This is a genomic window from uncultured Aquabacterium sp., from assembly GCF_913773725.1.
GTDB lineage: Bacteria > Pseudomonadota > Gammaproteobacteria > Burkholderiales > Burkholderiaceae_C > Aquabacterium.
In genome coordinates, this window is sequence record NZ_CAJYGK010000115.1 from 115344 (window position 1) to 171046 (window position 55703).

Sequence of the window (55703 nt, forward strand, 5' to 3'; positions counted from 1 at the left end):
ACAACCAGCGGCGCCATCAGGCCGATGTGCTGGCCGCGGTGATCCCGGACCCATTGGGCGGCGATGGCCTCGGGGGTCTGCGGCAGCACCGGGATGGGATGGCCGTTGGCGTCGACACAGCAGGGGCAGTGCTGCACGCCGAGCTTGACGTACAGCAGGCGCAGGAAGTGGTGCACCTCGGTGGTGGTGCCCACGGTGGACTTGCGCCCGCCGCGCGACAGGCGCTGCTCGATGGCCACGGTGGGCGGGATGCCGTAGACCGCATCGACCTCGGGGCGGCCAGCCGGTTGCACCAGCGAGCGCGCGTAGGCGTTGAGCGATTCCAGGTAGCGGCGCTGGCCTTCGTTGAAGAGGATGTCGAAGGCCAGCGTCGACTTGCCCGAGCCCGACACGCCGGTGACCACGTTGAACTTGCCACGCGGGATGTGCACGCTCAGGCCCTTGAGGTTGTGCTCATGGGCGTTGACGACCTCGATTGCATCGTGGCCCGGGGCCTTGGCGGCCGCCGCACGGCGTTGCTCGCGGCGGGCCTTGATGAGCGCTTGCAGCGAGACGCCGTCGTCGTTGGCGGCCAGGGCGTAGGTGGGTGTGGCTTCGGCGGCGAGCAGGGCGGTGCTGTCGTTGGCCGCGGGCACCATGACGCGGTTGGGCGCGGCTGGGGTCGCTGCGGTCTCGCCGGCCGGTGCCGGCTTGCCGCGCCCCTTCGCCTTGGTGGGGGCGGTGGGTTTTGAAGGCTCATCGGATGAGCCTGTCTCGTCTTTCAAGCCCAGTGCCTGCTCGTACTCACGCAGCGCCACGGCGGTGTGGGTGCGGCCCAGCTTCAGCGTTTCCGGCGCGCCGGTGGCCACGATCTGCCCGCCGGCATCGCCGCCTTCGGGGCCCAGCTCGATCAGCCAGTCGCAGGCCCGGATCACGTCCAGGTTGTGCTCGATCAGGATGATGCTGTTGCCGGCGTCCAGCAGCTTGCCGAAGGCGCGCATCAGCTTGGCGATGTCGTCGAAGTGCAGGCCGGTGGTCGGCTCGTCGAACAGGAAGAGGGTGCCCTTGCGCGCGGTGCGCTGGCCGCTCTTGCTCATCTGCGCGGCGGCTTCCACCAGGTGGCCGGCCAGCTTCAGGCGCTGTGCCTCACCGCCCGACAGCGTCGGCACCGGCTGCCCCAGCTTCACGTAGTCCAGGCCCACATCGGCCAGCGGCTGCAGCGCACGCACCACGTCCACATCCTGCGCGAACAGGCGCACGGCCTCGGCCACGGTCAGCTCCAGCACGTCCGAGATGCTGAGCTTCTTGTTCAGCCGCTCGATCTGCACCTCGCGCACCTCGGCGCGGAAGCGCGTGCCGTCGCAATCCGGGCAGCGAAGGTACACGTCGCTCAGGAACTGCATTTCGACGTGCTCGAAGCCCGAGCCGCCGCAGGTGGGACAGCGGCCGTTGCCCGCGTTGAAGCTGAAGGTGCCCGCGGTGTACTTGCGTTCGCGCGACAGCGGCGTGGTGGCGAACAGCGTGCGCACGGCATCGAAGGCGCCCACGTAGCTGGCCGGGTTCGAGCGTGCCGTCTTGCCAATCGGCGACTGGTCGACAAAGCTCACGCCGCTGAGCCAGTCGGCGCCCAGCAGGTCGTCGTGCTCGCCCGGGCTTTCGGTGGCCTGGCCGAAGTGGCGCAGCAGGGCCGGGTGCAGGATGTCCTGGATCAGCGAGGACTTGCCCGAACCGCTCACCCCAGTGACGCCCACCAGCCGCTGCAGCGGGAAGTCGACGTTCAGGTTCTTCAGGTTGTGCTCGCGGGCGCCCTGCAGGATCAGCTTCGGCGTGTTCTCTTCCACCGGGCGGCGTTTGCCGATGCCGATGGTGCGGCGGGCACCCAGGTAAGCACCGGTCAGCGTTTCGGCGCGCTTGAGCTCATCCGGTGAGCCATCGAACACGATCCGCCCACCCTGGTGGCCCGGGCCGGGGCCCATGTCGATGACGCGGTCGGCGGCCAGCATCACGGCGGGGTCGTGCTCGACCACGACCAGCGTGTTGCCCGCGTCCACCAGGCGCTGCATGGCCAGGTTGATGCGGTCCATGTCGCGCGGGTGCAGGCCGATCGAGGGCTCGTCGAGCACGAACAGCGTGTTGACCAGCGAGGTGCCCAGCGCCGTGGTCAGGTTGATGCGCTGCACCTCGCCACCCGAGAGCGTGCGGCTTTGCCGATCCAGCGTCAGGTAACCCAGGCCCACATCGACCAGGTACTTCAGGCGCGTGCGGATTTCGTCCAGCAGCAGGGCCAGGGCCTCGTTGTCGCCCCGGTTGGCCAGCGTCACGAAGCTGAAGAAGCGCTGCAGCTGGTCGATCGGCAGCAGCATCAGGTCGTGGAGGCTCAGGCCGGGCAAGGCCTCGAAAGCATCACGCGGCAGCGGCAGGCCCTTGGGGCTGAAGCGCTTGCCTGGCAGCAGCACCGCGTCGGCATCGGCCTTGGAACCCAGACGCCACAACAGCGATTCCAGTTGCAGGCGGGCGCCGTCGCAGGTGGGGCAGGGCGTGTAGCTGCGGTACTTCGATAAGAGCACGCGGATGTGCATCTTGTAGGCCTTGCTTTCCAGGTACTCGAAGAAGCGGCGGATGCCATACCACTGCTTGTTCCAGTTGCCCTTCCAGTCAGGGTCGCCCTCCAGCACCCAGTGCTTGTGTTCGGCGCTCATCTGCGACCACGCGGTGTCGCGCGGCACGCCGGCATCGCCCGCGTACTTGATCAGGTCGTCCTGGCATTCGGCCCAGGCGGGCGTCTGCAGTGGCTTGATGGCGCCGCCCCGCAGCGTCTTCTTCGCATCCGGGATGACGAGGCCCCAGTCCACGCCGATGACGCGGCCGAAGCCTCGGCAGGTGGGGCAGGCGCCCGCGGCCGAGTTGAACGAGAACATGCCCGGCTGCGGCGTGCTGTAGCGGCGGTGGCTGTCCGGGCAGTGCAGGCCGGCCGAGAAGCGCCACAGTTCGGGCTCGTCGTCGGTCAGCGCGTAGACGGTGATGTGGCCGCTGCCGCGCTTGAAGGCCACTTCCAGCGCCTCCATCACGCGGGGACGGTCCAGGTCGGCCCCGCTCGGGTCGGCGCCGATGCGGAAGCGGTCGACCACCACGTCGAGCACCAGGCGCTCGTCGGCACCCGGTGCCTCGGCGTCGCTTTTGGCGGTCTTCTTCGCCGCCGCTTTCTTGGCCGCCGGCTTCTTCTTCGGCGTATCGGCGTCATCCAGTGCGGCCGTGGCACGCGCCTGGCCCGCCGCCAAGGCTGCGGACGGCAGGCTGCTGGCCTTCACCACCCGCTGCGCCTGCACCCGCGAGAAACCGCTGGCCGACAGCCATTCCTCCATCTGCTCGGTGCTGGTGTTGGCCGGCAGTTCGGCCGCGAAGGTCACGACCACGCGCCGGCCGCCCTCGGTGGCGCTGCAACGGCGCAGCAGTTCGTCGAACACCGATTGCGGCGTGTCTTCGCGCACCAGCTGGCCTGTGTCCTGGTCGAACAACTGCGCCCCCCGGGCGAACAGCAACTTCAGGTGGTCGTTCAGCTCCGTCATCGTGCCCACGGTCGAACGGGAGGTCCGCACCGGGTTGGTCTGGTCGATCGCGATGGCCGGCGGCACCCCTTCCACGCGGTCCACGGCGGGGCGGTCCATGCGGTCGAGGAACTGCCGCGCGTAGGCGCTGAACGTTTCCACGTACCGGCGCTGCCCTTCGGCATAGAGCGTGTCGAACACCAGCGACGACTTGCCGGAACCGCTGGGCCCGGTCACGACCGTCAGCTCACCCGTGTGGATGTCGAGGTCGAGGTTCTTGAGGTTGTGCTGACGGGCACCGCGGATGCGGATATCGGACATGGTGGTATGGGCCTGTTCGCTGGGGCGCCAACATTCTAGGGACCGGCGCGCGTCCCTGGCGGGCAGCGGGGCATCGTGCCTGCTGTCGGTGTTGTCGCTCTTTGTTCCCCCTGTTTGCGGGGGCATCAGGTGCGAATTGTCAAGCTTGGGGTAGCGCCGCCTGAAGGGTTGTCCTCACAATGAGCCGCAAACGCGCAAAGCGCTCACAACCACAACCCCTTCAGGAGGATTTCATGCGATTGATTCCCGCAGCCCTGGCCCTTGCGGCCGTCTTGACCTCGGCCTCGGCCCAGGCGACAGGCTGGACCCACACGAAGTCGTGCTGGCCTGACTGCACCACGACCCTCACCTTCTCGTCGATCCTGGACCTGTCGCCGAAGTACGTCTTCAAGGACACCGACGCGGGCGGTGATGCCACCGTCACCCCCACTGGCGGTTCGCTCAAGATCGTGGGCGGTCAACTGGGCGTCTACTCCGGCTGGTTCGACTCACCCCACATCGACAAGGGACAGGCCGTCACCGTGACGTTTGCCGAAGCCGTGGTGCTCAAGGCCTTCGACATGGACAACCTCCTCGGCGGCAAGTTCTCGCTGTCGGTCGACGGCGCAGCCGCCAAGACCTACTCGCTGTCCAGCTATTCGATCTCGCCGGAGCTGACCGGCAAGAGCTTCACCTTCGGTCATGCCGGCTCCGATTACTCCATCGACTGGCTCAAGTTCGTCTGCGCCGTGCCCGAGCCGGGCACCTATGGCCTGATGCTGATGGGGCTGGGGGGCCTGGCCTTCGTGCGCCGCCGTCGCGGCTGATCGACTTCCTCGCTGTCTCTCGGGCGCCCTGTCGGGCGCCTTTCTTTTTGCCATTCAATAAAACGCAGCAAAGCCGTCCGGAAGGCTCAAGTTCAGACGTAACAGGCCGTAAACGGAGGTCGTAGCGTCCGAGGGGCGCTGCAGGGCGTCAGTTGGAAGAGCGAGGCGCGACGGGTCAAGCGGAACCGCCCCAAGTGTTTCGCTCCCTGGTGGTTCACCGGGGTGCTGGAGTAGAGAAGAATGACGGCCTGGATCGCCAACCTCCCTTTGCGGCACAAATTCGTGCTGCTGTGTCTGCTGGCGCTGTTGATGGCCGCAGCACCGTCGGCTCTGGTGGTGCGGTCGGCGGTATCCGACCTGACGGCGATCGAGCGTGAGCAAGAGGGCATGCAACCTTCGCGCGACCTTCTGGCCCTGATCAAGCTGATGCAGGAACACCGCGGCCTGTCGAATGCCTTCTTGAGTGGTGACGTCAGCAAGAAGGCCGACCTGGCAGCGCGACGCAGCAAGCTGGACGTGGCGGTGGGTCAGGCGCAGGCCAGCGTGGATGCGCTGCAAGAGAAGGCCGTCAGCGACAGTGTGACTGCCCTCGCCCGAGACTGGCAGGTGCTGGCCGAAGAGGTGGCCAGCGGCGTGCTGACACCGGCGGACAGCGTGCGGCGGCACACCGCCCTCGTGAACCGGGGGCTGCTGCTGCTCGAAGACGTGGCGGCGGTGAGCGGCCTGAGCCTCGACCCCGATGCCGAGCGCTACTTCCTGATTCAGACGGTTTTCCGGGATCTGCCCAGGCTGACCGAGCAACTCGGACTGGCTCGCGCGCGAGGTACGGCGATGCTGGTGCGTCAGAGCAGCACGCCGGACGAGCGCCAGACGCTGCAGTCGCTCAAGAGCGTGGCCCTGACCCACGCGCAAGACGCCCAGCGCAACCTTGCCCGGGCCGCCGTGGCCCGCAATGGCGAGCCCGTGCCGACCTTCACGCAGGCGGTCGAGCAGGCCCAGGCGGCCGTGACGCGGGGGGCGGCTTTGATCGACAGCCTGTCGAAGAGCGAGACCCTGCCGGATCTTGCCAGTGGCGACTACTTCCAGGCCACCACCGAGGTGATCACGGCCCAGTTCAAGCTCAGCGAGATGGCACTGAGCCGGCTGGACGAACTGTTTGCGCGCAACATCCGTCTGGACCGCCAGATTGTCGGCTTGATCGCGATGATCGCGCTGTCTGCCTTCGCGCTGGGACTGTGGGCGGCCGTGCTGATCACGCGCACCACCACCCGCACGGTGGAGGAGGCCATGGCTGCGGCCCGCGCGCTGACCGCGGGCGACCTGACCCGCACGCTGCACAGCCAGAGCCGCGATGAAATCGGGCAGATGGTCAATGCCATCGGGCAGGCCATCGAGCACCTGAAGCAGACGATTCTCGGTATCAAGGCAGCGAGCGACTCGGTGGCCACGGCGTCCAGCCAGATCGCGCAAGGCAACCTGGATCTGAGCGCCCGCACGGAAAGTCAGGCGTCGTCCCTGCAGCAGACCGCTTCGTCCATGGAAGAGATGTCGGCCACCGTGAAGCACAACGCCAGCACGGCGCTGCAGGCCAACGAACTGGCCACGGCGGCATCGCGTGAGGCCACGCAAGGCGGCGAGGTCTTCGGTCAGGTGGTCAGCAAGATGGCGGAGATCAAGCAGACCAGTGCCCGCATTGCCGAGATCAATGCGGTGATCGACGGGATCGCGTTCCAGACCAACATCCTGGCGCTGAACGCGGCCGTGGAGGCGGCCCGTGCCGGTGAGCAGGGACGTGGCTTTGCGGTCGTGGCAGGTGAGGTGCGGACGCTGGCGCAGCGCAGCGCCCAGGCTGCACGCGAGATCAAGAGCTTGATCAGCAGCAGCGTCGACAGCGTCGAACAGGGTTACGAGTTGGCCAGCCACAGCAGCGAATCGATCGAGCGGCTGATCGATCAGGTGCAGAAGGTGAGCCAGCTGATGACCGAGATCGCCTCGGCCAGCGAGCAGCAGAGCCAGGGGATTGCGCAGGTGAACCAGGCGGTGTCGCTGCTGGATCAGGCCACGCAACAGAATGCGGCACTGGTGGAAGAGTCCAGTGCCGCAGCGGCGAGCCTGAGTGACCAGGCCTTGCGTCTGCAGCAGGCCGTGGGCCGCTTCACGCTGGCCTGACCTGCCGGGTGCGGCTTCAGCGCACCAGCAGCACCGGCGTCTTGCAGCGTGCCAGCACCTGGTTGGTCACCGAGCCCATGACCAGGTTCATCAGGTTGCCGTGGCCGTGCGAGCCCATGATGATGAGGTCGTGCTTGCCCTTTTCCGCCGTCTTGGCGATGACATCGGGCGCGTGGCCGGTCTTGGTGACGTAGTTGGTGGCCAGGTTGTGCTTGGCCGTGAACTTGCGGATGGGCTTGAAGACCGCCTCGGCGGTGTCGTCGTAGTACGACTTCAACTGGTCGGCGGGAAACATGGCTGCGGCATGCGGCGGGATGGCCGGCACCACAGTCAGCACGGTGAACTCGTGCTGGCCCGTGAGCCATTCGCCGTTGGTCGTGAGCCAGGCCAGCATGCGCTTGGTGTAGGCGCTGCCGTCAACCGGAAGCAGGATCTTCATGGATGAAACCTCGTCTGTTGGTCCAGGAATCAGTGTGGGCAAGCGAAGCCGCCCCGGCGTTGACCCCTGTCAAGAGGCCGGCCGCCATGCGCGAGTCTAGACGCTGATGCAGCACAGACCGTCAAACGCGTCGCTCTCGCCCTTGTGGCTGTGGCCCCGTGCGTTGCTCACCACACGGGTGACGCCGCCGGCATGGGGCACCAGGTAGTCATGCCGGCAATGCAGGTGGCCGTGGATCCACAGTTGCGCGCCAGCCAGCAGGTCGTCGTCGGCATTGCAGAAGCTGGCGGTGCCGGGCTGGCGGCCATAGCGCGGGTCGGCGCTGCGCAGACTGGGCCCGAAGTGGGTGACGACGACGGTGACGTCCCAGGGCTTGTCTGCCGTGGGCAAGCGGTCCAGCTCGGCTGCCAGCCAGGCACGGCACCGCAAGGCTTCTTCACGGACAGCGACCGGGTCGAACGGGTTGCCGCCCCGGGTGGAACGCATCACGTTGACGAAGTAGGACGCGGCCCGCATGGCGCGTGGGCGTTCCTTCTCACCGAACAGGTCGAAATCGCACCACCGCGTGGTCCCTAGAAACCGGATGCGGCGTCCATCCCGGGCGGCGAGCACGAGGGCATCGCGCTCGAGCATGTGCAGGCCGAGCGCGTCGCAGCGGGCACGCAGGCCGGCAAGGGCCTCGTCCACATCACGCCGGTCGAACTCGTGGTTGCCGGGCACGAACAGCACCGGCACCGGCCAGTCGGCAAAGTGCTGCAGGCCGGCCCAGGTGCTGTCGACATCGCCCGCCAGCACGAGCAGGTCCGCCCCCGGCGCGGGCCGGGGCGTGAACACCTCGGTCTCGAGGTGCAGGTCGGACAGCAGCTGGATCTTCACAAGCGATCGGGCCGGGCGCGGGCGCCCGGTTCAGCGGGCCTGTGCGGCGCTCAGTTGGCGCCGTGGCACTGCTTGTACTTGCGGCCGCTGCCACAGGGGCAGGGGTCGTTGCGGCCGACCTTGGGCTGGTCGCGCACCACGGTTTCCACCTTGGTGCGCTCGGCCACGCCGATCTGGGCCAGGTCGACCACGTCGAACACCAGCGCCTCGATGGCCTCGTCCAGGTTGCGCAGCGGGTGCTCTTCGTCCAGCGCCTTGGTCATGGCACGCTGGGTCTCGTCCTGCTCCGGCAGATGGCGCCAGATGGAGTCGAGCAGGTCGGGCACGCCGGGCAGGGCGGCTTCTTCGAGCTGAGGGAAGTTGGCCAGGGCCCATTCGAAGCCGGCCGCCCAGTAGCCCAGGCCTTCCATGGCGTCCTTGCCTTCCAGCACCTTGCCGTCTTCGTCCTCGATCATCGGCACGATCGGGTCGAACCAGCCTTCTTCCAGGATGCCGCGCAGGATCTCGTCCTTGCGGCGGGTGATGAGCGTGACCAGGCGGTTGTGCTGCGCCTCGCTCCAGCCTTCGATGCCGGGCTCGGGCATGCCTTCGGTCCCGAAGATCGGGGCCAGCCATTGCTCGGGCTCGAGCTGTACCGGTTGCACGATGACACCCGCCAGGTAGCCGTCCAGGATCACGGCATCGACGGTTTCGTACGGGGCCGGCACGGCAGCCAGCAGCTCGTCGATTTCGTTGATCTCGGCGTCGGTCAGCGGAGGCGGGTTCTTCATCTTGATTCTGTCCGGTACATGTCCAAACCCGCATTGTGCCGGACATGCCTGCCCTGTGTCCCGGCGGTCATGCCGTGCACCGGGTCAAGGCATCGCGTGCCCTGTCACAGGGCACGTGCACCGGCTCAGAACTCGACGTCCAGTTCGTCGATGTCGATGGGCTCGCTGCGAGCGGCCTTGAACCACTCCTTCATCTCGGGCTGGGACAGCATCAGGTCGCGGTAGGCGGCGCAGGTGGCGTCGAGCTTGACGTCGTAGGTGGCAAAACGGGTGCAGACCGGCGCGTACATGGCATCGGCGACCGAGCGCTGGGCGCCAAACAGGAAAGGACCCCCGTAGGTGTCGAGGCACTCGCGCCAGATGGTGCAGATGCGATCGATGTCGGCCTGCGCACGCGACCAGACCTTGAAGTCGGGGAAGTGGCCGCGCAGGTTCATCGGCAGCGACGAGCGCAGCGCAGAGAAGCCGGAGTGCATTTCACCGCTGATGGCGCGGCAGTGGGCGCGGGCCTTGGGATCGGCCGGCAGCAGGTGCGCCTCGGGGCAGACCTCGTTCAGGTACTCGGCAATGGCCAGGGTGTCCCACACACGGATGCCGTTGTGCACAAGGCTGGGCACCAGGATGGAGGAGGACAGCAGCAGGATCTCGGCCCGGGTGGAGGGGTCATCGGGCGGCAGAACATGTTCGGTGAAGGGCAGGCCGGCAAAGCGCGCCAGCAGCCAGCCCCGCAGTGACCACGATGAGTAGTTCTTGCTCGTGATGGTCAGCGTGGTGCTGGTGTCGATGCGGCGCGGGCCAGGAGGGGGGGCGGCACGGCTGGTCGTCTTGCGAGCGGCTTTCTCTTTCTTCACGGGCGCGGTGTCGGTGCTGGCCATGGTGTCTCCGTGTGGCGGCCCGGCCTGCGGTGGCAGGCCGGGCGGGTGGCGTGTTTGCAAGCCATGTGCCAAGCGTCAGCGTGCAATGGCATAGCGCTTGCTCAACTGAGCGCATTGCTGTTCATCACCGCATCCCATGCTCTACACGGCTTATCAGACGCAGCACATGCTGCTTGACCCCTGGCGCGAGGCAGCCGGGCGGCTTGCCGACTGGTGGCACGCGGTCTTCCCGGACGCCTCGACCGAGGCCTTGCACGAAGAGAACTGGGCGGGCGGCCCGTTCGGGCGCAGCCTGGCCGCGGCGGCCGACGTGTTCTCACGGATGCGCATCACGCACCAGCGGCCTGCATTCGGCATCGAGCAGGTGGTGTCACTGGGGCGCAGCTACGACGTGGTCGAAGAGCCGGTGATGGTCACCCCCTTTGCGACGCTGCTGCGCTTCCGCAAGGAGGGCGCGCCCGAGCAGCCCCGCGTGCTGCTGGTGGCCCCGATGTCCGGTCACTTTGCCACCTTGTTGCGCGACACCGTGCGCACGCTGCTGCAGGACCACGACGTATTCATCACCGACTGGGCCAATGCGCGCGACGTGCCGCTGAAGCACGGGGCCTTCGGCCTGGATCACTACACCGATCACGTCATCCGCTTCCTCGATCGCATGGGGCCGGGATCCCACCTGATGGCGATCTGCCAGCCCTGTGTCGCGGCCCTGGCGGCGACGTCGGCCATGGCCCAGGACGCCCATCCGGCCCAGCCGCGCAGCCTGACCCTGATGGCCGGGCCGATCGACTGCCGGGTGAACCCGACCACCGTCAACGAGCTGGCGACCAGCAAGCCCATCAGCTGGTTCGAGGAGCACATGATCCACACCGTGCCCTGGCCCCAGCGCGGTGCCGGCCGCAAGGTGTACCCCGGCTTCGTCCAGCTGACGGCCTTCATGAGCATGAACAAGGCCCGGCACATCCAGGCGTTCGAGGACATGTACGCGGCCATCGCGGCGGGCGACCACGCCAAGGCCGAGGCCGCCAAGCGCTTCTACGAGGAGTACTTCGCCGTGGCCGATCTGCCGGCCGAGTTCTACCTCGAGACCGTCAACAAGGTGTTCCAGACCTACGACCTGCCCCGGGGGGAGCTGACTTTCCAGGGCGTGAAGATCGCGCCCCAGGCCATCCGCCGCACGGCGCTGATGACCGTGGAAGGCGAGCGCGACGACATCTGCTCGGTGGGCCAGACGGTGGCGGCGCAGGACCTGTGCACGACCGTCCGACCCTACTGGCGCACGCACCACGTGCAGACCGGGGTCGGGCACTACGGCGTGTTCAGCGGCCGGCGCTGGCAGAACGAGATCTACCCGCGTGTGCGGGACGTGATCCACCAGACGGCCGTCTGACGCCCCCCAGAAAAAAGGCGAGACCCTTGTCTCGCCTTCAGGTCCGGGCCGGTGGGGCGCCCGGGGGGATGTAATGGCGGCCAGCAAGGCGCCCTGGGGCAACGGCGTCCGTCAGCCCCGCACCTCGCTGACCGCGTCCTGCAACTGTTGCAAGGCGGTCGGGTCTTCGATCGTGGTCAGGTCGCCGGTGGCCCGGCCTTCGCACACCGCCTGGATGGCGCGGCGCAGCAGCTTGCCCGAGCGGGTTTTGGGCAGCACGTTCACAAAATCGACGCGGGCCGGGCGGGCCACGGCGCCGAGCTGCCGGTCCACCGTCTGCATGATCTCGGTTTCGAGCGCCTGCCGCAGCTCGGGGGTGGCGGTGCGCGACGGGTCACGCGCCACCACGAAGGCGCGCGCCACCTGGCCCTTGAGCTGATCGGCCACGCCCACCACGGCCACCTCGGCCACGCCGGCATGGCTGCTCACGGCTTCCTCGATCTCGCGGGTGCCCAGGCGGTGGCCGGCCACGTTGATCACATCGTCGGTGCGGCCGAGGATGAAGTAGTAGCCGTCGGCGTCGCGCAGGCCCCAGTCGAAGGTGTTGTAGACCGGCTTGTGCGGGAAGGTGCTCCAGTAGGTCTTGACGTAGCGGTCGTCGTCCCCCCACACGGTCTGCAGGCAGCCCGGCGGCAGGGGGTAGCCGATGGTCAGCACGCCCTTGCGGTTCGGCTCGGTCAGCTCGGCGCCGGTCTGGTCGTCCAGCAGCTTCACATCGTAGCCGGGCATGGGGACGCCGGGCGAGCCCAGGCGGGTCTTGGCATCGGGGTCGATGCCGCGCGCCAGGCTCAGGATGGGCCAGCCCGTCTCGGTCTGCCAGTAGTTGTCCACGATGGGCTTGCCGATGGCCTCGCCGATCCAGGCGGCTGTGGGCTCGTCCAGCGGCTCGCCGGCCAGGAAGAGGTGGCGCAGGCTGCTCAGGTCATGTCGGCGCAGGCACTCCGGGTCCTGCTTTTTCAGCACGCGCACGGCGGTCGGCGCCGAGAACATCACGCTGACCTTGTACTTCTCGACCAGCGACCACCAGATGGCGGCATCCGGCCGGATCGGGAGGCCTTCGTAGACGATGGTGGCCATGCCGGCGATCAGTGGGCCGTAGACGATGTAGCTGTGGCCTACGACCCAGCCGATGTCGCTGGTGCAGAAGAAAACCTCGCCGGGCTTGCCGCAGTAAATCTGCTCCATCGAGGTGGCCAGCGCCACGGTGTAGCCGCCGGTGTCGCGCTGCACGCCCTTGGGCTTGCCGGTGGTGCCGCTGGTGTAAAGCGTGTAGCTCGGGTGCTCGGATGGCACCCAGGTGCAGGGCACCTGTGCATCGAGCACGGCCTCGCGGGCCTGGGCGAAGTCCACGTCGCGCGGGGCGGTCATGCTGGCGTCGGCCAGACCGCGGTTGACCAGCAGCACGTGCGGCACGCTGTGACTGCACTGGGCCAGGGCCTCGTCCAGCAGCGGCTTGTAGGGGATGACCTTGCCGCCACGCGAGCCGGCATCGGCGGTGACCACGACCGTGGGGCGCGCGTCGTCGATGCGGCTGGCCAGGGCGTGACTGGCAAAGCCGCCGAACACCACCGAGTGGATGGCCCCCAGGCGCACCGTGGCCAGCATGGCGATCACGGCCTCGGGGATCATGGGCATGTACAGCAGCACGCGGTCGCCCTTCTTGACGCCCAGGCGCTGCAGCACGGCGGCCATGCGCTGCACCTCGGTGTGCAGCTGGCCAAAGGTCAGCGTTTCTTCGCGGCCGGTTTCGGTGGAAACGTGGATCAGTGCCGGTTGATCGGGCCGGGTGGCCGCATGGCGGTCGACCGCGTTGTGACAGAGGTTGGTTTCGCCGCCGACGAACCACTGTGCAAACGGCGGGTTGGCCGTGTCGCACACCAGATCGAACGGTGTGTGCCAGTCGATGCGGGCGGCCTGTTCGCGCCAGAAGGCGTCACGGTCGTCCACCGACCGCCGGTACAGGGCGGCGTAATCCATGCTTCAAGCTCCTCGGTCAAGTTGTGCTCGTCTTCACGAAATGGCCTTGTGGGCCTTCCGGGGAACCGATGGTAGCCAAGCCGACCCCTTGCGCGAGGGGGGTAAACCCGTGAGCGGCTGGTCCTCGTTGGTACAGCGTGGCGCGGCTGCCGTGCCGACCGGCATACGGGCGCGTCAAGGGGGTGTCACGCAGCCTGCGCAGCATGGGGCCGCTCCCCATCCCTTTCACTTCCTGCCCCCCATGACCGACACCTCCTCGTTTCCCCGTCGCCGCTTCCTCCAATCCTCGGCCCTGACACTGGGCTCGGCCGCGCTGACCCGGCCGGCCTGGGCTGCCGGTGCACCGGCCCTCATCACGTCCGATGCCGTGCGTCCCGTGGCTGCGCAGGGCCTCCAGCTGGGCGACCCGACCCTGGGCGCCACGCTGCTGTGGAGCCGTGCCGACCGCCCCTCGCGCCTGATCGTGACGTGGTCGCTGGACGAGACGTTCCGCAAGGCGCGCAAGATCGTCGGCCCCTATGCGATGGACGACACGGACTTCACCGTGCGCCAGGATCTGGTCGGGCTGCCCGCCGGCCAGGATGTGTTCGTGCGCGTCGAGTTCCAGGGGCTGGACAATGGCCGCGCGATGAGCGAGCCGGTGCTCGGCCGCTTCAGCGTGCCGTCGCTGCGCTCGCGCGATCTGCGCTTTGTCTGGGGTGGTGACACCGCAGGCCAGGGCTGGGGCATCAACCCCTCGTTCGGTGGCATGAAGATCTACGAGGCCATGCGCCAGCGTCAGCCGCAGTTCTTCCTGCACAGCGGCGACACCATCTATGCCGACGGCCCGATCAAGGAGTCGGTGACGGCCGAGAACGGCCAGCTGTGGACCAACATCGTCACGCCCGAGGTGGCCAAGGTCGCCGAGACGCTGGACGAGTTCCGCGGCCGTTACCGCTACAACCTGCTGGACGAGAACGTGCGCCGCTTCAACGCCGAGGTGCCGCAGATCTGGCAGTGGGACGACCACGAGGTCACCAACAACTGGTCGGATGCCAAGGACCTGTCGGCCGACGCCCGCTACACCGAGAAGAACGTGCCGCTGCTGACGGCCCGCGGCACGCGCGCCTTCCTGGATTACGCGCCGATGCGGCCGTTCTCGGCGGTGGAGTCGCAGCGCGTGTACCGCAAGCTGTCCTACGGGCCGCAGCTCGAGGTGTTCGTCATCGACATGCGCAGCTACCGTGGTCCCAACACGCACAACCGCCAGACCGAGCCCGGCCCCGACACCGCCATCCTGGGCCGCGAGCAGCTGGACTGGCTGAAGGCTGCACTCAAGGCCTCGCGCGCCACATGGAAGGTGATCGCCTCGGACATGCCGATCGGGCTGAATGTGGGCGACGGCAAAGATGCGCAGGGACGCGACCGCTGGGAGGCCGTGGCCAATGGCAACGGCCCGGTCCTGGGCAGAGAATTCGAGATCGCCGAGCTGCTGCGCTTCATCAAGCGTGAGCGCGTGCGCAACACCGTGTGGCTGACGGCCGACGTGCACTACTGCGCGGCCCACCGTTACGAGCCGGCCAAGGCCCGGTTCCAGGATTTCGAGCCGTTCTGGGAGTTCGTGGCCGGCCCGCTCAACGCCGGCACCTTCGGGCCGAACACGCTGGACAACACCTTCGGGCCGCAGGTCGTGTTCCAGAAGGCGCCGCCGGCCGGTCAGGCCAACCTGTCACCGTTTGCCGGCATGCAGTTCTTCGGCGAGGTGAACATCGACCGCCATTCGCACGCCCTGACGGTGGACTTCCGCGACATCGACGGCACCTCGATCTTCAGCAAGACGCTGCAACCCGTGCGGGGCCTGTTCGGGGAAGGCTTCTTCCATGACCGGGACATGGACCGCTTCGAAGGGTGATGCGGCCTGATCTCGCCCGGGGCGCCCGGGCGGGTCAGATGAACATCGCGCCGCGCCGCAGGGCGAAGAAGCCGGCCAGGCACAAGGCCAGCACCACGCCCCACTTGGCGCACTCCATGGCACGGGCACGCCAGGCCGGCTGCCCCGTCAGCCTGAACAGGCCCATGCAGCACAGAAAGCCCAGCGTCAGCAGCAGGGCAGCGTTGCGGATGAGGATCACGGTGCGGCTGCCCGGCTCACCAGGCCGGGGCCAGCTCGGCCAGGCCGCGCGGCGCCTTGGCCTCGTCTTCGAAGCTGACGATCTCCCACGCGTCCTTCTCGGCCAGCAGCGCACGCAGCAGCTGGTTGTTCATCGCGTGGCCCGACTTGTAGGCCGTGTAGGCCGCCAGCAGCGGGTAGCCCACCACATACAGGTCGCCGATCGCGTCGAGGATCTTGTGCTTCACGAACTCGTCGTCGTAGCGCAGGCCGTCGGCGTTCAGCACGCGGTAGTCGTCCACCACGATGGCGTTGTCCATGCTGGCACCCAGACCCAGGCCGCGCGAGCGCATCATCTCCACGTCCTTGGTGAAGCCGAAGGTGCGGGCGCGGGCGATGTCGCGCTTGTACTGGCCACTGCTGAAATCGAATTCGACGCGCTGGCCGGTCTGGTCCACCGCGGGGTGGTCGAAGTCGATCTCGAAGGCCAGCTTGTAGCCGTGGTAGGGCTCCAGTCGGGCCCATTTCAGCGTGCGGCCTTCGCCGTCGCGCACCTCGACCGGGCGGGTCACACGCAGGAACTTCTTGGGTGCCTTCTGCAGCTCGATGCCGGCGCTCTGCAGCAGGTAGACGAACGCAGCCGACGAGCCATCGAGGATGGGCACCTCTTCGGCCGTGATGTCCACATACAGGTTGTCGAGGCCCAGGCCGGCGCAGGCCGACATCAGGTGCTCGATGGTGTTGACTTTGGGCGCACCCGGGTCGCCGTCTGGCGAGATGGTGGTGGCCATGCGGCAGTCGCACACCGATTCCGGACGCACGGGGATGTCGACCGGCTGGGCCAGGTCCACGCGGCGAAACACGATGCCGGTGTTGGCCGGTGCCGGGCGCAGCGTCAGCTCGACGCGCTGGCCGCTGTGCAGGCCGACGCCCACGGCACGGGTCAGGGACTTGAGGGTGCGTTGTTGCAGCATGGCGTGGATTATCGCGGCAGTGCAGCAAAGCTGCAGTGAATCGCGCCGATGGGCGTCATTGAGCGGGGCTATGTGCGGCACAACGCACGGGGCCATCGGCCGGCTGACCGAGGCCGCCCGCTCCACCTGGCTCTTACAGCATGTGCGTCCGGTCGCCGTGCTCGAACCCGATCGCGTCGAACCAGGGTCCCTTCACGAAGCCGATCACCTTGAAGAGCTCGCCCATTTCGTGCTCGGCCACCAGCATCTGCAGGGCGGCGCGGGCCTTCAGCTGGTCGGCGGTGCAGGCCTCGCCGGTGCTGGCCAGCGCCTCGCCCAGCCCGCAGTTGGTCAGAAAGCGCCCCTGGCTGGTGTAGCCCAGCACCTCCCACCCGGCCTCCTGGCCGGCCAGCGCGATGCCGGTGAAGTTGACGTGGGCGGTGATGTCCTTGTGGCCCACGCTGCTCAGCGGATCGGGGTCGGACTGGTGGAGGTGGTGGCACATCAGCGTGCCGCCGTGGCGCTGGGGCAGGTAGTACTCGGACTCGGGGAAGCCGTAGTCGATGAAGAAGGCCGCGCCGCGCGCCATGCGCTGGGCCAGCGTGGCCACGAAGGCTTCGGCCTGGCCGTGGGTTTCCGTCACGGTGCCGGGCGGGTAGGTGCCGTCCGGGTGCTCGGTGGGTGGGCGTGCGCCCTCGGGCGCGGGGCGGTCAGCCCAGGCAAAGCGCGGCACGTCGTCATCCGCCGCGGCGGCGTCGGCCAGCGCCACGCCGCGCTCCAGCCAGTGTTCGCCATTCCAGGTCAGCAGGTGCACGGGCATGGCGTCCAGCACCTCGTTGCCCACGATCACGCCCGTCAGCTCGTCGGGCAGGCTGTCGGCCCAGACCACCTTGTGGACCAGGGCCGGGTGGGCTTTCAGCAGGCGCTGGTGCTGGCGGTCGCGCAACGTGCCCGACAGGTCGACGATGGTGTAGCGGGTGATCCGATCACCCAGTTCGCCCAGCAGCTGCTCGGCCAGCGCGCCCGTGCCGGCGCCGAACTCCCACACCTCGGTGGTGCCGGTGGCCTCGAGCGCCTGGGCCACCTGGCGGGCCAGCAGCTGGCCGAACAACGGCGTCAATTCGGGGGCGGTCACGAAGTCGCTGCCGTCCTGCGGCATGCTGCCCAGCACCCGTCGGCCGCCCGTGTAATAGCCCAGTCCTGGCGCATACAACGCCAGTTCCATGAAGCGCTCGAAGCGCATCCACCCGCCCCGTTCGCGGATCTCGTGGGCGATCAGGCGGGCCAGCGGTGCGCTGGAGACGGGGGCGGCCACTACACTCTGGCCGGATGGGTTCGGGCGGTTCATCGCCGCATTGTAGAAAGTCCATGTCTTCCACACTTCCCTCTGTTGCTGCGCCGGCCGTGCTCGTCACGGGGGCCGGCAAGCGCCTCGGGCGCCTGATTGCGCTGACGCTGGCCCGCCAGGGCTGGGATGTGGCCGTGCACTGCCGTGCCTCGCGCACCGAAGCCGAGCAGACCGCCGCCGACGTCCGCGCACTGGGCCGCCAGGCTGTGGTGCTGGCGGCAGACCTGGCTGACGAAGCCGCGTGCCGGGCGCTGCTGCCCGCCGCGGTGCAGGGCCTGGGCCGGCTGGATGCCGTGGTCAACAGCGCCTCCACCTTCGAGTACGACGACGCGGCCACCTTCACCTACGCCGCGCTGGAAAAGCACCTGCGCGCCAACACCGCACCGGCCATCGTGCTGGCGCAGGCGCTGGCGGCGCACCTGGCCGAGCGCGGTGTGAACGAGGGCGGGGCAGGGGCGGTCGTCAACCTGCTCGACCAGAAGCTGTGGAACCCGAACCCCGATTTCCTGAGCTACACGCTGTCGAAGGCGGCGCTTGAATCCGCCACCACGCTGCTGGCGCTGGCGCTGGCCCCCCGCGTGCGGGTGGTGGGCGTGGCGCCGGGCCTCACGCTGACCAGCGAGTGGCTGCAGGGCGAGGCCTTCCAGCAGGCGCATGCGCTGTCGCCGCTGGGGCGCTCGTCCACCCCGGAAGACGTGGCCGCGACCGTGGCCTTCGCGCTGACCAACCGCTCGATCACGGGCACCACGCTGCTGGTCGATGGCGGCCAGCACCTCCAGCGCTTCGAGCGCGACTTTTCCATGATGTGAGCGCGAGCCATGTCCCTGACCAAAGGCAACCAGATCCTGACCCTCACCGGCCTGCGCTTCGACGCGAGCCTCGGTGTGCTTGACCACGAAATCGACGCGCCGCAGCCCATCCAGGTCGACGCCGAGCTCAACATGGGCAGCCAGCCCCTGCTGCCGCGCGACGACGAACTGCTCAATGTGCTGGACTACCGCAAGGTGCGCGCCATCATCATCGAAGAGTGCCAGTCCGAGCACACCAACCTGCTCGAGACCCTGATCGGCAAGCTGTGCAAGCGCCTGATGGACCTGCCCGGCGTGCTCGGCGTGCGCGTGAAGATTGCCAAGCTGGAGATCTTTGACGACTGCGAGGTGGCCATCCGCATGGAAACCGGGCAGTGGTGAGCACGCGGATTGCCGGGATCGGCGAAAATACCCGGTTATGACCGACGCGACCGCCCCCATGTCCAGCCATCTGAGTTTCCACACGCCCGACGAAGAAGACCGCATGGTGGACGACGCCCTGCTGTTTGCCCGTGCCGCCCTGGCGGTCGAGGCCAAGGCCGGCGTGCCCGTGGCCCAAGCGGTGCAGCAAAGCGCCCAGGAGGCCGAAGAGGCCGCCCGCGCCCGCAAGCACGCGCATGAGATGAACAAGCTGCGCAAGCGCCTGCACCGCGAGGTGGGTCAGGCCATCGCCGACTTCAACATGATCGAAGACGGCGACAAGGTCATGGTGTGCATGTCCGGCGGCAAGGACAGCTACTCGATGCTGGACATCCTGATGAACCTGCAGCGGCGGGCGCCCATTCGGTTCGAGATCGTCGCGGTCAACCTCGACCAGAAGCAACCCGGCTTCCCGGAGCACGTGCTGCCCGAATACCTGACCAAGGTCGGCGTGCCCTTCCGCATCGAAGAGCAGGACACCTACAGCGTGGTCAAGCGCGTGGTGCCCGAGGGCAAGACCACGTGCAGCCTGTGCTCGCGCCTGCGCCGCGGCATCCTCTACCGCGTGGCCAAGGAACTGGGCTGCACCAAGATCGCGCTGGGCCACCACCGCGACGACATCCTGCAGACCATGTTCATGAACATGTTCTTCGGCTCGCGCCTGAAGGGGATGCCGCCCAAGCTGGTGACGGACAACGGCGAGCACGTCGTCATCCGCCCCATGGCCTACTGCCGCGAGCAGGACCTGGCGAAGTACGCCGAGCACCGCGAGTTCCCCATCATCCCGTGCAACCTGTGCGGCAGCCAGGACGGCCTGCAACGCCAGCAGATGCGCGAGATGATCAACGAGTGGGATCGCAAGTTCCCCGGCCGCGTCGACAACATGTTCACCGCGCTGTCCAACGTCGTGCCCTCGCACCTGATGGACCGCAAGCTCTACCCGTTCGAGACGATCAAGGCGACGGGCAGGCCCGAAGCCGGTGGGGACATCGCTTTCGACGAAGATGAGGGCTGTGGTGACACGCCCGAGGTCGGCCTGCCCGCCGAAGCCACCGTGTCGATCAAGTCCATTCCGATTCGCCAGAGCAGTCAAGAGGTCTGATATGTCGATTGCCGCCCGCCCGCTTCGCTCCCGTGTCCTGCGCTGGTTGACCGGCGCGATGATGGGGGCGGCGCTGATCGGGCTGCAGGGCTGCGCGGCGCTCAACCAGGTCCGCACCGAGGTGCAGAGCTTCGGCGACTGGCCGGCCACCCGCACTGGCGGCCCGTTCGTGTTCGAGCGGCTGCCATCCCAGGCCAACCAGGCCGAGCAGGCTGCCCAGCTCGAAGCCGCGGCCTTGCCGGCCCTGCAGGAGCACGGCTTCACCCTGGCCCAGAACCCGGCCGATGCGCTGTACACCGTGCAGCTGGCGGCGATTGCCCGCGTGACCCAGCGCGGCGACCCCTTCTGGCCCGGGCCCTACTGGTATCACCCTTACCCTTGGGGCCGTCCCGGTGTGGGCGGCTGGTGGGGCACGGGCGGCGGCGGCCTCGCCCTGAGCTACCGTTTTGAGCAGCCGCAGGTGGACATGCAGGTCAGCGTGGTGGTGCGTGACCGCAAGACCCACGCCGTGCTGCATGAAGCCCGTGCCGGCGTGACCCGCCTGGGCACGTCGGACCCCGCCTGGTTCGCGCCGCTGTTCGACGCGGCCTTGAAGGATTTCCCGCTCGCCGCGGGGCCGCGCACGGTCATCGTGCCGCTGCGCCCCGAATGAGTTCCCGTTTTTCTCCTCTGTTGTCCATGTCGCTTTCCATCGTCATCATGGCCGCGGGCAAAGGCACCCGCATGAAGTCTGCGCGCCCGAAGGTGCTGCACTGCGTGGCGGGCCGGCCCATGCTGGCCCACGTGGTCGCGACCACCGCCGCGCTGGGGGCCGACCGGCAGATTGTGGTCACCGGGCATGGCGCCGAACAGGTGGAAGCCGCCATGCGCGCCGCCTTCGCCGAAGCCCCGCTGCGTTTCGTGCGCCAGGAGCCGCAGCTCGGCACGGGCCACGCGGTCCAGCAGACGGTGCCCGAACTGCCGGACGACGGCGTCACGCTCATCCTCAACGGCGACACGCCGCTGATCGAGGCCGAGACGGCCATGGCCCTGGTGCAGGCCTGCAGCGGAGAGCGCCTGGCCCTGTTGACCATTCGCCTGGACGACCCCACCGGCTATGGCCGCATCGTGCGCGATGGCTGGGGTGAAAAGGTGCTCGCCATCGTCGAGCACAAGGACGCCACGGACGAGCAGCGCACCATCGACGAGGTCTACACCGGCATGATGGCTGCGCCGACCCGCCTGCTGAAAGGCTGGCTGGAGCGCCTGACCAACGACAACGCCCAAGGCGAGTACTACCTGACCGATGTGGTGGCCATGGCCCGCGCGGATGGGGTGCCCGTCGTGGCGACGCAGCCCCGCGCCGAAGTGGAGGTGCTGGGCGTGAACAGCCCGGCCCAGCTGGCCGACCTGGAGCGCCGTTACCAGCGTGTGCAGGCCGAACGCCTGATGACCGCGGGTGTGCGCTTGGCCGACCCGGCGCGCTTCGATCTGCGCGGCACGCTGGCATGCGGGCAGGATGTCGAGATCGACGTGAACTGCGTGTTCGAAGGCCGTGTGGTGCTGGGAGACGGCGTGCGCATCGGCCCGAACTGCGTGGTCCGCAACGCCGAGATCCGTGCGGGCGCGGTCATCCATGCCTTCACCCACATCGACGGCGACGCGCAAGGCGCCACGGTGGGTGAGGGCGCGTTGATCGGCCCGTTCGCCCGCTTGCGCCCGGGCGCCGTGCTGGGCCCCGAGGTCCACATCGGCAACTTCGTGGAAGTGAAGAACAGCACGCTGGCCCGCGGCGCCAAGGCCAACCACCTCGCCTATCTGGGCGATGCCACCGTGGGTGAACGGGTGAACTACGGCGCGGGCGCCATCACCGCCAACTACGACGGGGCGAACAAGCACCGCACCGTGATCGGCAACGACGTGCACGTGGGCTCGAACTGCGTTCTGATCGCGCCCGTCACGCTGGGGGAAGGCGCCACCATCGGCGGCGGCAGCACCGTGTCGAAAGACGCGCCGGCCGGCCAGTTGACCGTGGCCCGCGCCAAGCAGGTGTCGCTGTCGGGATGGGTTCGCCCCCAGAAAACAAAGCGCTGATTCGGGCGATGGTCATCACCCTGCGGCAGCCGCTACCATGCTGACCGCAGCACGACCAAATCCAGGATGACCTTGTCTTTGACCCATTACCAGCGCCTGAAGGTGGCGCCCGATGCACCGCCTGAAGTCATCCGGGCTGCTTACCGGGTGCTGGCCGCCAAGCTGCACCCGGATCGCAACGGGGGCGGTGCCGGCGGGCCTGGCGACGCCATGCACGCCCAGATGGTGGCGCTGAATGCGGCCTACGAGGTGCTGATCGACCCGGCGCAGCGCGCGGCGTACGATGCCAGCCTCAAGACGGCCCAGAGTCGTTCTGCACCGGCAGCGGCTGCCGAGGCCGAAGCCCATGACGAGGACCGAGGTGGCCCGCCCACGCGGGTGGACATGGAGTGGCTCACGCCCAGTCTGGTGGACGAGCCGCGCTGGTGGCCCCCCACGCCCCGGATGGCTGCTGGGGGCGGCGCCGCGCTCCTGCTCATGGGCGTGCTGCTGGGGGCGTGGGTCTGGCAGGTCAAGACGCAAACCCAGATGGACCGCGCCCTGTCCGATCACTATCTGGCACTGCCCGCCTCGGCAGAGGCCGTGGCCGCCGAGCCGCAACGACCCGCCGTGGCCACGACCGAGCGCGCATCCGTCTCGTCGGCCTCCACCCCGGTGGCGTCTTCGGCGCCTTCAGAGGTGGCCGTCGGCAACACCGTGGCGTCGGTCGATCTGGGGCCCATCGTGGCCGGCCGCCGGCAGCCCACGGTGGAAGAGCTCTCGCGCATGACCGACGAGCAACTGCTGCAGGTGCTGCCCATGCTCGACCGGCCGCCCGGGGCTTCTCGCTCGCCGGCCGTCATCCGGGCCGAAGCGCAGCACATGCTGGATGGCAAGCCGCTGAGCCTTCGCACGGACAAGCACCTGGTGGATCCGCTCGCACCCGAACCGGGAGCCTCGGTGCCCTGACGCCACTGGCCGCGCCCGTTCAGGCCACCTGGCTCAGGTCTGGTCGATGGGCAAGGGCCATGTGGCGCCGAACTTGGCCCGTTTCGTCGCAAAAAACGCCCGCACATTGCGCACGTGGCGGTCTTCGGTGAACAGCCGCTGGGCCAGCGCCTGGTAGCCCGGCATGTCGGGCACCTGCGCCACCAGCACGAAGTCCGGCCCGGGCGACACCCGCCACACCTGCTGCACGGCCTCGTCGGCCACGGCACGGGCTTCGAACGCGTTCAGCGCTTCCTGGGTCTGCAGGTCCAGGCTCACCTCGGCGATGACGCTCAGGCCGTGACCCAGCGCCTCGGCCATGCGCGCCGGCGACAGCAACGCCACTTCCCGTTCGATCACGCCCAGAGTGCGCAGCCGGTGCACGCGCCGGTGACAGGTGGCCGGGGCCAGCCCGGCCTTCTGCGCGAGGGCATGGTTGGACAGGCTGGCGTCTTCCTGCAACAAGCGCAGCAGGCGCAGGTCGATGTCGTCGAGTTCGATGGCGGGCATGGTTGAGAGATTTTCTATCGAAAATGCATCTGGATGAGTGAATCAATCAATCACCGCCTCGAATGGAAGAGTATTTCAAATAGAACCGCAAAGTGGTGCGACATTTCATTCCCATCTCGTTACGATGCGCGCAGTGCCTGAGTGCACAGGAGTAAGACAGACATGTGTGGCATCGTCGGCGCCGTTGGGGCGCGCAACATCGTTCCGGTTCTGGTGGAAGGCCTCAAGCGCCTGGAATACCGTGGCTATGACTCGTGCGGCGTGGCCGTGTTGCAGGACGGGGCCTTGCGCCGCTCGCGCAGCACCGAGCGCGTGGCCGAACTGGCCGCCCAGACGCGTGACGAAGGCATCGACAGCCCCCTGGGCATTGCCCACACCCGCTGGGCCACCCACGGCGCGCCCGCGGTGCACAACGCGCACCCGCATTTCTCGCACGGCCCCGGTGCCGATGCCGCCCAGAACCGCCCGGGCCGCATCGCCCTGGTCCACAACGGCATCATCGAGAACCACGAGGCCCTGCGTGCCGAACTGCAGGCCAAGGGCTATGTGTTCCTGAGCCAGACCGACACCGAGGTCATCGCCCATCTGGTCGATCACCTGTACGACGGCGACCTGTTTGCCGCCGTGAAAGCCGCCACCTTGCGCCTGACCGGGGCCTATGCGATTGCCGTGTTCCACCGCGAGGAACCTCAGCGTGTGGTCGGCGCCCGCCAGGGCTCGCCGCTGATCATGGGCGTGGGCGGCGCGGATGACACCGAGCGCTTCCTGGCCTCGGACGCCATGGCGCTGGCCGGCGTGACCGACCAGATCGTGTACTTGGAAGAAGGCGACGTGGTCGACCTGCAGCCCGGTCGCCACTGGATCGAGCACCGCGCACCCGGCAGCGCCGAGCACCAGCGCGTGGACGCCGCCGAGCGCCCGGTGCGCACCGTGACGGCACACAGCGGCGCGGTCGAGTTGGGCCCGTACCGCCATTACATGCAGAAGGAAATCTTCGAGCAGCCGCGCGCCATTGCCGACACGCTCGAAGGCGTCGAGGCCATCACGCCCACGCTGTTCGGCGCCGAAGCCGAAGCGGTGTTCAAGCAGATCGACCGCGTGCTGATCCTGGCGTGCGGCACCAGCTACTACTCAGGCTCGACCGCGAAGTACTGGCTGGAGTCGATTGCGAAAATCCCGACCAATGTGGAGATTGCCAGCGAGTACCGCTACCGCGACAGCGTGCCCGATGCGCGCACGCTGATCGTCACCATCAGCCAGTCGGGCGAGACGGCCGACACGCTGGCAGCGCTCAAGCACGCGCGCAGCCTGGGCATGGAGCACACGCTGACCATCTGCAATGTGGCCACCAGTGCCATGGTGCGCGAATGCAAGCTGGCCTACGTGACGCGGGCGGGCGCCGAGATCGGCGTGGCCTCGACCAAGGCCTTCACGACGCAGCTGGCCGGGTTGTTCTTGCTGACGCTGACGCTGGCCAAGCTGCGCGGGCAACTGAGCCCCGAAGCCGAAGCCGAGCACCTGAAGGACATGCGCCACCTGCCCGCCGCGCTGCAGGCCGTGCTGGCGCTGGAGCCGCAGGTGATGGCCTGGGCCGAAGCCTTTGCGCGCAAGGACAACGCGCTGTTCCTGGGCCGCGGGCTGCACTACCCGATCGCGCTGGAAGGCGCGCTCAAGCTCAAGGAAATCAGCTACATCCACGCCGAGGCCTACCCGGCCGGTGAGCTGAAGCACGGCCCGCTGGCGCTGGTGACCGCCGAGATGCCCGTGGTGACCGTAGCCCCGAACGACGCGCTGCTGGAAAAGCTCAAGAGCAACATGCAGGAAGTGCGCGCGCGCGGCGGCGAACTGTACGTGTGCGCCGACGGCGACACGCACATTCGGGCCGAGCCGGGCATCCACGTGATCCGCATGCCGGAGCACTATGGCGCGCTGTCACCAATCCTGCATGTGGTGCCGCTGCAGTTGCTGGCGTATCACACGGCATGTGCACGGGGGACGGATGTGGACAAGCCCAGGAATCTGGCGAAGAGTGTGACGGTGGAGTGAGGGGGCTCTTTACCTGTTCTTTGCCATTAATGTCCGAGACATTCCATCGATGTCTGAGACATGCCTGCATTGCGTAGCGCCTGGCTAAGTCAGGTGCTACGCCGTGGACATGGATGCGCTACCCCAGGCCAATATGGGCTTGGGTAACCAGGCACCCCTGCTGACGCGTTTGCGGACTTCCGCCCTGTAGCGGTCTGGGGCAGGCGGCCTCTTTCGTTTGTGCCGGGTCTGATTGCAGTGCAGGCAAGCTGCGACGATGTTGGATAGGCCGTCACCGCCGCCCTCACTTCGAGGTATCAGGTGTTCAGCAGTGCAGCGCAAGGCCGATGGCCCAGCAGGTCCATCTAGCCACATGCGCAGGCCGCAGTAGTAGCACTTGCCGCATTGGCGATCGAAAGCAGTTCTTCTTGAGCGTTGGATTTGATTGGACATGGGGACTCCGTAGTGGAAAGTCCCCGTGATGGTTAGAACCTCTGTACGGGCATCGGGGCATTGCGCCTTGCCGACGGTGCTGCAGAAGATCTGACAGCGGGTTCAACCTCCCGGTTGAACGCATCCCTAGTTTGCCAAACAGCTTTGCTGGTTGCAAGCTATGGCAGATCGTGTTGTGCTGCCTCTGTACCTGCCCATGGCGTGATCGGTCTGCAACTGGGCATCCTCGGACTGGCGTTCACGCTGCAAGCCGCAGTCCTTTTCGGTCTGCTGGCTTGGTTCGCCGGCCCCATCGGCGCTGGCTTAACCGACGGCCCCGTGCAGGAGTGTGGCTCGATCGGATCGCCGGCCTAGTGTTCGTGGCACTGTGACTGCGCATGGTGGTGAGCCGGTAAGGCTGTGCCACCCTCGTTCAGTTCCTACACGTCCAAGCCTGCAATTGCACCAAGCTCCACAGTTCAATGACCAGTAGGGTTGAAGGATTGGAGCGAGCGGCAGCAATGGGTCGGAAGCAGACACGACGCCCACCGTGAACGACAGCAACCAGCTTTTAGCTGTCCCAACTTCGTCCCTGGCACTCGATGCATATCTCTCCTGGCTGCTCAAGGTTTAGTTGGTATGGCGGCTAACGCTGGCGATACGAACCCTTGATCCGTCAAGGCCTTCACCACGCCGCGCAACAGCATGTTGTGAGTGAAGCCAAGGGTGTACTGCCGCGCGCCCTCGCGCACGGGCTGCAGCATGCCGCCCTCGACCAGTTTGCGTATCTGGTACGTGCGCTGACCCGCATTCAAGCCCGGCATGGCGACCTCCAGATCGCCCGCCTTGACGGTGCCCGCGCGGATGGTGGTTTGCAGCACGGCTTCTTCCTGTGCGGTGATGAGCTGACGCTCACGCGCGTGGGCAAGGGCCGGCAGCAACACAGTGTTCTGCAGGTGCCCATAGTCGGCCAGACGGCTGACCTTTTCCAGCTCGTCACGGATCCCGCTGAGGACGTAGGTGCACCATTGTTCCAGCTTGTCGGGCTCGCCCGAGTCCGCTTCTGACAACATGGCGTAGTAGCGATGCCGGTCCGCGCAGAACACAGCGGCCGGGTTCAGCAGCCGGCCGGCTGAGCTGACCTGAAATCCGTACTTGATCAGCATGGCGTAGGTCAGCAGGCGCACGACGCGGCCGTTGCCATTGCTGAAGGGGTGGACCCAGGCGAAGCGGTGGTGAGCCAGGGCCACCTTCATGAGATCGTATTTAGGTGGATCAGGCTGGTTGATGAAGGCCACCAGTTCGGCCATGTAGCCGGGCACTTGTACCGGGTCAGGCGGCAGATGCTCGGCCTGTGCGATGCGCACTGGCCCGGCGCGGTAGCTGCCGGGGGTGCGGTCACCTTCACGCTGCAGGCCTTCAACCGTGGTGGCATGCAAGCCGCGGAGCAGGTGTTCGCTCAGCGGGGTACCCGGCTCCACCGCCGATTCCACCTGACGCATGGCCGCTTCGATGTTGTCGATCTCCCTCAGTGATTCGGTGCCGGCCTGAGCGGGGGTGACCTTCGCCTCGACATAGTCGGCCAGCGTGGTGTGGTTGCCTTCGATGCGGGCGGAGGCGAGGCTTTCCAGCAAGTGGAAAACCTCTTTGAGCTGCAGGAAGACCGGAGCCGGTGTGCTGCCGCGGATTTCAAGCCGCCGCAGGTGCTCCAGGTCGGTCAGCACGTCAAGCAGCGGCGAGTCGAAGCGCGGGTTCAGCAACTGCAGTTCATGATGAAAGAACTGGGGCATGATCGTTCAAGATCTTGAATGGAGACGAGATCTTATCTTTAAGTCTTTTCGAAAAGTCTTTTTGCGTCAAAGACTTGGCCGTCGTTTGAGTGATTCGATAAGTTGAAAGATCATCGACGGGATCTTGAACGCCGACGCCAGGCAAGTGGAATTCGCGCTGTGCACGTCAGAGGTCTCCGCATGGCACCCGTGTTCAAATCCCCGCTGTTCGCGAAAAGACCCATGGACAACCAACCCCACAACCCCCTCCACGGCGCCACCCTCCAGCACATCGTGGAATGCCTGGCCGACCACTACGGCTGGGCCGAGCTGGGGCACCTCATTCCCATCCGCTGCTTCACGCATGACCCGAGCGTGGGGTCCAGCCTGAAGTTCCTACGCCGCACCCCGTGGGCGCGCGCCAAGGTCGAGGCGCTTTACGTCGAGACGTGGTGGCGCTCGCGCGGCGGCCAGGCCTGACGCGCCTGCCTTTCTCCTGATCCGTCATCCCATGTCTTTCACCCCCACCGTTTCCGACCACTGGATCACCCATCCGCAAGGCCGCCTGTTTGCGCGCCAATGGACGCCGCCCGCCGATGCCGAAACCGGCGTGCCGCTGGTGCTGCTGCACGATTCGCTGGGCTGCATCGAGCTGTGGCGCGGCTTTCCCGAGCTGCTGTGCCGCACCACTGGCCGCCGCGTGGTCGCGTACGACCGCATGGGCTTCGGCCGTTCGGACGCGCGCCCGGCCCGGCCCAGCCACGACTTCGTGGCCGAAGAGGCCCGCCTGTACCTGCCCCATGTGCGCGAGCAACTGGGCGTTGGCCGCTTTGCGGTGCTGGGCCACAGCGTGGGTGGCGGCATGGCCATCAACGTGGCAGCCACCACGCCCGAGTGCGAGGCGCTGATCAGCATCGCCGCGCAGACCTTTGTGGAAGACAAGACGCTGGACGGCGTGCGCGCCGCCCAGGTGCAGTTCTCGGATCCGGCCCAGGTCGACCGCATCTCGCGCTACCACGGCCCCAAGGCACCCTGGGTGCTCGATGCCTGGATCGGCACCTGGCTGGATCCGGACTTTGTCGGCTGGACGCTGAACGGCGCGCTGGCCCGCATCACGTGCCCGGCGCTGGCCATCCATGGCGAGGACGACGAGTACGGCAGCCCGGCGCACGCGCAGCGTGTGCAGGAACACAGTGCCGGCCCGGTGCAGCTCGACATCCTGCCCGGCGTGGGCCACGTGCCGCACCGCGAGCAACCGGACGAGATGGCCCAACGCATTGCCCGCTTCCTTTCGGCCTGACGAGGGTGGTGCATGAGTCGGGAAACGGCCGTGCTGCCGCTGTTGTGCGTGCTGGCCTCACTGCTGTCGCAGTATGTGGGCGCGGCATCGGCGAAGGCGCTGTTCCCGCAGGTGGGCGTCGAAGGGGTGACGGCGCTGCGCGTGGCGATCTCGGCCGCGATCCTGATGGCGCTGTGGCGCCCGTGGCGGCAATGGCCGCCGCGCTCGGCGTGGCGCGACCTGATCCTGTACGGCGCGATGCTGGGGCTGATGAACCTGAGCATCTACCGCGCGATGGCGCGCATTCCGATCGGTGTGGCCATTGCCATCGAGGTGACCGGGCCACTGACGGTGGCCTTGCTCGGCTCGCGTCGGTGGCGCGATGTGCTGTGGGTGGCGCTGGCCGCGGCCGGGCTGCTGATGCTGCTGCCGCTGGGCGGGCAGCAGGCGCTGGATCCGGTGGGCGTGGCGCATGCGGCCGCCGCAGCCGGTTGCTGGGCGCTCTACATCGTGTTCGGCAAGCGCGTGTCGGCCTTGCCGGGCGCGCAGGCGGCGGCGTGGGGCATGCTGGTGGCTTCGGTGCTCATCGTGCCGCTGGGCGTGGCGCACGCAGGCGCGGCCCTGCTGTCGCCCACGGTGTGGTTGACAGGCCTCACGGTGGCCGTGATGTCGGGTGCTTTGCCCTACTCGCTGGAGATGCTCGCTCTGCGGCGTCTGCCGAGCTCGGTCTTCGGGCTGCTGGTCAGCGCTTCGCCTGCCGTGGCGGCGCTGGTCGGGTTCGTCATGCTCGGTGAGCAGTTGACCCTGCTGCAGTCGCTGGCGGTTGCCTGTGTGGTGGCAGCCTCAGCGGGCAGCGCGTGGTGCGCTTCGGCGTCCCGTTCGGGAGCCTGAAGGGCGCACCACGGTGTGGCGCATCCGGTCAGCCGGGCTGACGCGGATGCGGTGGGGCTCAGTAGCCGCGGCCGCCGCCGTAGCCACCGCGGTTGCCACCGCCGCCGCCGTAGCTGCCACGGTTGCCGCCGCCGAAGCCACCCGGACGCTCTTCGCGGGGGCGGGCTTCGTTGACGACCAGGGCGCGGCCTTCGAACGATTGGCCGTTCATGCCGTTGATGGCGGCCTTGGCGTCGTCAGCCGAGCCCATTTCCACGAAGCCGAAGCCCTTGGAGCGGCCGGTGTCGCGGTCCATCATGACCTTGGCCGAGGCCACATCGCCGAAGCGGGCGAAGTGTTGCTGGAGGTCGTCGTCGCGCATCGAGTAGGGCAGGTTGCCGACGTAGAGTTTGCTGTTGCTCATGGTGAGTCTTTCAATGTCAGTGAAATGCCGCTGGAGTCGGGTGACCCGGCTGGCATGGGGTTTCAGTGGAATGCCGGAGACCGGCGTGGGGGTCAGAACCGGCGGCGCGGTGCCGACGGAGCGCCGCCACTGCGCGGCTCAAGGTGTCGGAAGGTGATACGGCCCTTGTTCAGGTCGTAGGGCGACAGCTCGAGAGAGACTTTGTCGCCCGCCAGGATGCGGATACGGTGTTTGCGCATCTTGCCTCCGGTGTAGGCGATGAGGCTGTGACCGTTCTCCAGCGTCACGCGAAAGCGGGAGTCGGGCAGCACTTCGTCCACCTGTCCGCGCATTTCAATCAGTTCTTCTTTGGCCATGGGCGAATTCCTTTCGAATGGGGGTGGCGTTGCCGCGTCACGCGGGCAGCGCGGGTTGCTGGAGGTAGCCCATGCCCTGCGCGAGCGCGTACTGCGCGGCGGCTTGCGGGGTGGGAAACAAAGGGGTAAACCGGAACACGCGGTCATGCGTGCCGGAACCGTGACCACTGCAAATGGACAGGGAGGCGGCGAAGCGGCCGCAGTCCGTCTGTCGGGTCACGGGAGAAAGCCGGTATCGGCCCACCGTGCAGGTGTGAGAGTCAGGAGAAATCAAGTGTGAGGTCAACGGGTGCACGCAGCATTCCGCGCGCAATGGACCGGTGGCGACGAGGTACGTCCGTCGTTCGGACCGTGATGGAAACAGATCAGGATCTCGTCGGTGGCCGCAAGGGGCGACGGGATCGATGAGCCAGACGAAGCTTGCCTGGGAGGGCAGGCGGATCGCGTGAGAGGACCGGCTCTGCCGAGGATGCGGTGCAAGGGCGACCGCAGTGCGACGGCTGCTGCGGAGGTAAGCGAGACTGCAGCAAGCTGAGACCATGATAACAGCGTTCGCCGAATCGTGCTGATGTTTCTGTCAGCCGAAAGGATGACCCTGCTAGCATCGTCGGATGCTGACCCCTGAACAGATCTTCGGCTTTCTGCTGGCGGCCGTCGCCATCACGGCGGCGCCCGGGCCCGACAACCTCATGGTGCTGGGCATGGGCATGTCGAAGGGGCGTCTTCAAGGGGCGGTGTTCGGATTGGGGTGCGCACTGGGCTGCCTGAGCCACACGGTGCTGGCCGTGCTGGGGGTGAGTGCGCTGATTGCTGCTTCACCGGTGGCCTTCACCCTGCTGCGCATCGTGGGAGGCGCCTATCTGGTGTGGTTGGGCGTGCAAAGCCTGCGCAGCCGCGGCGGGGTGCGCGCTGCCGATTCGGGGCAGCCCGACGCCGCCCTGGGCGCCTTGCTGCTGCGCGGCGTCGTCGCCAATGCGGTGAACCCGAAAGTGGTCCTGTTCTTCTTGTCGTTCCTGCCGCAGTTCGTGGTGCCGGCGCAGGGCCAGGTGGCCGGCCAGATGGCGGTGCTCGGGGTGTTGTTCACCGTGCAGGCTGCGGTGCTGTTCGGGCTGCTGGCCCTGTTCGCTGGCGCGATCGGGCGTTGGCTGCAGCGACGCCCGCGCGCCGGGGCGTGGCTCGACCGGGCGGCAGGGGCCTTGTTCATCGGGCTGGGCGCGCGGCTGTTGCTTGTCCGATGATCCAAGTCGAAAGAGCCCGTTCTTGGTGAATCTGTCGCGAAATGGTCTGCTTCGGGGGGTGTCGGGCCGACTGGGCTTCATTTGACGGGAACAATGGCCGAATACGCGGAAGTCGGTGTGTGTCAGGCGCCGCGCCTTGCTCAGCTCATCGTCCTGTTTTTGCAGTCCCCCCATGCACCAGAAGAAGAAAGCCGTTCTGTTCGCCCTGATCGGGACGGTCGTGGTGCTGAACCTCTTCGTGGCGGGCCTGTTCGGGTACGCGCTCAATGCCTCGAAGATGCGCAAGGAGCAGGAGGTCCGCACCACGGTCGAGAACCTGGCGCTCTTGCTGGACCAGTCGGTCACGGGTCACATCCGTGAAATCAACCTGTCGCTGACGCAGATCCAGGCTGAACTCGAGCAGGACCTGCGCGAAGGCCGTTTTGGGCACAAGCCTGAGCGTGTGGCGATGTTGTCGTCCCACGAGAACTGGTTGTCGCAGGTGGCCGAGATCCGGGTGACCGACGCGCGGGGGACGGTGCTGTTCGGCCATGGCGTCACGCCGGCCATCCATGTGAGCTACGGCGACCGCGAGTTCTTCGGCATCCACAGCCGCGAGCCCGGGCGTGGGCTGGTCAGCAGCAAGCTGCTGGAGGGCCGCATCAACAAGCGCTGGGTGGTGGTGTTTTCTCGCCGGTACAACCATCCAGGCGGCGCCTTTGCGGGTGTGATCACGGCAGCGGTGCCGGCCAGCCATTTCGAGAAGCTCTTGTCCGGCTTGCAGTTGGGCCCCCGCGGGATCGCGCTGATGCGGGACATGGATCGCGCACTGATTGCCCGGGTGCCACCGCTGGATGCCGCGGCGGGCCGCACGGGCGCCAGGGGCGGTTCGCGCGAGGTGACCGCGATCGTGAATGCCGGTGTGCCGACGGCCACCTTCTACAGCGACAACACGGCCGATGGCATCAACCGCATCGATGCCTACCGCAAACTGTCGCTGATGCCGGCTTTCGTCGTGGTGGGGCTGGGCGAGGAAGACTACCTGGCCCAGTGGCGCGTGGACGTGCGCAAGGCCGTCATGCTTTCTGCCACATTCTTCGTGGTGACGCTGTGTGCAGGGGGGCTGCTGTGGTTCGTCATGGCGGCACAGGAGCGGGCCACGCGGCGCAGCGAGATCCTGTTGCGCCACGCCAGTGATGGCATCCACATTGTCGATGAACAGGGCTTCGTCATCGAGGCCAGCGACGCGTTCTGTCGCATGCTCGGCCTGCCGCGCGAGCGCGTCATCGGAATGAAGGTGGCGGAGTGGGAGGCCGTGCTCAACGAAGAAGAGATCCGCCAGAAGATCGCGCTGGTGCATGCGTCCAGTGCGGTGCACACCTTCGAGTCCGTGCACCGGGACAGCAGCGGGCGAACCTACCCGGTCGAGATCACCTCGTGTCCGCTGCTGCTCGAGGGGCGGCGTGTGGTGTTCACCTCGGCCCGTGACATCACCGAGCGCAAGCAGGCGGAGCAGGCACAGCGGATTGCGGCCACGGCGTTCGAGTCGCAGGTCGGCATGCTCATCGCAGACCGTGAGCAGGTCATCCTGCGGGTGAACGCGGCCTTCACAGAGGTGACGGGCTTCCTGCCCGAAGAGGTGGTCGGTCGCACGCCCCGGCTGTTTGCGTCGGGACGGCACGACGCGGCGTTCTACGCGGCCATGTGGCACCAGTTGCGCACCCAGGGATCCTGGCAGGGCGAGATCTGGAACCGGCGCAAGAGCGGCGAGGTGTACCCGCAGGCGCTCTCGATCGGTGCCGTCAAGGACGAGGCAGGCGAGGTGACGCACTACGTGGCGACGTTCATCGACATCACCTCGCGCAAATCCTCGGAAGAGCAGGTGCGCCAGCTGGCCTTCTTCGATCCCCTGACCCGCCTGCCGAACCGGCGCCTGCTGATGGAGCGGCTGGAGCGTGCCCTGCGTGAATGTCATCGCCATCGCAGCAAGGGCGCCTTGTTGTTCGTGGACCTGGACAACTTCAAATCCGTGAACGACACCGTGGGGCACCATGAGGGCGATCGCCTGCTGGAGCAGGTGGCGGGCTTGTTGCTGCACTGTGTGGACGAGCACGACACCGTGGCGCGCCTCGGTGGCGACGAGTTCATCGTGATGCTGGAGGAGCTGGGCACCCACGATCTGGAAGCAGCACAGAAGGCCGAAGCAGTCGGACAGCGCATCCTGCACGCCCTGCACCGCACTTACCAGTTGGGGCATTCCGAGCACCGGTGCTCGGCCAGCATCGGGGTCACGCTGTTTGGCTACGACCCGAACGAGAGCGTCAACGAGCCTTTGAAGCGGGCCGATCTGGCCATGTACCAGGCCAAAGTGGCCGGGCGCAACGACCTGCGCTTCTTCGACCCGCAGATGCAGGCCGACATCCGGGCGCGAGCCGAGCTGGACGCGGGCTTGTGGGAGGCCATCGAGAAGGGGCAGTTCTTCCTGCAGTACCAGCCCCAGGTGGCCTCCGACGGGCGCATCCTGGGTGTCGAGGCGCTGGTGCGCTGGCGGCATCCGGAGCGCGGGCTGGTGTCGCCTGCCGCCTTCATCCCGGTGGCCGAGGACAACGGCGTGATCGTGCCCCTGGGCCGGTGGGTGCTGCAGACGGCCTGTCTGCAACTGGCCGACTGGGCCACGCAGCCCGACCGTGCCGAGCTGTCGATCGCCGTCAACGTGAGCGCGCGGCAGTTCCGTCAGCCGGATTTCGTCACCATGGTGCTGGATGTGCTGGCCCAGACGGGCGCCAACCCCGCCAGACTGAAGCTCGAACTGACCGAGAGTTCGCTGGTGACCGAGGTGGAGGGCATGATCGCCAAGATGGAGGCGCTCAAAGCCACCGGTGTGCGGTTCTCGCTGGACGATTTCGGCACAGGCTATTCCTCGCTGGCGTATCTGAAGCGGCTGCCGCTCGACCAGCTCAAGATCGACCAGGGATTTGTGCGAGACATTCTGGTGGACCCGAACGATGCGGCCATCTCCCGCATGGTCATCGTGCTGGCGGAAAGTCTGGGTCTGAGCGTGATCGCCGAGGGCGTGGAAACGGCGGAGCAGCGCGATTTCCTGGCCCGTCAAGGGTGCCTGGCCTACCAGGGCTATCTGTTCAGCCGGCCTTTGCCGGTGGCCGAGCTGGAGGCCTTTCTGGATCAGGCTGGTGCGGAAGCCCTGGCGTGACGCCTTCAGCGAAGGCCGTTGGGGTGAGGCTCATCGAGTGAGCTCGGGGCATCCACGCACGCCTGCTCCGATACGCCGATGCCGAGTCGGCTGACCAGCTCGCCGCCCAGCCAGGCCGTGACCAGTGCCAGGGCAACACCGCCAAGCGACAGCGCTGTGGCGGTCAGGCTGACATGGTCCTCGGCCTGCGAGCGCAACAGCCAGCTTCCGCCGAACAACAGGATGACGATCACGTTGCCCAGCCCGTGGAGCCGGCCGATATGGCGTGCCCGGGATCCCTTCGGGATGGCGAGCCAGTCCAGGACGCCGAAGGGGGCGGCCACCAGCCCGGCGAGCACGCCGCCGGCCATGGTCCAGAAGGCCACTTCGATCATGATGGGGTGATCCAGCCACCAGTACAGGATGTCGAACACCACCGACGCGCCGAGCAGGCCCAAAGGGAAAACGACGAGCATCTGGTGCACGGGGTGCCCCAGCAGTTTCACGCGTGCTTCCATGATGCCGTCCCGGAAGGTGTTGGACCTTTCCGGTGGCGGCAAACCCCATGCCCGTCAGCGGTAGAACACCTCGACCTTGCCTTTGAGCTTGATCAGCAGGGGGCGGCCCTTGCGGTCGACGGTCTTGCCGGCTGCCACCTTGATCCAGCCTTCGCTGATGCAGTATTCCTCGACGTCGTGCCGGTCCTTGTCGTTGAAGCGGATGCCGATGTCGTGCGAGAGCACGGCACGGTCATGGTGAGGGCTGCGCGGATCGATCGACAGGTGGTCGGGAAGGGCGGGGCGTTCTGCGGAAGAGTCGCTCATGGTCAAGCCGAAGAGTGGCAACAAGGGTTGAACAGGGGAAGGGCGCTCAGTGTAGGCCGTTCCCGGCTCAGGACGGCGGGCCCTCCGTGTCCAGCCACGTGAGTCGGCCCCGGCACGCATCGTCTAGGCGGGCCTGGAGCGCTGCAGCGCGGTCTTCGGGCAGGCTGAACGTGGCACGAACCAGCTCGCCATGTTGCACCTCCTGCAGCGCGGCACCTGCCAGCTCGAGTTCGCGGCGGAGCAGGCCTTCCAGCGCATAGGGCACGCTGCAGCGCAGCGTGTGCTGTTTCACCAGGGCCACCTTCTCGGCACGGAGCAGTGCCTGCGCGACCGCATCGGTGTACGCCCTCACCAGGCCGCCCGCACCCAGTTTGACGCCGCCGTAGTACCGCACCACGGTGGCCAGGACGCCTTCCAGGTGCTGGTGGCGCAACACGTCGAGCATGGGGCGTCCCGCCGTCCCCCCGGGCTCGCCGTCGTCGACTGCGGCGGATTGGCCGCCGGCCAGCAACGCCCAGCACACGTGGGTGGCGTCGGGGTGCTCGGCGCGCAGGCTGGCCACGATCTGTTGCGCCTGCGCACGGTCGGCCGCGGGTTGAACGCAGCCGATGAAGCGGCTCTTCTTGATCAACAGGTCGCTGTGGGCAGGACCGAGCAGTGTCTGTCGCATGGACGGCGAAAGCAGGGCGCGGCACACTGGGCTTGCGCGAATCCCTGGCGTGAGAATGGGTTTTGCCGGGCGACCCCCTTCGCGGCGGCAGAGTCGGCATTGTCCAGCCTTTCTCGCGCCTTCAAGGCGGCCTAACGACACATCGGAGACACCATGAGAAGAGCTTTACCGCCGGCACCCTGTCTGCTGGGCGGCCTGACGCTGGCACTCGCCCTGCTGGTTCCTGCCCACGCACAGTCCGTGGCGGGTACCGGGGGCGACACCGTGAGCGGGTCGGGTTTGAGGCCGCTGTGGGAGTTCGGGGCCGCGGGCATCGGCGTGTCGCAGCAGGCCTATCCGGGATCGGACCAGCAGGTGCGCCGCGGTCTGGTGCTGCCCTATCTGGTGTACCGAGGCCGCTTTCTGCGTGCCGACCGGGAGACGGCCGGCCTGCGGGCCGTGCGGACGCAGAACTACGAGCTGGACGTGGGGTTCGCAGCGTCGTTCGGGTCGCGTTCGGAAGACATCGATGCCCGACGAGGCATGCGGGACCTGGGCACGCTGGTCGAGTTCGGGCCGCGGTTGAAGTGGTTTCTGGGCGAGGGGCCGGGGGGTGGGCGCTGGCGCCTGGACCTGCCGGTGCGCGGGGTGTTCGACCTGAGCGATGGGGCCGCCCACCGCGGCATGGCGTTTGAACCTGAGCTGCGCTTCGAGCGTCGCACGGCCGGCGGCTGGATGTACGGGGCGAGCGTGGGTGCCGTGTTTGCCGACCGGCGCCTGGCCGCCACCTTCTACGAGGTGGCGCCTTCGGAGGCCCAGCCCTGGCGTCCGGCCTATCAGGCCAATGCGGGGCTGGTGGCGTGGCGTCTGGGCGCATCGATGTCACGCCCCTTGGGAACCGATTGGCGCGTGTTCGGCTTTGCCCGCATGGATTCGGTGACGGGCGCGGCCAATGAGGACAGCCCTCTGATCAAGCGCACCACGGGCGGTACCGTGGGCGTGGGCTTCACCTACACCTGGTTGCGCTCCGGCCGCGAAGGCAACGACTGAGCGCGGGCATGCGGGTTGCCGGTCTTCGATGCCGGCAATTCCGCCGGCGCCGCGTTCAGGAGAACCATCATGGCTGAGCAGAATCGCAATGACATGAACCGCACTCAGGGCCAGCAAGGCAACCCGGATCAGCAGCTGCAGCAAAGCGGCCAGAGCAAGCAGCCCGGTCAGCAGGGCCAGCAAGGCCCGCAGTCGGGTCAGCAACAGCAGAGCACGCCGGGCCAGCGCCAACAGGGGCAGGACCAGGGCGGCCAGCAAGGGTCCTCGCAGGGCTCTTCGCAGGACAGCATCGAGCGCTCGTCCGAGGGCCGCAATCAGCAGCAACGCTGATCGCCAAGGCCGGCCGATGGCCTACGCCGATCGGCCGGCGGAGCGGGCTTCAGGCAATGCGCCGCACCCGCTCGATGACGAAGCCGTCGCGCGGCACCGCCGGCAGTCGGCTCAGATCGGGGGCCAGCCGCTGCGACGACGGCACCTCGTAACGCAAGCTTTGCAGCAAGATGTCCAGCGCCAGCCGCATCAGGCGGCCGGCAGTGTCCTCACCCGGGCAGCGGTGCTGCAGCGCCACATCCCCGCCTCCCTGTGGCACAAAAGCCCGGGGATCGATGGTGCCGTCCAGCCAGCGCTCCGGTGAGAAGGTGTCCGGGCCCGGCCACGCCCGGGCGTCGTGGTTCGTGCCGTACAGGTCGAACAGCGCCCGTTGTCCGGCACGGAAGGACATCCCCTGCCACGCGAAGTCCGTGCGCACGCGGGCGGCCACCGCCGGAAAGAAGGGGTAGTGCCGCCGCACCTCCTGCACGAAGGCCATCGCAGCGCGCGGATCCGGCTCCGAGCCCAGACGCTGACGCCATTCGCGGTGAGCGTGCAGTGCATGGGCCACGAACGTCATGTAGACAGAGACGGCCACCACCGGCCTCAGCACATTGAGCAGCTCGACCGCCGCGACCCCGACAGGCAGCGGTCGGCCTTCCATGTCCACATGCGTGCTCACGGCATGCGCCGCGGTGTCGACCGATAGACGCGTGTGACCGCGGCGAGCGGCCTCGATCAGCCGGGTGAGCCACGCTTCGGTTTGATGCCGGGCCCGCCTGGCGAGCACATGGCGCACTGGCCCTGAAGCGGCGCTGTCGAACAGGCGTACCAGCTGGCGTGACCGAGCGGGCACGTCGTCATCGGCCAGCGGCACACCCGCCCATTGGCACACGGCCCGGGTCAGGATGGGTTGCAGGGCGGCATACAGCGGAAAGGGCGGCGAGAGTGTCCAGTCGTGCAGCGCAGCTTGCCATTCGCGGCGCACCAGCTCCACCAGGCGCAGTTGGCGTTCAGGCCGCAGCACGTCGAGGAACAGTGCCTTGCGGTGCCGGTGGGCTGCGTCGTCCAGCGCCTGCACGCCGCCGCGGCCGAACAGCGTGGCCACCAGCGGTTCCGGCGCGGCGTTGTGGCGGATGAAGCGGGTGTCGTCGTAAAACAGGCTTGCCGCTTCGGTACCTGTCAGGCAGAGCGCAGGTTGCAGGAAGATGCCCGCCTCGAACACGTCGCTGCTCAGTGCAGCAGCCTGGCGGCCGATGAAGCGGTAGGGGTCGGCCAGCAGGGCCAGCGTGCTGTCTCGGGCAGGCAGGCGGGGAATAGAGCGGGTGTCGGTCATGTCGGGCGGCGTCAAGGTGTCCGCCCTTGCGGCAACCGGTGTGCCGCCTTGGCCTCCGTGTCAGAAGCTGCGCACCACCCTCAGGCTGATGGGGCGCAGTCGGGTCAGAGCCAGCTGGGTCTGCTCGGCGCTCACGGGGTGAACGACGACCGCCCACCGGCCGAGTCGCAGCGCGCGGCGAACGCGGCTGATGACCCGGCCGTGATCGGGGCGCATGGCCAACAGGCCGCCCAGCAGGAGGCCGAAGGTGGCACCGAAGCCCGCCATGCTGACCCAGGCCATGCCCGGCGTCGTGCGGATGGCCGCATCGCCGCTGAGCCACCAGCCGGCGAACAGCAGCGTGCCGGCTACCAGGCCCAGCAAGCCCATGGTGAGGTGGGCCCTGAGGATGGTGCGCCAGATGCCGCCTTGCTCGGGCTCGACCTGTCGTGCCAGCAGATCCCGGTCCTGCAGGTTGCCGACCTCGGGGCCCAGCAGGCGCACCTGCGCCGGGGCGAAGCCCGCGCCATCGAGCAACTGCGATGCGGCGGTTTCAGCACTGGCGCGGTCCACGAACAGACCGGCCACCTTGGTGAGCGAACGTTCTCCGAACAGGGCCTTCTGCCATTGCATGATCGTGTCCTCCTGGCCGAGAAGGGCAAGCAGCATGCCCACGGGGGTGGGGTCAGGCGGGCATGGGCGTCACGCAGGCGCGTTCATCGTCATCGAGCGGTTCGATCCACTGACCTTGCCGGGCCAGCACAGAGGCATCGGCCTCCGAGGGGTCAAGGCCTTCTGCGGCGCGCTGGGCAAGGCGGGCCTGCAGCACCTCGGTGGGCGCTTCGCAGTGCAGGATGCCGAAGGGCAGCTTCAGCCGCTGCGCGAGCGCCCGGGCCGCGGTGCGTTCGGCCCGCCTGAGAAAGGCCGCATCCAGAACGACCGGCCATCCTGCCTGCAGCAGGTGCTCGGCGTGGTGCAGCAGGGCGGCATAGGTACGCTGGCTCGCGTCGGCCGAGTAGATGCCGCCGGGAATGTGGTCGGCCGAGCGAGCCTGCGCCGACAAGCCGAACAGGCGCTTGCGCTCGACATCGGCCCGCAGCCGGATCGCCCCGGAGGCCTGCAGCAGCCGCTGGGATGCGTGGCTCTTGCCGGATCCCGACAGACCATGCGTGATGGTCAAAGAGGGCGGCGTGCCGAGGGTGAACCGCCGAGCCGCGTCAAGGTAATCAGGCCCGTGCGTGGATGAAGCCAGCGGCGGGGCGCTCAGGCCGCCCACCAGAGCGCGTACGGCGGCCCGGTGCACCAGCTCGGCCCGCAGGCCCGGGACGCCTGCGTGGTCGCCTGTGTGATCGAGCCAGCCATTGAGCAGCCGCCACGCGGCATCGGCACGGCCGTGGGCTGCCAGGTCCATCACCGCAAAGGCGATGTCGCTGATCGGATCGAGCCAGCGCAGGGCCGGATCGAACTCGATGCAATCGAAGGCCGTGACCTCGCCGTCCGGCAGGGTCAGCAGGTTGGCCAGGTGCAGGTCGCCATGGCCTTCACGGATGTGGCCGGTGTCGTGCCGAGCCTGCCAGAAGGGCGGAAGGCGCTCTGCTTCGGCGCTGAGCCAGGCCGTGACCGTGGCCAGGCTGTCACGGCGGGCCATCTCCGGCTGTGTGGCGAGGCCGTCGAGTGTGCCCTGCCAGGTGGCAAGACGCCGGGCTGGCGTGCCCCATGGTGAATCGGGTGGGGCCGAGGGTGCGGCCTGATGAAAGCTCGCCAGACGGTGAGCCAGGCGGTCGACCTCGGGCAGGGTCAGGAGGCCCTGCGCCACGCGGTTCGACCACAGCCCCTCGTCCGGGAACTGCCGCATGCAGAGGGCGTGGTCAAGAACGGCCCCCGCGCCGTCCAGTTCGGGCTCATCGAATGAGCCTGAGATGGCTGCGACCCGCAGATACAGTGAAGGCGCCAGGCGCCGGTTCAGTGCGCATTCCGCTTCGCACAGCATGCGCCGCGTGGCCACATCCCGCGCATCCAGGAAGGGCAGATGCACCGGCTTCTTGATCTTCCAGGCGTGCACGCCGTCCAGCAGCACCCAGGAGATGTGTGTCTCGATCAGTCGGGCCTGCAGGCGGTATTGCAAGGCGAGCACCATGTGGCGAGCCTGCGCCAGGGCTGGGTCGTTCCGGGCATCGGGTGAGGGGCCGTGCATCCATCCTCCTCCTGTTCACGGGGTGATGGCCGACTGTACACTCGTCGTCGACATGCAGCCCGTCCTTCTACCCATGCCGAATGGCCCGCTGGACGCGGGGCGCGGCGACGAGGCCCTGTCCGCCCCATGACCCCGGCCTACACCGTCGCGGTGCGCGCCCTGTGCGCGTTCACGGCCCGAACAGGCGATCTCGATCTGCGCTTCACGCCTGCCCCCACGGCGCTGGAGGGCATGGAAGGGCACGCCCTGGTGGCCGCCCGCCGGGGCGCCGGCTGGCAGGCCGAGCGCCCGGTCAGCGCCACGGTGGGCGATGTGCGGGTTCGCGGCCGCATCGATGGCTGGGATGCAGCCCGGCTGCGGGTCGAGGAAATCAAGACCCACAAGGGGCGGCTCGAAGACCAGCCCGCGCACCACCGCGCCTTGCACCGGGCACAGTTGCACGTGTACGGCGCGCTGTTGTGCATGGAGCTGGGCCTGGATGAGCTTGAGCTGGCGCTGGTGTATGTGGACGTGGGCACGCAGCAGGAAACAGTTCTGCTGGAGCGCGCGAGTGCCGCAGCCCTGCAGGCGGCGTTGCACGACCAGGTGGGCCGGTTCGCGGCCTGGGCCGCGCAGGAAGCCGCCCACCGCCAGGCGCGGGATGCAGCCCTTCAGCAGCTGCGCTTTCCCCATGGTGAATTCCGTGTCGGCCAGCGGGAGCTGGCGGAGGCGGTCTACCGTGCGGCCGTGCGCGGGCGCTGCCTGCTCGCCCAGGCGCCGACGGGCATCGGCAAGACCGTGGGCACACTGTTTCCGCTGCTCAAGGCGATGCCGGGGCAAGGCCTGGACAAGGTCTTTGCGCTGAGTGCCAAGAGCGCGGGCAAGGCCCTGTTCATCGACGCGCTGGGCTCGTTGCAGCCCCCGGACGGCACCGGCCGCCTGCGCGTGCTCGAACTGGTGGCGCGCGACAAGGCGTGCGAGCACCCGGACAAGGCCTGCCATGGCGAATCCTGCCCGCTGGCGCGGGGGTTCTATGACCGGCTTGCCGCCGCGCGCCAGGCAGCCGTGGAGCTGCCGCTGATGGACCGCGAGGCGGTGCGTGCTGTGGCCTTGCAGCATGGCATCTGCCCCTATTACCTGACTCAGGAGCTGGTTCGCTGGGCGGATGCCGTCGTGGGCGATTACCACTACTGGTTCGATCAGCATGCCCTGCTGCACGCCTTGACCGCGACCGAAGCATGGCAGGTGGGGGTGCTGGTCGACGAGGCGCACAACCTGATCGACCGGGCCCGCGGCATGTACACCATGGCCTTGTCACAGGCGGCGCTGCGTGGCCTCAAGACCCAGGCGCCCCCTGCGCTGACGTCGTCGCTGGCGCGCCTGCAGCGGGCGTGGGCCGAGGTCAGTCGGGTGCTGGGTGCCGACGAGGCGCCCACGAGCGGTGAACCCGTGGTGTGGCGGGTGCTGCCTGATCTTCCGGTGCGCTGGCTGAAGGCGCTGCAGCAGACCGTGGCCGACATCGGCGCCTGGCAGGCCGATCACCCCACCGAGGTGGAGCCGCTGCTGCAGCGCTTTTACCTGGATGCGCTCGGCTTCACCCGCCTGGCCGAGACCCATGGCCCCCACGCCATGGTGGACCTGGGCCTGGAGCCGGGCAGCACCGCGGCGCGGCGCAACACGGTCGTGACCTTGCGCAACGTGCTGCCGGCACCGTACCTGGCGCCGCGCTTCGCGGCGGCCCGCACGGTCACACTGTTCTCGGCCACGCTGCAGCCACCCGCTCACCATCTGAGCCTGCTCGGTCTGCCACCGGACACGGTGGTGATCGATGTGCCCACACCGTTCTCGGCCGAGCAGCTGCAGGTGACGGTCACCACCCGGTTGAGCACGCGCTGGAAGGACCGACAAACTTCCCTGCCGGGCATCATCGCCGTGATGCACGAGGTGTTTCGGGCCCATCCGGGCAACCACCTTGCCTTTTTCAGCAGCCACGATTACCTGCAACAGGTGGCGTATGCCTTCGAGCAGGCCCATCCGGACGTGCCCGTGTGGCGCCAGGCCCGCCGCATGACGGAGGCCGATCAGGCCGCGTTCCTGCAGCGCTTCCAGCCCGAAGGGCACGGCATCGGCTTTGCCGTGCTGGGTGGTGCGTTTGCGGAAGGGGTGGACTTGCCTGGCCGCCGGCTGATCGGCGCCTTCATCGCCACACTGGGGCTGGCCCAAGTCAACCCCGTCAACGAAGCCGTGCGTGAGCGGCTGGATGCCTTGCTCGGTGCGGGCCAGGGCCACGACGCCGTCTACCTCCATCCGGGCATCCAGAAGGTGGTGCAGGCGGCGGGGCGTGTCATCCGCACGCCCGCCGACCAGGGCGTGGTCGTGCTGATGGACGACCGCTACGGCCGACCGGCCGTGCAGCGCCTGCTGCCGGCGTGGTGGCGCGTTCAGCGCGCCTGAGCGTTCACAGCGCGGCGCGGTAGATCGCGCAGACCTCTTCCAGCGTGGGCTGGACCGGGTTGGTGACACCGCATGCATCCTTCATCGCGTTCAGCGCGAGCGTGGGGATGTCGGCTTCCTTGGCGCCCAGTTCCGCCGTGCCGGACGGAATGCCCACGTCGCGGGCCAGTTCGCGGATGGCCTGCAGGGCACAGTCTGCCCCGGCCTGGGCATCGAGCCCGCGCACATCCACGCCCAGTGCCTGGCCCACATCCGCGAGCCGGCGGGCCGCCGCCCGGGCATTGAAGGCCTGCACGTGCGGCAGCAGGATGGCGTTGCACACGCCGTGCGGCAGGTCATAGAAGCCGCCCAGCTGGTGAGCCATGGCGTGCACATAGCCGAGTAACGCGTTGTTGAAGGCCATGCCGGCCAGGAACTGCGCGTAGGCCATCTGTTCCCGGGCGATCAGGTCGTCGCCATGACGCACGGCCTGACGCAGGTGGCGTCCCACCAGCGTGATGGCCTGCAGCGCGCAGGCGTCGGTGATGGGGGTGGCAGCGGTGGACACATAGGCTTCGATCGCGTGCGTCAGCGCGTCCATGCCGGTGGCAGCGGTCAGCGAGGCGGGCATGCCGGCCATCAGCTCGGGGTCGTTGACCGACATCACCGGCGTCGTGTGCTTGTCCACGATGGCCATCTTCACGTGGCGGTTGTCGTCGGTGATGATGCAAAAGCGCGTCATCTCGCTGGCCGTGCCGGCCGTGGTGTTGATCGCCACCAGCGGCAGCTGCGGCTTGGCCGACTTGTCGACACCCTCGTAATCGGTGATGCGGCCGCCGTTGGCCGCCACGAGCGCGATCGCCTTGGCGCAGTCATGCGGCGACCCCCCGCCGAGCGAGATCACGGCATCGCAGCCACTGCTTTGCAGCAGCGCCAGGCCGTCTTCCACGTTGGCCACGTTGGGGTTGGGCTTGACGTGGTCGAACACGACCGAGGTCACACCATGGACGCCGAGCAACTCCGTCACCTGTCCCACCAGCCCGGTGCGCACCAGCGGTGCGTCGGTCACCACCAGCACCTTGCGCCAGCCGCGCTCGGCGATCTGCTGTACGGCGTCTTTCAGGCAGCCGCGGCCCATCAGGTTGACGCTGGGAATGAAGAAGGTGGTGGTGCTCATGCGGCGCTCCGTGTGACGGTGGTCAGTGGTTGATGGGGGCGACCATAGCGGCCGGCTTCCAGCAGGGCTTTGACCTGGCGCAGGTGTGAACGCGATCACAAAAGGGGGTGTGGCGTCCCGGGATGCAGGGGATTTGATCCAGCGCAGCCTGCTGCTGCGGTCGGGCCGCGATGTGTCAATTTGAGGCATTGCGTTTCGGGGTGGCGCTCCTAAACTGAACCGGCAAGGAGCCGCTTCAGACGGCCCAGAGGAGACTTTCATGCTGGCTGCCTACATCACGCACGCCGACTGCGCCCGTCACGAGATGGGGCCTCAACATCCCGAGTGCCCCGAACGGCTCGGGGCCATCAACGACCACCTGCTCGTCAAGGGGCTGCTGGATTACATGCTGCCTTACGACGCCCCGCTGGCCACCGAGGAGCAACTGGGCCGCGCCCACTCCAGCCTGTATGTGCAGGAGCTGATGGCCAAGGCCCCCACCGACGGGCACCTGCAGGTCGACCCGGACACCAGCATGTGCCAGCACACCCTGAAGGCTGCCCTGCGCGCCGCCGGGGCCGCCGTGCAGGCCACCGATCTGGTGCTGGCCGGCGAGGTGCCCGCCGCGTTCTGTGCCGTGCGGCCGCCCGGCCACCATGCCGAGCGCGCGGCCGCCATGGGGTTCTGCTTCTTCAACAACGTGGCGGTCGGCATCCGCCATGCGCTGGACGTGCACGGGCTGGAGCGGGTGGCCCTGATCGATTTTGATGTGCATCACGGCAACGGCAGCGAAGACATCTTCCGCGGTGACGCGCGCGTGCTGATGTGTTCCATTTTTGAAAAAGGGCTCTATCCTTTCAATGGCGAGAACGCGACCGGCCCGAACATGGTCAACGTGGGCTTGCCGACGCGGTCGGGCAGCGATGCCTTCCGCGATGCCGTATCGACCCACTGGATTCCGGCCCTCGATGCCTTCCGCCCGCAACTCATCTACATCTCCGCTGGCTTTGACGCCCATCGCGAAGACGACATGGGCAACCTGGGCCTGGTCGAAGCCGATTACGAGTGGGTCACGCAGCAGCTCGTGGCCGTGGCCAAACGCCATTGCCAGGGGCGTGTCATCTCCTGTCTGGAGGGCGGCTACGTGCTCAGCCCTCTGGCCCGTTCGGCAGCCGCACACGTCAAGGCCTTGATCGGTGCGGACTGACCCCTGCACATGGACCAGCACTACCTCACCCCGCTTTTCGCCCCACGCTCCATCGTCGTCTTCGCCGGTCAGACCGGCGAGCCGGAGACCCTGTCGCCCCATGCACGGGCCCTGCTCGCGGCCTTGAAGGCCCAGCGCTACCAGGGCAGCCTGCAGTTCGTCGACACGCAGACCAGCGGCACGCTGGCCGATCTGGCGCAGGTCAAGGCCGATCTCGCGATGATCGCGCTGCCGCCGGCCGAGATCGCCCCGGCGATGGAGTTGGCGGCGCGCATGGCGTGCCGCACGGTGATGGTGCTCTCCAGTGGAATCGGGGCCGAGCAGGCAGCCGAACTGCATCGCCTGGCCCGGCGGGAGGGCCTGTACCTCCTCGGGCCGAACTGCCTGGGCTTCCAGCGCCCGGTGCTCGGCCTGAACGCCGGCGCCATTGGCGCCCTCGCCGACGCCGGCCCGCTGGCCCTGGTGTCGCAGTCGGGCTCGCTGACCGCGTCCATGCTGGACTGGGCCGAGAAGAATGCCGTGGGCTTCTCGTCGGTCGTGTCGGTCGGGCCGCACACCAGCGTGGGCCTGGCGGAAACGCTCGATTTCCTCGCGAGCGACCCGCACACCAAAAGCATCCTCGTCTACATGGAGGGCATCTCGGATGCCCGCCGCTTCATGAGCGCGCTGCGATCGGCGGCCAGCGCCAAGCCGGTGCTGGTGCTGAAATCCGGCCGCCGTCCGGAAGGCAACGAGGCCGCCCAGACCCACAGCAGCGCCATCGTGGGCAGCGACGACGTGTTCGACGCGGCCCTGCGCCGAGCGGGCGCCGTGCGCGTGAAGTCGTTTGTCGAGCTGTTCTCGGCCGCCAAGTGCCTGGCCTCGCGTTACCGGCCGGTGGGCAAGCGTCTGGCCATCGTCACCAATGGCGGCGGGCCCGGCGTGCTGGCCGCCGACTGGGTCAACGAAATCGACCTGCAGCTCGGCCGCCTGTCGCCCGAGGCCGCCGCGGCCCTGCGCCCGCAGCTGCCCGAGCTGGCCTCGCTGGCCGACCTGATCGACCTGTCGGAAGATGCCGGCCCCGAGCACTACGAGGCGGCCATCCAGGCCGCCAACCACGACCACACCATCGACGGCCTGCTGGTGATCTACTCGCCCAAGGTCGGCGGGGACGCATTGGCCGTGGCCCAGGCCGTGGCGCGCTGCAAGGCCACCATTGCCAAGCCGCTGCTGTCGTGCTGGATGGGCGATGCGTCGGTGGGCGAGGCCCGTGTGGCGCTCAACGATGCCAGCATCCCCAGCTTCCGTACGCCCGAAGCCGGAGTCGGCGCCTTCGGCAACCTGTCGCAGTTCTATCAGAACCAGCTGCTGCTGCAACAGACCCCGCCGCCGCTGACCACGCTGGCCAAGCCCGACATCGAGGGCGCGCGCCTGGTGATCGAAAGCGTGCTGGCCGAGCGCCGCAAGGTGCTGACCGAGATGGAGTCGAAGACGCTGCTGTCGGCCTTCCACATCCCGGTCACCGAAACCATCCTGGCCCGCAGCGCGCACGAGGCCATGATGATCGCCACGCAGATGGGCTTCCCGGTGGCGCTCAAGATCGACTCGCCCGACATCAGCCACAAGTCCGACGTGCAGGGCGTGGCGTTGAACATCATGAGCGGCACCGCGGTGCGGGACGCCTACAACGACATGATGGAGCGCGTGAGCCACCTGCAGCCCAAGGCACGCATCAACGGCGTGACGGTGCAGCAGATGGCGCGCGCGCGCCGCGGCCGCGAGATCTACATCGGTGTGGTCACCGACGACCCCTTCGGGCCGGTGATCGCGTTCGGTGCCGGCGGCACGATGATCGAGCTGATCAACGACCGGGCCATGGAGCTGCCGCCGCTGAACCAGTACCTGGCCCGCCGTCTGATCGACCGCTCGCGGGTGGCCGAGACATTGGGCGAGTGGCGCGGTGCGAGCGCCGTCGACCGCGAGGTGCTCGAGCAGGTGCTGCTGCGGGTGTCGGAGATGGTGTGCGAGCTGCCGCAGCTGCGCGAGATGGACATCAACCCCATCATCATCGACGAGCATGGCGCGGTGGCGGTGGACGCCCGCATCGTGATCGACAGCGCACCGCAGGCCATCGGCGGCCGTGCCAACGCCTATGGCCACCTGCCCATCCTGCCGTACCCGGCGCGTTTCGAGCAGATCTGGCCGATGCGCGGCGGCGGCGAGTACACCGTGCGCCCCATCCACACGGCCGATGCACAGATGCTGCAGGAGCTGGTGCACAACCTCTCGCCCGAGAGCCGCTACTTCCGCTTCGTGTCGTCGATGACCGAGCTGCCGCCGGCCATGCTGGCGAAGTTCACGCTGATCGACTACGACCGCGAGATGGCCCTGGTGGCCGTCTACAAGGAGCGCCATGCCGATGAGCAGGGCGAGATCACCGAGCGCGAACGCGTGATCGGGGTGTCGCGCTACATCACCAACCCCGACCAGACCACGTGCGAGTTCTCGCTGGTGGTGGCCGACGATTTCGGGGGCAAGGGACTGGGCTCACGCCTGATGGAGAGCATCATGGACGTGGCCCGCGAGCGCGGCTTGTCGGAGATCCAGGGCCTGGTGCTGGCCAACAACGACAGCATGCTGCGCCTGATGCGCAGCCTCGGGTTCACGGTCAAGTCCTATCCGGACGACCCCGACTTCAAGCTGGTGACGCACGCCCTGTGACGGGCGTGGCGCAAGGCAGGGGCCGCACGTGGCGCCCCCGCTGAGGCGTCAGGCCGTGACCGTGGCCACCTGCTGCAGGCTGGCCAGGGTGGCCACGCAGGCCCGCGCGGCTTCGGCGCCCTTGGTCACGAAGTGCGTGTGGAAGTAGCGATGGTGCTGGTCGTGCTCGTGGAAGTGGTGCGGCGTGAGCACCACCGAAAACACCGGCACCTCGGTGTCCAACTGCACGCGCATCAGGCCGTCGATCACGGCCGTGGCCACGAAATCGTGCCGGTAGATGCCGCCGTCGACCACCAGGCCCGTGGCCACGATGGCGTCGAAGCGGCCGGAGGCGGCCAGTTTCTTGGCATGCAGCGGGATCTCGAAGGCGCCGGGCACGGTGAACACCTGCACGCCATCCGTGGCGCAGCCCAGGTGGGCCAGTTCGGCGAGGAAGCCTTCGCGGGCCTGGCCGACGATCTCGGCGTGCCAGCTGGCCTGGATCAGGGCCACGCGGGGGCGCTGCGGCAGCGTGCCAGCAGCAGGAAGGGAAGAGGGAAGGTCAGACTGATTCATGGCTCGTGAAACGACAACGGGTCCAGAAATCAGGGCGCACGACAACCCACCCCACTAGGCAGGCGCAGGCCCGCGCACCCGCGAAGGCGCACGCATCCGCGCCCGTCCAGTGGGGCAGGGATCGCGCTCTCTTTCATCCGGACTGTGACCGTCGGCCCTGGCATCTGACCAGGTCTGCTGACCCTCATGCGGCCGAAGCCGCGCGAGGCGCTCGCGGGCTCGAGGCCCGAAGGCCTCCTACCGCCGGTGGGGAATTCCACCCCGCCCTGAGAACGCTCTGCCCGATCCGCAAGAACCGGGCAAGCGGCATTGTAAAGGCGCGGGCTCGGGCGTGCTCACATGGGGCCAGGCATCAGCTTCAGCCCCAGCAGCAGCACCGAGGTCACGGCGTTGTAGGTGATGCCCAGCACGGCCTGCACGTAGAACACCGCCGACAGCAACTGGGCGCTGAAGCCGTGCTCGACCACCACCGCCATGCCGAAGCACAGCACCGTGTACACCGCCCAGCGGCGCAGGTACGTGGGCAGCCAGCGCACCTGCTGCTGGTTGTGGCGCCAGGCCGCGGCGCGCTCGAACAGATTGGGCCGGTTGACATCGCGGAACAGCCAGCCGAAGAACCAGTAGCGGTACAGCAGCTGCCGGAAAGGCAGAACCGGCCGCACGGTGTCGTCCGTCATCACGCCGACGGTGCGGCCGCTCAACGAGGGCGGCGGGGTGTCTGAACGGGGACAGGTCATGGGGCACCTCCTGGCCGATGGCTTCCATGGTGCCAAGCTGGCGCCGCTTGCAAAGCCGAGAAATACCCGCGTCCGTCGGCACAAACGCATGCCACGGCGCAGGCCCGGGCGGGCGCACCGTTCCGGGACCTCATTGTGCGCAGGCGGATGCGGTCCGCTGCGCCGGCCAGGCTTCAGCCCTTGTGCGAGCGGGGTCGGTTGGCGGCGGCGGGGGCGGCCTGGGCGGCCTGCTCGCGCAGTTTGTCCTTCTTGCTTTTGCGCCGGCCCTTGATGCCTCCGTTGGGATCAAGGGGCGCGCGAGCATCCGGGGCGTCCGGCGCGTGGATCTCCGGGCGGGGCTCGAACCCTTCCACGGTTTCCCGTGGCACCCGCAGGCCCTGCCGCTTCTCGATCAGGCGGAAGTGGGATTCGGCTTCGGGCGGCACGAAGCTGTAGGCGGTGCCCGCCTCCCCCGCGCGGCCCGTTCGGCCGATGCGGTGAATGTGGTCGGCCGGTGAGCGCGGCAGGTCGAAGTTGACCACCACGGGCAGACGGGCGATGTCGATGCCCCGGGCGGCCACGTCGGTGGCCACGACCACCTGCAGGCTGCCGTCTCGCAGGGCGGCGAGCGTCGCACGCCGGGTTCCCTGGCTCAGCTCGCCGTGGAAGGCCGCCGCGCGCACGCCGTTGCGGGCCAGCTTGTGCGCGACCAGTTCGGCGCCGTACTTGCTGGCCACAAAAACGAGCACCCGCTCCTCGGCGTGCCGGGCCTGGATCAGGTGGCGTAGCAACTGGGTGCGGCGATCGGCATCGACCACCACCGCGTGCTGCTGAATGTCCGGCCGCGTCTCGGGCGTGGTGTCCACCGTCACCCGCTGCGGTCTGTGCAGCACCCCGTGGGCCAACTCGTCCACCGCATCCGGGAACGTGGCCGACAGCAGTGCGGTCTGCCGGCGCGCAGGCAGCCAGGCCAGGATCTGTGCCAGTTCGTCAGCAAAGCCCAGCTGCAGCAGGCGGTCTGCCTCATCCAGGACCAGCGTGGCCACGGTGGCCAGCGTCAGGGCGCGGTGCTGCACGAGGTCGATCAGGCGCCCCGGCGTGGCGATCACGATGTCGGCGCCGCCGCGCAGGTGCATCAACTGCGGGTTGATGGACACGCCACCATACACCACGGCCAGCTTGGGCCGCTGCGGCCAGTCGGCGCACAGGCCCGCCAGGGTCTGCCCCACCTGGTCGGCCAGCTCCCGGGTCGGCACCAGCACCAGGCCTCGCACGCTTCGTGGCGTGCGGCGCTCGGCGTGGAGCCACTGTGCCAGCAGGGGCAGGGCGTAGGCCAGCGTTTTGCCCGATCCGGTCTGGGCCTGGGCCAGCAGGTCGTGGCCCGCGAGCAGCGGCGGAATGGCCTCCGCCTGAACCGGCGTCGGAGCGGTCAGCCCCTGGGTGCTCAGGGCGTTGAGCAGGGCGGCAGGCAGGGCCAGGTCGGCAAAGGTCATGCGGGCAGAAGCAGGCGGCAATCCGGCCGGAGGGCCGGGGATGCTGCGGGTCGGGCGGGAGCGCCAAGGGCGCGAGTGTACGCGGCCGGGACCGGTTGTCCCCACTTCCTGTGGACAACTTTGTTGGCAAGCCGGGGGGAACCGGGTTTCCCCCTGGGAGACCGGGTGGGTTGCTCAGAAATGTGGCAACCCACATGGCCACTTGCTCGGCAGACAGGGGGTGGATGGTGACAATGGCAGGCTTTCCTGCTGTCTGCCGCCCGCCTCATGACCGAACCCGCAGTCGCCTTCGCTGCCCCGACGCCTTCGTGGACCCGACGGGGCACGGTGGCCTACCGCCGCATCAGCATCGCACTGTTCCTGGCCGGCTTTGCCACGTTTTCACTGCTCTACGGCGTGCAACCCCTGTTGCCCGCGATCGCCCGGTCGTTCGGCGTCAGCCCGGCCGAAAGCTCGCTCGCCCTGTCCGTGTCCACCGGAATGCTGGCGGTGGCCATCCTGGGAGCCGGCGCGGTGTCGGCGTCGGTGGCGCGGCGCCCCCTGATGTTCACGTCCATGTGCGCGGCCGCGGCCCTCAACATCCTGGCGGCGCTGGTGCCGGACTGGCATGCGCTGCTGCTGGCGCGCGCCTTGTCGGGCTTCATGCTGGGAGGCGTGCCCGCCGTGGCGATGGCCTACCTGGCCGAGGAGATCGAGCCGCCTGGCCTGGGCCTGGCCATGGGGCTGTATGTCGGCGGCACTGCTTTTGGCGGCATGATGGGACGCATCGGCATCAGTGTGCTGACCGAATGGGTGGGCTGGCGCTCGGCCCTGATGGGACTCGGCGGCCTCGGGCTGCTGGCGGCGATCGGATTCGTGTCCCTGCTGCCGGCTTCGCGCAACTTCGTGCCGCGTCGCGGGCAGGCGTGGTCCGACCACCTGGCGCAGTGGGCCGGGCACCTTCGTCAGCCGGGGCTGGCGCGCTTGTTCGCCATTGCGGGCCTGTTGATGGGAGCCTTCGTCACGGTCTACAACTATGCGGGCTTCCGTCTGGTCCAGCCGCCGTACGGTTTGAACCAGACGCAGATCGGGCTGATCTTCGCGGCCTATGTGTTCGGCATCGTGTCTTCCGCGGTGGCGGGGGCGCTGGCCGACCGGTTCGGTCGCTGGCCCGTGATGGTGTCGGGCATGGCCTGCATGATGGCGGGCCTGCTGCTGACCTGCCTGTCGCCGCTGTCCTGGGTCGTCACCGGCATCGTCGGACTGACCTTCGGCTTCTTCGTGGCGCATGCCGTCGCCAGTGGCTGGGTGGGGCGCCTCGCCGTGGGCAGCAAGGGACACGCGTCGTCGCTGTACCTGCTGTCGTATTACCTGGGTTCCAGCGTCATGGGCTCGGTCGGGGGATGGTTCTGGGGGCACGGCGGCTGGGGTGCCGTCGCAGGCTTCACCCTGCTGCTGGTGGGCCTGGGTGTGGCCGCAGCGTGGCGCCTTCGGCGGATCGGCGGTGCCCCCTCTTGAAATGTCATCACCCGTCCCTATAATCGTTAGCACTCGCCACCCCTGAGTGCTAACAGGGCCGGTTCCCCGGTGCTGGATCCCGGTGGCGGCGTGCGGTTTTCCGCATGATGCAAACGAACCCTGGTTCTGTCGCAGAGCTGTTCTGCGCCGAGCCACATTGTCCCAACCGATGTCTCAAGAGACTGGAGAAGCCATGAAGCTGCGTCCCCTGCACGATCGCGTGATCGTCAAGCGCCTGGAACAAGAAACCAAGACCGCCCTGGGCATCATCATCCCCGACAACGCCGCCGAGAAGCCCGACCAGGGTGAGGTGCTGGCCGTCGGCCCGGGCAAGCGCAATGACAAGGGCGACTTCGTTGCCCTGAACGTGCAAGTGGGTGACCGCGTCCTGTTCGGCAAGTACTCGGGCCAGACCGTCAAGGTCGATGGCGAAGAGCTGCTGGTCATGCGCGAAGAAGACCTGTTCGCCGTCGTCGCCAAGTAAGCGACTTCTGCCACAGGCACCCCCACTTCATTACACAGATTTCGGAGAATTCAAATGGCAGCAAAAGACGTCGTTTTCGGCGGTGAAGCCCGCGCTCGCATGGTCGAAGGCGTGAACATCCTGGCCAACGCCGTGAAGACCACCCTGGGTCCCAAGGGCCGCAACGTGGTGCTGGAGCGCTCGTTCGGTGCGCCCACCGTGACCAAGGACGGTGTGTCGGTCGCCAAGGAAATCGAGCTCAAGGACAAGCTCATGAACATGGGCGCCCAGATGGTCAAGGAAGTGGCTTCCAAGACCTCTGACAACGCTGGCGACGGCACCACCACCGCCACCGTGCTGGCCCAGGCCATCGTCCGCGAAGGCATGAAGTACGTGGCCGCCGGCATGAACCCGATGGACCTGAAGCGCGGCATCGACAAGGCTGTGACCGCCCTCGTCGCCGAGCTGAAGAAGGCTTCGAAGGCCACCACCACCTCCAAGGAAATCGCCCAGGTCGGCACGATCTCGGCCAACAGCGACGCCGACGTCGGCGGCATCATCGCTGAAGCCATGGACAAGGTCGGCAAGGAAGGCGTGATCACCGTCGAAGACGGCAAGTCGCTGAACAACGAGCTGGACGTCGTCGAAGGCATGCAGTTCGACCGCGGCTACCTGTCGCCCTACTTCATCAACAACCCGGAAAAGCAGGCCGCGATTCTGGACAACCCGTTCGTCCTGCTGTTCGACAAGAAGATCTCGAACATCCGTGACCTGCTGCCCACGCTGGAGCAAGTTGCCAAGGCTGGCCGTCCGCTGCTGATCATCGCCGAAGAAGTCGACGGCGAAGCCCTGGCCACCCTGGTGGTCAACACCATCCGCGGCATCCTGAAGGTTGTGGCTGTGAAGGCCCCTGGCTTCGGCGACCGCCGCAAGGCCATGCTGGAAGACATCGCCATCCTGACCGGTGGCAAGGTCATCGCTGAAGAAGTCGGCCTGTCGCTCGAGAAGGTGACCCTGGCTGACCTGGGCCAGGCCAAGCGCGTCGAAGTGGGCAAGGAAAACACCACCATCATCGATGGCGCCGGTGCCGCTGCCGACATCGAAGCCCGCGTGAAGCAGATCCGCATCCAGATCGAAGAAGCCACCAGCGACTACGACCGCGAGAAGCTGCAAGAGCGCGTGGCCAAGCTGGCCGGCGGTGTGGCCGTCATCAAGGTCGGTGCTGCCACCGAAGTCGAGATGAAGGAAAAGAAGGCCCGCGTGGAAGACGCCCTGCACGCCACCCGCGCTGCCGTGGAAGAAGGCATCGTGGCCGGTGGTGGCGTGGCCCTGCTGCGCGCCAAGCAAGCTGCTGGCGAGATCAAGGGTGACAACGCCGACCAGGACGCTGGCATCAAGCTGGTGCTGAAGGCCATCGAAGCCCCGCTGCGTGAAATCGTGTCGAACGCCGGTGGCGAGCCCTCCGTGGTCGTCAACGCCGTGCTGAACGGTTCGGGCAACTACGGCTTCAACGCCGCCAACGACACCTATGGCGACATGATTGAAATGGGCATCCTGGATCCCACGAAGGTCACCCGCACCGCCCTGCAGAACGCCGCTTCCGTGGCTTCGCTGATGCTGACGACCGAGTGCATGGTCGCTGAGGCTCCGAAGGACGAAGCCGCTGCTCCGGCCGGCATGCCCGGCGGCATGGGCGGCATGGGCATGGACATGTGATTCGGCCCAGGCTGACACAGCCTGCTTGATCCCTCCGGGCTCGGGTGGGCAGGCCTCGGAAGGCCACCTCGCAAGGGGTGGCCTTTTTTCTTTGTGCGCGGCGGGCGCTGCGTGGCAGCGCAGAAAGACGGGGCAAAAAAAGGGGCCGCATGATGCGGCCCCGCTGATGTGGCTGTGCACCCCTCTCGTGCACATCCCCCCAAGCCGGTTCTCAGACCGGTCCTGCTTTCACGGTCGAGCCCCTCAGCTCTTCCGTGAGGTCAGGTCAGCCCCTCAGCTGCCCTGACCCACAAGCCGGCCCCTCAGCCGGCTCGCACGGGTCGGCCCCTCAGCCGCCCCGAGCTTCCTTGACCAAGCGGTCGTGCCGCTCGGTGTCTTCGCGCACATGCTTGGCGACATACCAGGCGATGTAGCCCAGCATGACGAACATGA

At 67.8% G+C, this 55703-nt stretch carries 50 protein-coding genes, 1 pseudogene and 1 riboswitch (2 of these 52 cut by a window edge); of the genes and pseudogenes, 25 read left to right on the forward strand and 26 right to left on the reverse strand.

Annotation, left to right across the window (positions count from 1 at the left end; translation table 11 throughout):
- Positions 1-3845, reverse strand: the 5' portion of a protein-coding gene (locus tag QZ709_RS14045) for an excinuclease ABC subunit UvrA (RefSeq protein ID WP_294637974.1). Its footprint begins 2233 nt before the window's first position; the window shows 3845 of its 6078 coding nt (coding positions 1-3845); it begins with the start codon at positions 3843-3845; its stop codon lies off the left edge, out of view.
- 233 nt (positions 3846-4078) lie between these two features.
- On the opposite strand from QZ709_RS14045, the gene QZ709_RS14050 reads away from it, so the two are divergent.
- Both QZ709_RS14050 and QZ709_RS14055 read left to right on the forward strand, forming a co-directional pair.
- Entirely contained in the window at positions 4079-4651 is a 573-nt protein-coding gene (locus QZ709_RS14050; protein WP_294637975.1) for a PEP-CTERM sorting domain-containing protein, read from the forward strand.
- Positions 4652-4891: 240 nt separating this feature from the next.
- Complete coding sequence (locus tag QZ709_RS14055; protein ID WP_294637977.1) at positions 4892-6820, forward strand: methyl-accepting chemotaxis protein; 1929 nt, start codon at positions 4892-4894, stop codon at positions 6818-6820.
- 16 nt (positions 6821-6836) lie between these two features.
- On the opposite strand, the gene QZ709_RS14060 is transcribed toward QZ709_RS14055, so the two are convergent.
- From QZ709_RS14060 to QZ709_RS14075, 4 genes are all read right to left on the reverse strand, one after another.
- Complete coding sequence (locus tag QZ709_RS14060) at positions 6837-7259, reverse strand: universal stress protein (protein WP_294637979.1); 423 nt, start codon at positions 7257-7259, stop codon at positions 6837-6839.
- A gap of 96 nt (positions 7260-7355) precedes the next feature.
- Entirely contained in the window at positions 7356-8135 is a 780-nt protein-coding gene (locus QZ709_RS14065; protein WP_294637980.1) for a metallophosphoesterase, read from the reverse strand.
- 50 nt (positions 8136-8185) lie between these two features.
- Positions 8186-8905 (reverse strand): UPF0149 family protein, encoded by a 720-nt coding sequence (locus tag QZ709_RS14070; RefSeq protein WP_294637981.1) that lies wholly within the window; start codon positions 8903-8905, stop codon positions 8186-8188.
- 125 nt (positions 8906-9030) lie between these two features.
- Positions 9031-9780 (reverse strand): glutathione S-transferase family protein, encoded by a 750-nt coding sequence (locus tag QZ709_RS14075; protein WP_294637982.1) that lies wholly within the window; start codon positions 9778-9780, stop codon positions 9031-9033.
- 136 nt (positions 9781-9916) lie between these two features.
- Between QZ709_RS14075 and phaZ the strand changes: the two genes are divergently transcribed.
- Complete coding sequence (gene phaZ / locus QZ709_RS14080; RefSeq protein ID WP_294637983.1) at positions 9917-11167, forward strand: polyhydroxyalkanoate depolymerase; 1251 nt, start codon at positions 9917-9919, stop codon at positions 11165-11167.
- Positions 11168-11278: 111 nt separating this feature from the next.
- Here the strand turns inward: phaZ and QZ709_RS14085 are convergent, their stop codons facing one another.
- Positions 11279-13183 carry a propionate--CoA ligase gene (locus QZ709_RS14085; protein WP_294637984.1) on the reverse strand — a complete coding sequence of 635 codons (1905 nt, stop codon included), beginning with the start codon at positions 13181-13183 and terminating at the stop codon, positions 11279-11281.
- 241 nt (positions 13184-13424) lie between these two features.
- Between QZ709_RS14085 and QZ709_RS14090 the strand changes: the two genes are divergently transcribed.
- A complete protein-coding gene (locus QZ709_RS14090) occupies positions 13425-15074 on the forward strand; it encodes an alkaline phosphatase D family protein (protein WP_294637985.1) in 1650 nt (549 codons plus the stop codon).
- A 34-nt stretch (positions 15075-15108) separates the two neighbouring features.
- On the opposite strand, the gene QZ709_RS14095 is transcribed toward QZ709_RS14090, so the two are convergent.
- From QZ709_RS14095 to QZ709_RS14105, 3 genes are all read right to left on the reverse strand, one after another.
- Positions 15109-15294 carry a hypothetical protein gene (locus QZ709_RS14095; protein WP_294637986.1) on the reverse strand — a complete coding sequence of 62 codons (186 nt, stop codon included), beginning with the start codon at positions 15292-15294 and terminating at the stop codon, positions 15109-15111.
- 16 nt (positions 15295-15310) lie between these two features.
- Positions 15311-16246 carry a UDP-3-O-acyl-N-acetylglucosamine deacetylase gene (lpxC, locus tag QZ709_RS14100; RefSeq protein WP_294637987.1) on the reverse strand — a complete coding sequence of 312 codons (936 nt, stop codon included), beginning with the start codon at positions 16244-16246 and terminating at the stop codon, positions 15311-15313.
- A gap of 133 nt (positions 16247-16379) precedes the next feature.
- Complete coding sequence (locus QZ709_RS14105) at positions 16380-17573, reverse strand: SAM-dependent methyltransferase (protein ID WP_294637988.1); 1194 nt, start codon at positions 17571-17573, stop codon at positions 16380-16382.
- Between the two features lie 20 nt (positions 17574-17593).
- Here QZ709_RS14105 and QZ709_RS14110 point away from each other — a divergent pair, with 20 nt between their 5' ends.
- The 6 genes from QZ709_RS14110 to QZ709_RS14135 all read left to right on the forward strand — a co-directional run bounded on the left by QZ709_RS14110 (position 17594) and on the right by QZ709_RS14135 (position 22925).
- Complete coding sequence (locus tag QZ709_RS14110; protein ID WP_294637989.1) at positions 17594-18382, forward strand: SDR family oxidoreductase; 789 nt, start codon at positions 17594-17596, stop codon at positions 18380-18382.
- A gap of 9 nt (positions 18383-18391) precedes the next feature.
- The gene (locus QZ709_RS14115) at positions 18392-18763 is read left to right on the forward strand and encodes a dihydroneopterin aldolase (RefSeq protein ID WP_109034500.1); all 372 of its coding nucleotides are present in this window, start codon (positions 18392-18394) and stop codon (positions 18761-18763) included.
- 103 nt (positions 18764-18866) lie between these two features.
- On the forward strand, positions 18867-19904 hold the full coding sequence (gene ttcA / locus QZ709_RS14120; protein ID WP_366937182.1) for a tRNA 2-thiocytidine(32) synthetase TtcA: 1038 nt from the start codon (positions 18867-18869) through the stop codon (positions 19902-19904).
- A 1-nt stretch (position 19905) separates the two neighbouring features.
- Positions 19906-20556, forward strand: coding sequence for a hypothetical protein (locus QZ709_RS14125; protein WP_294637991.1), 651 nt, complete (start codon positions 19906-19908; stop codon positions 20554-20556).
- A 26-nt stretch (positions 20557-20582) separates the two neighbouring features.
- Positions 20583-21977 (forward strand): bifunctional UDP-N-acetylglucosamine diphosphorylase/glucosamine-1-phosphate N-acetyltransferase GlmU, encoded by a 1395-nt coding sequence (glmU, locus tag QZ709_RS14130; RefSeq protein ID WP_294637992.1) that lies wholly within the window; start codon positions 20583-20585, stop codon positions 21975-21977.
- Between the two features lie 66 nt (positions 21978-22043).
- On the forward strand, positions 22044-22925 hold the full coding sequence (locus QZ709_RS14135) for a J domain-containing protein (protein WP_294637993.1): 882 nt from the start codon (positions 22044-22046) through the stop codon (positions 22923-22925).
- A gap of 33 nt (positions 22926-22958) precedes the next feature.
- Here the strand turns inward: QZ709_RS14135 and QZ709_RS14140 are convergent, their stop codons facing one another.
- Positions 22959-23453, reverse strand: coding sequence for an Lrp/AsnC family transcriptional regulator (locus tag QZ709_RS14140; RefSeq protein ID WP_294637994.1), 495 nt, complete (start codon positions 23451-23453; stop codon positions 22959-22961).
- 162 nt (positions 23454-23615) lie between these two features.
- Here QZ709_RS14140 and glmS point away from each other — a divergent pair, with 162 nt between their 5' ends.
- Positions 23616-25499, forward strand: a complete 1884-nt coding sequence (gene glmS, locus QZ709_RS14145; protein ID WP_294637995.1) for a glutamine--fructose-6-phosphate transaminase (isomerizing) — start codon at positions 23616-23618, stop codon at positions 25497-25499.
- A gap of 96 nt (positions 25500-25595) precedes the next feature.
- Here the strand turns inward: glmS and QZ709_RS21330 are convergent, their stop codons facing one another.
- A complete protein-coding gene (locus tag QZ709_RS21330; protein ID WP_366937177.1) occupies positions 25596-25931 on the reverse strand; it encodes an HNH endonuclease signature motif containing protein in 336 nt (111 codons plus the stop codon).
- 282 nt (positions 25932-26213) lie between these two features.
- Here QZ709_RS21330 and QZ709_RS14150 point away from each other — a divergent pair.
- Positions 26214-26302: pseudogene (locus tag QZ709_RS14150) on the forward strand (LysE family translocator); the annotation flags it as partial.
- A gap of 231 nt (positions 26303-26533) precedes the next feature.
- Here QZ709_RS14150 and QZ709_RS14155 read toward each other — a convergent pair.
- Positions 26534-27700, reverse strand: a complete 1167-nt coding sequence (locus tag QZ709_RS14155) for a Fic family protein (RefSeq protein WP_294637996.1) — start codon at positions 27698-27700, stop codon at positions 26534-26536.
- 180 nt (positions 27701-27880) lie between these two features.
- Here QZ709_RS14155 and QZ709_RS14160 point away from each other — a divergent pair, with 180 nt between their 5' ends.
- Genes QZ709_RS14160 through QZ709_RS14170 form a run of 3 tightly spaced genes read left to right on the forward strand, consistent with a single transcriptional unit; the run spans position 27881 to position 29849 of the window.
- Positions 27881-28159 (forward strand): VF530 family protein, encoded by a 279-nt coding sequence (locus tag QZ709_RS14160; RefSeq protein ID WP_294637997.1) that lies wholly within the window; start codon positions 27881-27883, stop codon positions 28157-28159.
- 31 nt (positions 28160-28190) lie between these two features.
- The gene (locus QZ709_RS14165; RefSeq protein ID WP_294637998.1) at positions 28191-28979 is read left to right on the forward strand and encodes an alpha/beta hydrolase; all 789 of its coding nucleotides are present in this window, start codon (positions 28191-28193) and stop codon (positions 28977-28979) included.
- Between the two features lie 12 nt (positions 28980-28991).
- Positions 28992-29849: an EamA family transporter gene (locus QZ709_RS14170; RefSeq protein ID WP_294637999.1), complete on the forward strand. Its 858-nt coding sequence runs from the start codon at positions 28992-28994 to the stop codon at positions 29847-29849.
- Positions 29850-29907: 58 nt separating this feature from the next.
- Here QZ709_RS14170 and QZ709_RS14175 read toward each other — a convergent pair whose 3' ends face one another.
- From QZ709_RS14175 to QZ709_RS14185, 3 genes are all read right to left on the reverse strand, one after another.
- A complete protein-coding gene (locus QZ709_RS14175) occupies positions 29908-30252 on the reverse strand; it encodes an RNA-binding protein (RefSeq protein ID WP_294638000.1) in 345 nt (114 codons plus the stop codon).
- Between the two features lie 92 nt (positions 30253-30344).
- Positions 30345-30608 carry a translation initiation factor IF-1 gene (infA, locus tag QZ709_RS14180; RefSeq protein WP_294638001.1) on the reverse strand — a complete coding sequence of 88 codons (264 nt, stop codon included), beginning with the start codon at positions 30606-30608 and terminating at the stop codon, positions 30345-30347.
- A gap of 37 nt (positions 30609-30645) precedes the next feature.
- Positions 30646-30828 (reverse strand): hypothetical protein, encoded by a 183-nt coding sequence (locus QZ709_RS14185; protein ID WP_366937178.1) that lies wholly within the window; start codon positions 30826-30828, stop codon positions 30646-30648.
- Between the two features lie 391 nt (positions 30829-31219).
- Between QZ709_RS14185 and QZ709_RS14190 the strand changes: the two genes are divergently transcribed.
- Complete coding sequence (locus QZ709_RS14190) at positions 31220-31846, forward strand: LysE family translocator (protein ID WP_294638003.1); 627 nt, start codon at positions 31220-31222, stop codon at positions 31844-31846.
- A gap of 172 nt (positions 31847-32018) precedes the next feature.
- Complete coding sequence (locus QZ709_RS14195; RefSeq protein WP_294638004.1) at positions 32019-35036, forward strand: EAL domain-containing protein; 3018 nt, start codon at positions 32019-32021, stop codon at positions 35034-35036.
- 5 nt (positions 35037-35041) lie between these two features.
- On the opposite strand, the gene QZ709_RS14200 is transcribed toward QZ709_RS14195, so the two are convergent.
- The 3 genes from QZ709_RS14200 to QZ709_RS14210 form a co-directional block, all read right to left on the reverse strand.
- Positions 35042-35533: a DUF2231 domain-containing protein gene (locus QZ709_RS14200; RefSeq protein WP_294638006.1), complete on the reverse strand. Its 492-nt coding sequence runs from the start codon at positions 35531-35533 to the stop codon at positions 35042-35044.
- A gap of 54 nt (positions 35534-35587) precedes the next feature.
- Positions 35588-35839, reverse strand: coding sequence for a DUF3297 family protein (locus QZ709_RS14205; RefSeq protein WP_294638008.1), 252 nt, complete (start codon positions 35837-35839; stop codon positions 35588-35590).
- A gap of 67 nt (positions 35840-35906) precedes the next feature.
- Positions 35907-36509 carry a YigZ family protein gene (locus QZ709_RS14210; RefSeq protein ID WP_294638010.1) on the reverse strand — a complete coding sequence of 201 codons (603 nt, stop codon included), beginning with the start codon at positions 36507-36509 and terminating at the stop codon, positions 35907-35909.
- 153 nt (positions 36510-36662) lie between these two features.
- Here QZ709_RS14210 and QZ709_RS14215 point away from each other — a divergent pair, with 153 nt between their 5' ends.
- Together QZ709_RS14215 and QZ709_RS14220 are read left to right on the forward strand one after the other, a co-directional pair.
- Positions 36663-37538: a MipA/OmpV family protein gene (locus QZ709_RS14215; protein ID WP_294638011.1), complete on the forward strand. Its 876-nt coding sequence runs from the start codon at positions 36663-36665 to the stop codon at positions 37536-37538.
- Positions 37539-37607: 69 nt separating this feature from the next.
- Positions 37608-37868, forward strand: coding sequence for a hypothetical protein (locus QZ709_RS14220; protein ID WP_294638012.1), 261 nt, complete (start codon positions 37608-37610; stop codon positions 37866-37868).
- A gap of 49 nt (positions 37869-37917) precedes the next feature.
- Here the strand turns inward: QZ709_RS14220 and QZ709_RS14225 are convergent, their stop codons facing one another.
- Genes QZ709_RS14225 through QZ709_RS14235 form a run of 3 tightly spaced genes read right to left on the reverse strand, consistent with a single transcriptional unit; the run spans position 37918 to position 41356 of the window.
- A complete protein-coding gene (locus tag QZ709_RS14225; protein ID WP_294638013.1) occupies positions 37918-39183 on the reverse strand; it encodes a cytochrome P450 in 1266 nt (421 codons plus the stop codon).
- 60 nt (positions 39184-39243) lie between these two features.
- Entirely contained in the window at positions 39244-39795 is a 552-nt protein-coding gene (locus tag QZ709_RS14230) for a hypothetical protein (protein WP_294638014.1), read from the reverse strand.
- 52 nt (positions 39796-39847) lie between these two features.
- Complete coding sequence (locus tag QZ709_RS14235) at positions 39848-41356, reverse strand: bifunctional aminoglycoside phosphotransferase/ATP-binding protein (protein ID WP_294638016.1); 1509 nt, start codon at positions 41354-41356, stop codon at positions 39848-39850.
- 126 nt (positions 41357-41482) lie between these two features.
- Between QZ709_RS14235 and QZ709_RS14240 the strand changes: the two genes are divergently transcribed.
- A complete protein-coding gene (locus tag QZ709_RS14240) occupies positions 41483-43789 on the forward strand; it encodes an ATP-dependent DNA helicase (protein WP_294638017.1) in 2307 nt (768 codons plus the stop codon).
- Positions 43790-43793: 4 nt separating this feature from the next.
- Here QZ709_RS14240 and yiaY read toward each other — a convergent pair whose 3' ends face one another.
- Positions 43794-44945 (reverse strand): L-threonine dehydrogenase, encoded by a 1152-nt coding sequence (yiaY, locus tag QZ709_RS14245; RefSeq protein WP_294638018.1) that lies wholly within the window; start codon positions 44943-44945, stop codon positions 43794-43796.
- Positions 44946-45204: 259 nt separating this feature from the next.
- Between yiaY and QZ709_RS14250 the strand changes: the two genes are divergently transcribed.
- Both QZ709_RS14250 and QZ709_RS14255 read left to right on the forward strand, forming a co-directional pair.
- Positions 45205-46131: a histone deacetylase family protein gene (locus QZ709_RS14250; RefSeq protein WP_294638019.1), complete on the forward strand. Its 927-nt coding sequence runs from the start codon at positions 45205-45207 to the stop codon at positions 46129-46131.
- 9 nt (positions 46132-46140) lie between these two features.
- A complete protein-coding gene (locus QZ709_RS14255; RefSeq protein WP_294638020.1) occupies positions 46141-48831 on the forward strand; it encodes a bifunctional acetate--CoA ligase family protein/GNAT family N-acetyltransferase in 2691 nt (896 codons plus the stop codon).
- Between the two features lie 48 nt (positions 48832-48879).
- Here QZ709_RS14255 and QZ709_RS14260 read toward each other — a convergent pair whose 3' ends face one another.
- The 3 genes from QZ709_RS14260 to QZ709_RS14270 form a co-directional block, all read right to left on the reverse strand.
- The gene (locus tag QZ709_RS14260; protein ID WP_294638021.1) at positions 48880-49386 is read right to left on the reverse strand and encodes a 6,7-dimethyl-8-ribityllumazine synthase; all 507 of its coding nucleotides are present in this window, start codon (positions 49384-49386) and stop codon (positions 48880-48882) included.
- Between the two features lie 121 nt (positions 49387-49507).
- Positions 49508-49664: riboswitch (FMN riboswitch) on the reverse strand.
- A gap of 57 nt (positions 49665-49721) precedes the next feature.
- Positions 49722-50123 (reverse strand): hypothetical protein, encoded by a 402-nt coding sequence (locus QZ709_RS14265; protein ID WP_366937179.1) that lies wholly within the window; start codon positions 50121-50123, stop codon positions 49722-49724.
- A 173-nt stretch (positions 50124-50296) separates the two neighbouring features.
- On the reverse strand, positions 50297-51595 hold the full coding sequence (locus QZ709_RS14270) for a DEAD/DEAH box helicase (protein WP_294638022.1): 1299 nt from the start codon (positions 51593-51595) through the stop codon (positions 50297-50299).
- 267 nt (positions 51596-51862) lie between these two features.
- Here QZ709_RS14270 and QZ709_RS14275 point away from each other — a divergent pair, with 267 nt between their 5' ends.
- From QZ709_RS14275 to groL, 3 genes are all read left to right on the forward strand, one after another.
- Positions 51863-53092 (forward strand): MFS transporter, encoded by a 1230-nt coding sequence (locus tag QZ709_RS14275; RefSeq protein WP_294638023.1) that lies wholly within the window; start codon positions 51863-51865, stop codon positions 53090-53092.
- Between the two features lie 193 nt (positions 53093-53285).
- A complete protein-coding gene (locus tag QZ709_RS14280) occupies positions 53286-53576 on the forward strand; it encodes a co-chaperone GroES (protein WP_294638024.1) in 291 nt (96 codons plus the stop codon).
- A gap of 54 nt (positions 53577-53630) precedes the next feature.
- Positions 53631-55271, forward strand: coding sequence for a chaperonin GroEL (gene groL / locus QZ709_RS14285; protein ID WP_294638025.1), 1641 nt, complete (start codon positions 53631-53633; stop codon positions 55269-55271).
- A gap of 328 nt (positions 55272-55599) precedes the next feature.
- On the opposite strand, the gene QZ709_RS14290 is transcribed toward groL, so the two are convergent.
- A protein-coding gene (locus tag QZ709_RS14290) for a DUF3149 domain-containing protein (RefSeq protein ID WP_294638026.1) crosses the window boundary here: on the reverse strand, positions 55600-55703 show its 3' portion. The gene runs 64 nt beyond the window's last position; only the last 104 of its 168 coding nucleotides appear in the window; its start codon lies off the right edge, out of view — the gene reads right to left on this strand; the stop codon is at positions 55600-55602.

Excerpts from the sequence above, each read along its gene's own strand:
- QZ709_RS14050 (WP_294637975.1), top strand. The coding sequence starts at position 4,079 with ATGCGATTGATTCCCGCAGCCCTGGCCCTTGCGGCCGTCTTGACCTCG.
- QZ709_RS14055 (WP_294637977.1), top strand. The coding sequence starts at position 4,892 with ATGACGGCCTGGATCGCCAACCTCCCTTTGCGGCACAAATTCGTGCTG.
- QZ709_RS14060 (WP_294637979.1), bottom strand. The coding sequence starts at position 7,259 with ATGAAGATCCTGCTTCCGGTTGACGGCAGCGCCTACACCAAGCGCATG.
- QZ709_RS14070 (WP_294637981.1), bottom strand. The coding sequence starts at position 8,905 with ATGAAGAACCCGCCTCCGCTGACCGACGCCGAGATCAACGAAATCGAC.
- QZ709_RS14075 (WP_294637982.1), bottom strand. The coding sequence starts at position 9,780 with ATGGCCAGCACCGACACCGCGCCCGTGAAGAAAGAGAAAGCCGCTCGC.
- phaZ (WP_294637983.1), top strand. The coding sequence starts at position 9,917 with ATGCTCTACACGGCTTATCAGACGCAGCACATGCTGCTTGACCCCTGG.
- QZ709_RS14085 (WP_294637984.1), bottom strand. The coding sequence starts at position 13,183 with ATGGATTACGCCGCCCTGTACCGGCGGTCGGTGGACGACCGTGACGCC.
- QZ709_RS14090 (WP_294637985.1), top strand. The coding sequence starts at position 13,425 with ATGACCGACACCTCCTCGTTTCCCCGTCGCCGCTTCCTCCAATCCTCG.
- lpxC (WP_294637987.1), bottom strand. The coding sequence starts at position 16,246 with ATGCTGCAACAACGCACCCTCAAGTCCCTGACCCGTGCCGTGGGCGTC.
- QZ709_RS14105 (WP_294637988.1), bottom strand. The coding sequence starts at position 17,573 with ATGAACCGCCCGAACCCATCCGGCCAGAGTGTAGTGGCCGCCCCCGTC.
- QZ709_RS14110 (WP_294637989.1), top strand. The coding sequence starts at position 17,594 with ATGTCTTCCACACTTCCCTCTGTTGCTGCGCCGGCCGTGCTCGTCACG.
- QZ709_RS14115 (WP_109034500.1), top strand. The coding sequence starts at position 18,392 with ATGTCCCTGACCAAAGGCAACCAGATCCTGACCCTCACCGGCCTGCGC.
- ttcA (WP_366937182.1), top strand. The coding sequence starts at position 18,867 with ATGGTGGACGACGCCCTGCTGTTTGCCCGTGCCGCCCTGGCGGTCGAG.
- QZ709_RS14125 (WP_294637991.1), top strand. The coding sequence starts at position 19,906 with ATGTCGATTGCCGCCCGCCCGCTTCGCTCCCGTGTCCTGCGCTGGTTG.
- glmU (WP_294637992.1), top strand. The coding sequence starts at position 20,583 with ATGTCGCTTTCCATCGTCATCATGGCCGCGGGCAAAGGCACCCGCATG.
- QZ709_RS14135 (WP_294637993.1), top strand. The coding sequence starts at position 22,044 with ATGACCTTGTCTTTGACCCATTACCAGCGCCTGAAGGTGGCGCCCGAT.
- QZ709_RS14140 (WP_294637994.1), bottom strand. The coding sequence starts at position 23,453 with ATGCCCGCCATCGAACTCGACGACATCGACCTGCGCCTGCTGCGCTTG.
- glmS (WP_294637995.1), top strand. The coding sequence starts at position 23,616 with ATGTGTGGCATCGTCGGCGCCGTTGGGGCGCGCAACATCGTTCCGGTT.
- QZ709_RS21330 (WP_366937177.1), bottom strand. The coding sequence starts at position 25,931 with ATGTCCAATCAAATCCAACGCTCAAGAAGAACTGCTTTCGATCGCCAA.
- QZ709_RS14155 (WP_294637996.1), bottom strand. The coding sequence starts at position 27,700 with ATGCCCCAGTTCTTTCATCATGAACTGCAGTTGCTGAACCCGCGCTTC.
- QZ709_RS14160 (WP_294637997.1), top strand. The coding sequence starts at position 27,881 with ATGGCACCCGTGTTCAAATCCCCGCTGTTCGCGAAAAGACCCATGGAC.
- QZ709_RS14165 (WP_294637998.1), top strand. The coding sequence starts at position 28,191 with ATGTCTTTCACCCCCACCGTTTCCGACCACTGGATCACCCATCCGCAA.
- QZ709_RS14170 (WP_294637999.1), top strand. The coding sequence starts at position 28,992 with ATGAGTCGGGAAACGGCCGTGCTGCCGCTGTTGTGCGTGCTGGCCTCA.
- QZ709_RS14175 (WP_294638000.1), bottom strand. The coding sequence starts at position 30,252 with ATGAGCAACAGCAAACTCTACGTCGGCAACCTGCCCTACTCGATGCGC.
- infA (WP_294638001.1), bottom strand. The coding sequence starts at position 30,608 with ATGGCCAAAGAAGAACTGATTGAAATGCGCGGACAGGTGGACGAAGTG.
- QZ709_RS14190 (WP_294638003.1), top strand. The coding sequence starts at position 31,220 with ATGCTGACCCCTGAACAGATCTTCGGCTTTCTGCTGGCGGCCGTCGCC.
- QZ709_RS14195 (WP_294638004.1), top strand. The coding sequence starts at position 32,019 with ATGCACCAGAAGAAGAAAGCCGTTCTGTTCGCCCTGATCGGGACGGTC.
- QZ709_RS14200 (WP_294638006.1), bottom strand. The coding sequence starts at position 35,533 with ATGGAAGCACGCGTGAAACTGCTGGGGCACCCCGTGCACCAGATGCTC.
- QZ709_RS14205 (WP_294638008.1), bottom strand. The coding sequence starts at position 35,839 with ATGAGCGACTCTTCCGCAGAACGCCCCGCCCTTCCCGACCACCTGTCG.
- QZ709_RS14210 (WP_294638010.1), bottom strand. The coding sequence starts at position 36,509 with ATGCGACAGACACTGCTCGGTCCTGCCCACAGCGACCTGTTGATCAAG.
- QZ709_RS14215 (WP_294638011.1), top strand. The coding sequence starts at position 36,663 with ATGAGAAGAGCTTTACCGCCGGCACCCTGTCTGCTGGGCGGCCTGACG.
- QZ709_RS14220 (WP_294638012.1), top strand. The coding sequence starts at position 37,608 with ATGGCTGAGCAGAATCGCAATGACATGAACCGCACTCAGGGCCAGCAA.
- QZ709_RS14225 (WP_294638013.1), bottom strand. The coding sequence starts at position 39,183 with ATGACCGACACCCGCTCTATTCCCCGCCTGCCTGCCCGAGACAGCACG.
- QZ709_RS14230 (WP_294638014.1), bottom strand. The coding sequence starts at position 39,795 with ATGCAATGGCAGAAGGCCCTGTTCGGAGAACGTTCGCTCACCAAGGTG.
- QZ709_RS14235 (WP_294638016.1), bottom strand. The coding sequence starts at position 41,356 with ATGCACGGCCCCTCACCCGATGCCCGGAACGACCCAGCCCTGGCGCAG.
- QZ709_RS14240 (WP_294638017.1), top strand. The coding sequence starts at position 41,483 with ATGACCCCGGCCTACACCGTCGCGGTGCGCGCCCTGTGCGCGTTCACG.
- yiaY (WP_294638018.1), bottom strand. The coding sequence starts at position 44,945 with ATGAGCACCACCACCTTCTTCATTCCCAGCGTCAACCTGATGGGCCGC.
- QZ709_RS14250 (WP_294638019.1), top strand. The coding sequence starts at position 45,205 with ATGCTGGCTGCCTACATCACGCACGCCGACTGCGCCCGTCACGAGATG.
- QZ709_RS14255 (WP_294638020.1), top strand. The coding sequence starts at position 46,141 with ATGGACCAGCACTACCTCACCCCGCTTTTCGCCCCACGCTCCATCGTC.
- QZ709_RS14260 (WP_294638021.1), bottom strand. The coding sequence starts at position 49,386 with ATGAATCAGTCTGACCTTCCCTCTTCCCTTCCTGCTGCTGGCACGCTG.
- QZ709_RS14265 (WP_366937179.1), bottom strand. The coding sequence starts at position 50,123 with ATGACCTGTCCCCGTTCAGACACCCCGCCGCCCTCGTTGAGCGGCCGC.
- QZ709_RS14270 (WP_294638022.1), bottom strand. The coding sequence starts at position 51,595 with ATGACCTTTGCCGACCTGGCCCTGCCTGCCGCCCTGCTCAACGCCCTG.
- QZ709_RS14275 (WP_294638023.1), top strand. The coding sequence starts at position 51,863 with ATGACCGAACCCGCAGTCGCCTTCGCTGCCCCGACGCCTTCGTGGACC.
- QZ709_RS14280 (WP_294638024.1), top strand. The coding sequence starts at position 53,286 with ATGAAGCTGCGTCCCCTGCACGATCGCGTGATCGTCAAGCGCCTGGAA.
- groL (WP_294638025.1), top strand. The coding sequence starts at position 53,631 with ATGGCAGCAAAAGACGTCGTTTTCGGCGGTGAAGCCCGCGCTCGCATG.